Raw genomic sequence first — 57,671 nt, forward strand, 5'->3', positions numbered from 1 at the left:
GTTACGCTTACAACAAACTGGCAGCCAGCGCCAGTGCACCCAAGAAAGAAACGATTTGCATGCCCAGCGAAAGATGCCGGGCCTAAGTATTCAGATCGATATTCAGGCTATGCTGAAACTGCTGTAACAACGCATCGTGATAGTCGCGCACCTTGCCGGCCTGCAGCTCGGGCGGCAATAAGCCTTGTTCGGCCAGCAGTTGTTGCTCGGCGCGAAACGCCAGGATTTGATCGACACGCTCTTGTGCCTGGGTTTTATTCAGCGGGGGTGAGCTACTCAATGCGTCTGTCCCTGTTAGCGATGGCCGGGCAAATTGCCACTATTGCGTCCTTGCAGCATAGGCGAACTGTTGCCGGATGCAACAGTTCGCCACGACTTTACTCTAGCACCACATCAATAAAATACTTCACTTCACCGTCAACCGTTTCCCGTACTAAACCGTGCACGTCGGTTTCAAAGCCCGGGAACTCGCTGTTAAAGGCGCGGGTGAATTTCAGATAGTTGATAATGGTTTTATTAAAGCGCTCGCCCGGTACCATCAGTGGAATACCCGGTGGATAAGGCGTTACCAGCATAGCAGTAACCCGGCCTTCGATATCATCAATCGACACCCGTTCAATTTCACGGTGGGCCATCTTGGCCCAGGCATCGGCTGGCGTCATCGCGGTTTCGATATTCGACAGATACATCTCAGTCGTGACCTTAGCCACATCGTACTTACGGTACATATTGTGGATGCGCTGACACAGATCGCGCAGGCCGACTTTTTCATAGCGCGGGTTCTTGGCGGCAAACTCCGGCATTACCCGCCACATTGGCAGGTTCTGGTCATAGTCGTCTTTAAACTGCTGCAGCTCGGTCACCATCGAGTTCCAGCGCCCCTTGGTAATACCGATAGTAAACATAATAAAGAACGAATAGAGGCCGGTTTTCTCAATAATAATACCGTGTTCGGCCAGGTACTTGCTGACGATAGCGGCCGGAATACCGGTTTCATCAAACTGACCATGCAGGTTCATGCCTGGCGTAATGATGGTGGCCTTGATCGGATCCAGCATATTAAAGCCCGATTCAATCTCGCCAAAACCGTGCCAGCTGTCCTGCGCATGCAGTACCCACTTCTCACGGTTACCGATGCCCTCTTCCGGCAAACGATCCGGGCCCCAGACTTTAAACCACCAGTCATCCTCACCAAACTCGGCATCCACTTTGCGCATCGCGCGGCGAAAATCGATCGCTTCCAGTAAGCTTTCTTCTACCAGCGCCGTACCACCCGGTGGCTCCATCATCGCTGCGGCCACGTCACAGCTGGCAATAATTGCATATTGCGGGCTGGTGGAGCTGTGCATCAGATAAGACTCGTTAAAGCGATGGGTATCTAAGCTGCGTTTTTCGGCATTTTGCACCAGAATTTGTGATGCCTGGGATAAACCGGCCAGCAGTTTATGCGTCGACTGGGTGGCAAACACCAGCGTATCTTCTGACCGCGGCCGATCTTTACCGATGGCATGCATATTGTGGTAGAACTCATGGAAGCTGGCATGCGGCAGCCAGGCTTCGTCAAAATGCAGGGTGTCGATGGTCGAGCCCAGCTCCTGCTTAATCTCTTCCACGTTATACAAAATACCGTCATAGGTACTCTGGGTAATGGTCAGAATGCGTGGCTTTTTATTTTTCGCATTGCGGGCAAAGGGATTAGCCTCAATCTTCTTTGCAATGGCTTCGGGTGAAAACTCACTTTTCGGGATCGGGCCAATAATGCCGTAATGGTTGCGGGTCGGCATTAAAAATACCGGGATCGCACCGGTCATAATAATCGAGTGCAGAATGGATTTATGACAGTTACGGTCGACTACCACGATATCACCCGGCGCCACCACGGAGTGCCAGACCATCTTATTCGAGGTGGAGGTACCGTTGGTGACAAAGAACAGGTGATCGGCATTAAAGATCCGCGCCGCATTGGCTTCGCTCTCTGCTACCGGGCCAGTGTGGTCTAACAGCTGACCTAATTCATCCACCGAGTTACAGACATCGGCGCGCAGCATATTCTCACCAAAGAATTGGTGGAACATCTGCCCCACCGGGCTCTTTAAAAAGGCCACGCCACCGGAGTGTCCGGGGCAGTGCCAGGAGTAAGAGCTATCTTGGGCATAATCCATCAGCGCAGTAAAAAACGGTGGCGCTAAAGCATCCAGGTATTTGCGTGCTTCGCGGATAATATGCCGTGCCACAAACTCCGGCGTGTCTTCAAACATATGGATAAAGCCATGCAGCTCACGCAAAATATCGTTCGGGATATGCCGGCTGGTGCGGGTTTCGCCATAAAGGAAGATTGGAATATCGGCATTGCGTTTGCGCACTTCCTTCACAAAGGCGCGTAGCTCAGCCAGTGCCACATTCACTTCCTGCTCACTGCCGCTGCCAAACTCTTCATCATCAATCGATAAAATAAAACAGGAGGCGCGGCTGGCTTGCTGGGCGAAGGCGGTCAGATCGACATAACTGGTGTAGCCAATAACTTCAAAGCCATGACTGCCGATGGCTTCTGCCAGATCACGGATCCCTGAGCCAGAGATATTCTCAGAGCGGAAGTCTTCATCTATTACAATGACCGGAAAACGAAATTTCATCGGGTGATCCTTAGTTCTTCTGTGCCAGTTTTTGCCGCGCTTTTAACAGCCGCTCGCGCTTATATTTCTGCAACGCGGTTTCAGTGTTCTTTTTGGTCGGGGTAAAGGGGTTTTCGCCTTCGCGGAATTCAATGCGAATTGGCGTGCCCATCATCTGCAACGCCTTGCGATAATAGTTCATCAGATAGCGCTTATAGGAATCTGGCAAATCTTTTACCTGGTTACCATGAATAACGATAATAGGCGGGTTGTAACCACCGGCATGGGCATACTTTAACTTCACCCGCCGTCCGGCAACCATTGGCGGCTGGTGATCTTCCTGCGCCATTTTCATAATCCGCGTCAGCAGCGAGGTACTGACCCGTTTGGTGGCAGAATCAAAGGCTTCTTCCACCGACTCAAACAGATTGCCGACACCCGAGCCATGCAAGGCCGAGATAAAGTGCAGCCGGGCAAAGTCGATAAAGCCCAGGCGGCGGTCCAATTCACGCTTAATCTCATCTTTCACGCTGTCGTTCAGGCCATCCCATTTATTGACCGCCAACACTAAGGAACGACCGGCATTAAGCACAAAGCCGAGAATGCTTAAATCCTGATCGGAAATGCCCTGCCGCGCATCCAGTACTAATACCACCACATTGGCATCTTCAATCGCCTGCAGGGTTTTCACCACGGAGAACTTTTCAACCATATCATCGATCTTGCCGCGACGACGTACGCCGGCGGTATCAATCAAGGTGTAGTTACGGTCGTTGCGCTGCATCGGAATATAAATCGAATCACGGGTAGTACCGGGCATATCGTAAACCACGACCCGCTCTTCACCGAGGATGCGGTTGGTCAGTGTCGATTTGCCGACATTGGGCCGGCCCACAATTGCCAGTTTAATATGCTCAGAACGTAAGCGCGCCGCTTCGGCCTCGGCTTCTTCCTCTGTCATTTCTTTAAAATCGGCCGATTCTACAAACTCTGCGTCTTCCTGGGCTTCGCCCTCAACTGCCGCGGGCAGTTGCTGCTGTAAGAACGGCAGTAACGCCAGTTGCAGTAACGAGGTGACACCGCGACCATGCGCCGCGGCAATTGGATAGACCTCACCCATACCCAAACTATAAAAATCTGCGATTGCGGTGTCGGCATCCAGGCCATCGGTTTTATTGGCGACCAGAAATACCGGCTTTTCGACTTTACGAATATGCGCCGCAATAGCTGTATCACCAACAGTGGCACCGGCACGGGCGTCAACCATAAACAGCACCACGTCCGCTTCGGCAATGGCTTTTAATGACTGCTCAGCCATCTCCACTTCAATGCCTTGCTCATTGCCATCGATACCACCGGTATCGACCACAATAAACTCCATACCTTCAAACTTTACCGAACCGTATTTACGATCGCGGGTCAGCCCCGGAAAATCCGCCACCAGGGCATCCCGGGTGCGGGTCAGGCGGTTAAATAACGTCGATTTGCCAACATTGGCTCGCCCTACCAGGGCCACTACAGGTAACATGGTGTCAACCTCAAAAAATAACAAAACAGGCCTGACTCAGGCCTGTTTTCAGTTTAAAAGCGCAACCCGCCTGTTTTAAGGCGTTTGCAGTACGGTCAGCTCGCCATCGCGGGTACTGATCACCAGCACCTCGTTATTGCTGACCGGCTCACGGAAAAAGCCGGAGCTGTCAAAACTCTGCCGGGCAACAAAATCACCGCTGTTACGATCCAGCCAATGTAAGTTGCCTTTATTGTCACCCACCACCAGATAGTCTTTGTACACGGCCGGGCCGGTCAGGAAATGGCGGTGTAAACCGGTTTGGCTCCACAGCTCAGTACCATTGCGCCGGTCGATGGCATAGATCCGTCCGACTGAGTCCACCAGATACAACACTGTGCCTTGCACTGTCATATTGCGGAAACTGGCATAATCACGCTTCCACAGTTGCTGGCCAGTGCGTAGTTCCAGCGCATGTAATTCACCATTAAAGGCAATGCTATAGATGGTACCGGCTACCACTATCGGCTTGGCATCGACATCGACCAACCGTGACAGGTCAGTACTGCCCTTGGGTGTGGCAATATTTTCTTCCCAGGCTTGGAAGCCACGGTCCACAATCAGCACGCCGACCCGGCCACTGGCGGTACCATAAATCACACCGCCACTCTCAATGACCGGTTCACTCGTCCCGCGCATGGTTAATGGCGGTTGCTCGTTTTCAAAGATCCAGCGTTGTTCGCCATTGTCTGAGCTTAGACCAATCAGAGCACCAGTGCCTAGTTTTGCAACTACAAACCCCTCACCTACTGCAGGGCTGACCAAGACTTCACCCGGCACCTGCACCCGCCAACTCATTTCGCCAGTTTCAGCATTTAAAGCAACGACTTCACCATTTTCGGTGCCAAAGTAAATGTTGCCCGACCCCTGACTGATACCCCCTGAGATGCGGGCATTATCTGAAGAGAAGCGCTGTCTTAACTGCTGTAACGTTGATAATGTATTGTCTTTGCGTAAATCATAAGTCCACAAGCGCTTACCAGAACTCAGCTCAAATGCCATCACTAAGCCTTCACGGCTAGCCATGTAAACGCGCTGGTTATGAATAAGAGGCTTTAATCCCGATTCAAAATGGGCTACGCCTTTGCCAACCTGGGTTGACCAAACTTTCTTTGGACTTATCTGATTTTGCACCTCAGGCAATACCAGTTTCTCTTTGCTAGAGCAGGCGACCAGACTAAAGGCAACCAAGACAACGGCTAGCTGTTTAACAGAAAATCTCATGCCGGCCCCTTAATTCGTCACAGCAACGTGCGCCAGCTCATCCAGCTTAATTTGTACCAACTGCGTATTCTGCGGTGCTTTGCTAAGCGCCAGCTGATAAGCGGCTTTAGCGGCAGCCAAATCACCACTTTGCTGCAGAATATCGCCTTTTAACTCGGCTTGTTGCGCAGCGAAGCTCTCAGGCAGCGGTTGATTAACCGTGGCTAGTGCTGCGCTGAAATCGCCCATTTCACGCTGAACCCGGGCCAGACGTAGTTGAGCAATAGCTTTGATACCGGCATCTTTAGCTTGCTGTTGTACCCAACTCAGCTGTTGTGCAGCCATCGCCAGATCGCCGCTATTCACCGCCTCTTTAGCAGACAATAGCGCAGCAAAAATCGCATAGTTATTCGAGCCTTGCGCGGCAATAAAGCTTTGCGCCTGCGCTAACCATTCATCACCTTCACCTTGTTGCTGGATTAGCTGACTGTAGCTGCTGGATAAGGCTTCAGCGCTGGCACGTTGCTCCGCCTGATAATAGCGCCAGCCATAGAGGGTGGCTAAACCAATAACGACACCACCGACAATGGCTTTGCCATACTCGTTCCAAAAGCGTTTAATGGCCTCAACCTGTTGTTCTTCACTGCTGTAAATTTCCACCTAACTACTCCGTATACTTTCAGGCCAGCTGCTGTGCTAGTTCACTCAGCTTTAGCGTTTGTTGTGGCTTCTCTTCGCGCAACCATTTAACGGTAATTTCCTGCCGCGCCAGTTCTTCTTCGCCTAAAATCAGCGCTATGGCTGCGCCCGACTTGTCTGCTTTTTTAAATTGTTTTTTCAGGTTACCGCCACCGCAGTGCAAGATAACACGTTTTGCCGGTAACTCGCTACGCAGCCTTTCGGCAACACTTATGGCGGCAAGTTCCGCAGTTTCACCCATCGCCAGCAGATAAATATCCGCTTGCGTCGGTAAATCCGGTGCCAGATTTAAACTTTGCAGTAACAGGATTAAGCGCTCCAGCCCCATCGCAAAGCCAACCGCAGGGGTCGCCTTGCCACCGAGCTGCTCAACCAAACCATCATAACGACCACCGGCACAGACGGTACCCTGAGCGCCAAGCTCAGTGGTTACCCATTCAAATACGGTTTTGTTGTAATAATCCAGGCCACGTACCAGTCGTGGATTAATCACAAACTCAATACCGGCTGCGGTTAAACGCTGCTGCAGCGAGGCAAAATGTGCGGCAGACTCAGCGTCCAGATGCTCAGCCAGTTTAGGCGCTTTAGCCAGCACCTCAGCCAGCGCCGGATTTTTACTGTCCAGCACCCGCAGCGGGTTGCTATACAGCCGGCGCAGACTGTCTTCATCCAGCAAGTCTTTATGTTGTTCCAGATAAGCAACTAACTTATCGCGATAGGCGGCACGCGCCTCATTGGAGCCGAGTGAGTTCAGTTCCAGTTTTACATAAGGCGTTAAACCCAGCTTTTGCCAAATCCGCGCCGTCAGAATAATCACTTCAGCATCAATATCCGGCGTGGCAATACCGAAGGCTTCCAGACCAAACTGATGAAACTGGCGGTAACGACCTTTTTGCGGACGCTCGTGGCGGAACATCGGCCCGGTATACCATAACCGTTGTTCCTGATTGTACAGTAAACCATGTTCATTGCCGGCGCGGACGCAGCAGGCGGTACCTTCCGGGCGCAGCGTCAAGCTGTCGCCATTGCGATCGGTAAAGGTATACATCTCTTTTTCAACGATATCGGTGACTTCACCAATCGAGCGTTTAAACAGCTCGGTCATCTCGACAATCGGAAAACGGATTTCGCTGTAACCATAACTGGCAGCGGTGTCGCGCAAGGTGGTTTCTACATATTGCCAGAGGGCACTGTCCTGCGGCAGGCAGTCATTCATGCCGCGAATTGCCTGGATTTGCTTCGACAAAATTTTGCTTCCATTTTGGGGGCGCCGCAGCGCCCAGATGCAATAGGTTAATAAAAAAGCGTGATTATAATCTGAAGTGGCTGAAATGTCGCCCTAGACTTGCTTTACCGCAATCCGCTGCTGCAAATACTGCCGCACCTGCTGCTCGAGTTGTTCAGCGATATTGTCGTTATCAAGTCGCAGTTTCTGGCGCTCGCCATTGAGGTAAAAGCCGCTTTTTTTACTGGCACCGGCGACACCCAAATCCGACACTAAGGCTTCACCCGGACCATTTACCACACAACCAATTACCGAAACGGTCAGGGGCTCTACTACATCTTCCAGCCGCTGCTCCAGCTCGTTCATGGTTTTAATCACATCAAATTCCTGCCGCGAACAGCTGGGGCAGGCAATAAAATTAATGCCGCGTGAGCGGATGCGCAGCGACTTCAGAATATCAAAGGCCACTTTAACTTCTTCCACCGGATCAGCGGCCAGCGAAATCCGTAATGTATCGCCGATACCCTCAGCCAGCAGCATACCTAAGCCAATCGCTGACTTAACGGCGCCGGCGCGGGCACCACCGGCTTCGGTGATGCCAAGGTGCAACGGCTGTTTAATTTGTGTCGCCAGTAAGCGATACGCACCTACAGCCAAAAACACATCTGACGCTTTAACACTAACTTTAAACTGATCGAAATTCAGCCGGTCCAGAATATCAACATGCCGCATTGCCGACTCAACCAGTGCTTCCGGTGTCGGCTCGCGGTATTTTTCCTGAATATCGGCTTCCAGCGAGCCCCCGTTGACGCCGATGCGGATCGGGATATTGTGATCGCGCGCCGCATCCACCACTGCACGGATCCGATCTTCACGACCGATATTGCCCGGGTTAATCCGCAAACAATCGACACCATATTCAGCGACTTTCAGTGCGATGCGATAATCAAAATGGATGTCTGCTACCAAGGGGATCGGCGATTGCTGTTTAATCAGCTTAAAGGCTTCAGCTGCTTCCATTGTTGGTACTGATACCCGCACCAGATCGGCACCGGCCGCAGCAATAGCACGGATTTGCGCCACGGTAGCCTCAACATCGGTAGTACGGGTATTGGTCATTGATTGCACGGCGATAGGGGCATCACCACCAATCAGTACATTACCGACCTTAATCTGGGTACTGGGCCGGCGCTTAATCGGATTCTCTGCAAACATTATTCGTTTTGTCCTGACAAGGTAAACTTGGCAACGCGGTTACCGGGGAAACGCGACATATCGTAAGGCTGCTCATTTAATTCAATGCTTACCACGCCGGGATTACCCAGGGTAATCACAAAAGGCCCTTTGGCGTTAAGCTCCATCACATAGCCGGCTTGTTTGGTACCAAAGGCAATGCGATCGCCGTTGGCATCCAATACATCAATCCAGCAGTTATCACTAAAGGTCATCTTTAACCTGTCGTGTAACGACTGTGGCGGCTGCTCGCTGACGGCACTGACCGCTTCCTCTTGCTGTAATGCCTGATTCAGCTGCTCCAGTTGCTGCTGCGCTGCGGGTGGTAAGGCTGTAACATCCAATTCGGTTGGCGTCTCAGGCTCAGAAGTTGTTAGTTCCGGCTCCACAGTAGTCAGTTCAACCGCACTCAGCGGTTGTTCGCTGACCAACTCCGCTGTTGGCGCGAGCACCGTCTGTGCCGGGCCCGGCAAAGCATCACTCTGTAACAGCTTATTCTCGCGGGCACTTTGCCAGAACCAGACTGCTAATGACACCAGCAGCACCAGCGCAATTAACCAGGTAAGCCACATATAGCGCGCTTCGGTGCGCTGTTTTGCCGAGCGGTTTGAAAAAGTGCGCATAGTTTTCACCGGCGCGCTTTTAACCTGATGCTGCTGCTCAAACCGGATCAACAAGGCCTGTTCCGGTAGTTTTAAAAACCGGGCATATGACTTGAGATAGCCACGCATAAAAGTGGGTAAGATTGCCTTATCAGGCTGGTCCAATTCCAGGTTGTGTAAGATTTCGACCCGCAATTTCAGTTGCTGCGCAGCTTGTTCCAGGCTGAGTTGACGTTTTTCGCGTTCCTGGCGAAGCGTTTGACCAACACTTAGTTCCTGTGTTGGTGGGTTAAGGTCATTCTGGGTCATTGTTTATCGTAGCCGGATCGACAATATACAGCCGCTGGCCAATGGACAGACGGCTTTCTTCCGTCAGATTGTTCCAGGCCATAAAGCGTTCAAGGCGGATATTATAGCGGTATGAAATAGCAAACATAGTGTCGCCTTCCGCAACTTGATGAAAATAATTATCCACTGGCTGCGCTGCGGCCAAACGCACCGGCGGCGCTGCCGGCTCAGGTGGCGCATCATTCGGGCCAAGGTAAATCTTTTGGCCTACCCGCAGCCGGGATTGCTCGGTCAGATGGTTCCACTCCAACAGCCGTGGCAACAGAATATTATACTGCAGTGAAATACTGTGCAGCGATTCGCCGGCAGCGACCAAATGCACCGGAACTTGCTGCGCCGCTTCGGCTGAAGTGTCGGCATAACTCAACTGCCTGCTGGCTGGCAGTCTGGCTGACAGCTCGCGGTTATCAGACGCGCTCAGATTGGCGGTTGCGGTCTCTGCCGCGTTAGTCACCTCCAGCCCGGCAGCATTACTCTGTGGTTCCGTTGCGGTAACTGCTACGGCAGGTTCAGCCATGCTGCGCTGCGGTTCCGTTGCGGTAACTGCTACGGCAGGTTCGGCCGCGCTGCGCTGCGGTTCACTGGTTACTGCCGGCGTTAACTGGCGCTCTGCCGGTAAGCCTGTGCTGGGCGCCAGCGCTTGTACTTGCTGGCTTTGCTGATGCTGCTGATTTTGCAGGCTGCCAGCTATGGCTGAGGTCGAATGCGTTGGTCGCACTGTACTTGCCGCTACCGGTGTTGCCGGTGGCGGGCTGGCCGCTGCAGTTGCTGTTAACGCGTCTGGCTCAGCGGTTTTGCGCCGGATCCGCAGCTGCGGATTAGCCACAGGCTGGGTGGTATTCCTAGCTGCGGTAGCAGCATTTTGCGGCATAAAATCCGCCAGCAAATGCTGCTTATAGCGTTCACGCAGTTGCTCAAACTCGCTTTCCAATAAACGCTGTTGTAGCAATAGCCGGGCTTCGTTAGTGTCGATATACAGCGTCAGCAGTAACTGCTCCGCATGCTTCATAGTCGACAAATCGCCCTGTTTCTCTGAGACCAGATAATTGAGCAGAGTGCTGCGCGCAGAAACGCGGCCCAGACGCTGAATTCGTTGTAAGTCAGTTTTAGCTTCTGCCAGACTACCCATCGCATAATGCACCGAGGCACTGTTAATCAGGGCGCTGATGCGGGTACCGTTATGACTCAGCGACGAGGCCAGATAACCCTTCGCCCGCTCAAAACGATCCTGCTCTAACTGACAAAGTGCCAGGTTTTCATAGCTCTCAGCAACCCGGATATAACCCGGTTTAGCAATGGCTGCCAACAACAGCCGTTCGGCTTCATCATACTTGCCAATCTGGCACAGGAAAGCGCCGTAGTTGTTATACGCATCCGCATTATTGGCATCACGGGCGATGGCCTGTTTATAGGCATTTTCTGCCTGGGCATGCTCACCAACCGTCTGATAATAAAATGCCAGAGCGTTATACACCTCTGGCAAATTTGGCGCCATCGCGCGGGCACGTTCCAGATTAAACAACGCCTGAGTGCTATCACCACGACGCAAGTAATTTAAGCCCAGCGAAATACGGGTTTTAGCCGCTTCAGTGTTATCCACATTGCGCTGCGTGACCTGGCGATCATTCGCCACTATCGTATTCTCTGACACACAGCCAGAGAGGATAAACAATGCCGTCAGCGCGGTTACCACAGGAAGTTTCTGCATTACCACTGGCCATCCATTTGTTGTTATTGCAGCACTTTTACCGCTATGTTCTCGCCTTTCTGCTGCTTTTTCAGTAAACGTTTCGTACGGTCGATGACATCACCGACCAACTGTCCGCAGGCGGCATCGATATCATCGCCGCGGGTTTTACGTACCATAACAGTAAAACCGTAATCTTGTAAGACCTTGTTAAAGCGATCAATCCGTGAATTACTGGATCTCTTATAAGGAGACCCTGGATACGGGTTGAACGGAATAAGATTAATCTTAGAGGGTGTATCTTTCAATGCTTTAGCAAGTTCATGCGCCTGATCGGTGCTGTCATTGATGCCTTCCAGCATCACATACTCAACCGTGACTTTATCGTTAGCCTTAGAATGCTCAATATAGCGCCGTGAGGCCGCCAGAAACTCTTCCATCGGATACTTTTTATTTACCGGCACCAGTTCATCGCGCAGCGCATTATTCGGCGCATGCAACGAGATCGCCAAGGCGACATCAATCTTTTCACGCAGTAAATCCAGGGCCGGTACCACACCTGAGGTACTGAGCGTGACCCGGCGCTTGGATAAGCCAAAGCCGAAGTCTTCCATCATCAGTTCCATCGCCGGCACCACGTTGTTTAGATTGAGCAGAGGTTCACCCATGCCCATCATCACTACGTTAGTGACCGGTTTTTCACCGGTATCACCAAAACTGCCGATAATCTGTGATACCCGCCACACCTGACCAATGATTTCTGAGACACTGAGGTTACGGTTAAAGCCTTGCTGCGCCGTAGAGCAGAAGGAACAGTCCAGCGCACAACCGACCTGAGAAGACACACAAAGGGTACGACGATCTTTTTCCGGGATCCAGACGGTTTCCACCTCCTGACCGCCTTCCAGCGCCATCACAAACTTGATGGTGCCATCGGCACTGTCCTGACGGGTGGCCACGACCGGCGCTTTAATCACGCAACGCGCCTTGAGCAGCTCACGGAGTTTTTTGTTGATATTGGTCATTTTGTCGAAATCATCAACACAGTAGTGATAAATCCATTTCATCACCTGATCAGCACGGAATGGCTTCTCGCCAAGACTGACAAAGAACTCTTGCATTTGCGACCGGGTCAGGTCCAGCAAATTGACGACTTCGGGGGTGTTGCTCATGCCAGTAAACTCCAGCTAACCAATATCAACAAAAAACTTTCTTCCTGCAGTGCTGAATGCACTAAGGGGGCTGCTGCCCCCTTAGTCTCTTTGCAGACAGCTACCGGATTAACGGGTACGGCTGCACAGCTCAGCGTCAGTGAAGAAGTAGGCAATTTCACGGGCCGCAGAAGCCGCTGCGTCTGAACCGTGAACCGCGTTCTCATCGATGCTGGCAGCGAAATCCGCACGTAAAGTACCAGCTAAAGCATCTTTCGGATTAGTAGCGCCCATGATTTCACGGTTCTTACGCACAGCGTCTTCACCTTCTAATACCTGTACCATTACCGGGCCAGACGTCATAAAAGATACCAGCGCGTTGAAGAATGGACGCTCTTTGTGCTCAGCGTAGAAACCTTCAGCCTGTTCCCGGCTTAAGTGTAACATCTTGGCGGCAACAATGCGCAGGCCAGCGGCTTCAAAGCGGCTGTAAATTGCGCCGATCAGGTTCTTCGCTACGGCATCCGGCTTCACGATAGAGAAAGTACGTTCTAAGGCCATGTCAGGCTCCTGTAAGTCTAAAGGGTTAAAATTTTGGGCGGCAAAGTATACGCTAAATTCCGGAAAAAACCTAATGCCCTTCGCTAACCATATTGACGGTGTATTTCGGAATTTCCACCACTAAATCTTCGTCAGCCACAATGGCCTGACAGCCTAAGCGCGATTCTGGCTCTAAACCCCAGGCTTTATCCAGCATGTCATCTTCCAGCTCTTCGCTGGGCGTCAGCGAATAAAAGCCTTCACGAATAATCACGTGGCAGGTGGTGCAGGCACAGGATTTTTCGCAGGCATGTTCAATGGCAATACCGTTTTTCAGCGCCACATCGAGCACGGTTTCACCCGTTTTGGCATCCAGCGCAGCCCCTTCCGGGCACAGCTCAGGATGAGGTAAAAATACGATCTGGGGCATGTTAAACCTCGTCTACCTTGTGACCCTGCAGCGCCAACCGGATCGATTTATCCATCCGCCGCGCCGCAAAATCATCTGTTAATTGATTGGTGTGTTCGATTGCCGCTTTGATTGCCGCGGTATCGCCCTGTTGTTTCAATTCGGCCAGCTGGCGTAATGCATCACGGATGGTCGCCAGTTCATGCTCATTCAGTAAGGCGGCATCGGTCGCCAGCGCGGCACTAACCGCTTCCAGCACCCGCTCCGCTTCGACTTGCTGCTCGCGCAACAAGCGCTGCTGCATATCCTGCCGCGCATACTGCATCGAGCCGCTAATCATCTGCGCCACCTGATCATCGGTCAGGCCATAGGACGGTTTTACCTGAATACTGGCCTGGACGCCGGTTGATTTTTCCATCGCGCTGACGCTAAGCAGCCCATCGGCATCAACCTGAAAAGTAACACGAATATGGGCGCCACCGGCCGGCATCGGCGGAATGCCGCGCAGTTCAAAGCGGGCCAGTGAACGGCAATCTTCGACCAGCTCACGCTCACCCTGTACCACATGGATCGCCATCGCCGTCTGACCATCTTTAAAGGTGGTAAATTCCTGCGCCCGCGCCACCGGGATCACGGTATTACGCGGGATAATTTTTTCGGTCAGGCCACCCATGGTTTCAATACCCAGCGACAGCGGGATCACATCCAGCAGCAGGGTTTCATTATCGGCCTTATTGCCGACCAGCACATTGGCCTGAATGGCCGCACCAATAGCAACCACCTGATCCGGGTCAATTGAGGTTAACGGCTCAGAGCCAAAGAAGCTGGTCACTTGTTGACGTACCAGAGGTACCCGGGTTGAGCCGCCGACCAAGACCACTTTCAATACTTCATCGGCCGTTAAACCAGCATCGCGTAAACTCTGCCGGCAAGCGCGAATGGTTTGCTTAACCAGCGGGCTAATCAAATCTTCAAATTGCTGGCGACTGACACTGCCACTTAGCTGCTGGCCATCAGCACTAAAGCTGTAATCGGTGCTATCACTGTTGGTCAGGCGTTCTTTAATGGCTTTCGCCTGTTGCTGATACTGCCGACGAGCACTGGCCGACAGGTTGGGTTGATCGTGTTGTTGCTGCAACAAGGCTACCAACGCTTGATCAAAGTCATCGCCACCCAGCGCCGAATCACCACCGGTTGCCAGCACTTCAAACACGCCGCGCCGTAAGCGCAAAATCGAAATATCAAAGGTGCCACCGCCTAAATCATAGACAGCGATAATGCCTTCCTGCCCTGAGTCCAGGCCATAAGCCAGCGCTGCAGCTGTTGGCTCGTTTAACAAACGCAGCACATTCAGACCGGCCAGTTTGGCGGCATCTTTGGTAGCCTGGCGCTGGGCATCATCAAAATAGGCCGGCACGGTGATCACCACCCCGTTTAACTCACCACCAAGGGTTTGACTGGCGGTATTGGCCAGGGTCGCCAGAATTTCTGCGGAGACTTCCACCGGGTTTTTCACTCCGGCAGCTGTTTCAATCGCTACCAGGCCGCTTTGTTCAATCAGCTGATAGGGGAGTTTTTCCGTTAGCGCCAGTGTTTCCTGATAGCCTTTACCCATCAGCCGTTTGACCGACACTATGGTATTTTCCGGATCACTGACGGCAGCCGCAACAGCGGCCGAACCGACGACCACCTGCTCGGCGCCATAGCGGACCACGGAAGGTACCATCGCCTCACCCGCCTGATTCAGCAGTACCTTGGCTTCACCACTGCGTACTGTCGCCACCAGTGAATTGGTGGTCCCCAAATCAATACCGGCAGCCAATTTATGTTGATGCGGCGCCGCGCTCTGGCCCGGCTCGGCAATTTGTAATAACGCCATAATGAATTCAGTCTTGTAGTTGCTGTTCGATTAACTCCAGCTCTTGCTGCAGTTTGTAAAAGAATTTTAGCTTGCGAACCAGTTCGGCTGCCAGCTGATCTTGCGCCGCCGTGCCTGAGGCCAACGCCTGATGCAGTGCCCTTAGTAGCGCTTTGCGTTGCTGTTGCAGCTCTTGCTCGATGTCATACAGCGCCTGTTCGGGATCCGCTGCCGTAGCTAACTCGGCTAATTGTTCCCGCAGCTCCATTTGTTGCATTAAAAACGCCGGATCAGTAAAGCTGCGCTGTTCATTACTTAGCTTAATGCCGCGCAGTGCCAGCATATGTTCAGCGCGTAACAACGGGTGTTTCAGGCTATGGTAAGCATCATTAATATTAGCCGTTTGCTGCACAGCGAGCAGCCGGTCCCGCTCGGAACCGGCGGCGTAGTTGTCCGGATGAAAACGCTTCTGCAGCGCCAGATAGCGTGAGCCGAGCTCAGCCAGATCCAGCTCGAACTGCTCGGGCAGATCAAACAACTGAAAATAGTTCATCTTACCTCAGTGCCTGACTTATACCGTGAAGCTTTCGCCGCAACCGCACTCGCCGTTAACATTCGGATTATTGAATTTAAAGCCTTCGTTCAGCCCTTCTTTGACAAAGTCGAGCTGAGTACCATCGATATAGACCAGGCTTTTGCCATCGACCACCAGCTTCAGACCATGATCTTCGAATACCTGATCATCTTCATTCAGCTCATCCACAAATTCCAGTACGTAAGCCAGACCAGAGCAACCGGTGGTTTTAACACCGACCCGCAGCCCGACACCCTTGCCCCGGTTTTGTAAAAAACTGCCGACCCGCTCAGCGGCAGCAGCTGTCATCGAAATTGCCATCTGGCCTTAGCCTCCGCGCTTTTGTTTGTAATCAGCAATAGCGGCTTTAATGGCGTCTTCAGCCAGGATCGAGCAGTGAATTTTTACCGGTGGCAACGCCAGCTCTTGCGCTATGTCGGTATTTTTAATCTGCTGGGCTTCGTCTAGTGTTTTGCCTTTCACCCATTCGGTTACCAGTGAACTGGAGGCAATAGCACTGCCACAACCATAGGTTTTAAACTTGGCATCTTCAATCACGCCCTGTTCGTTAACCTTAATTTGCAGCTTCATTACATCACCGCAAGCGGGTGCGCCGACCATACCGGTGGCAACACTGGGATCGTCTTTAGCGAAAGAACCAACGTTACGTGGGTTTTCGTAGTGATCAATTACTTTGTTACTGTATGCCATGATAATTACCTCTCTGCTGGCGTGCGCTTAGTGAGCGACCCAGGCTACAGTGTTTAAATCAATACCGTCTTTGTACATATCCCACAGCGGCGACATTTCACGCAGCTTGGCGATGGCCTCATGTACAATCTTGATGGTGTGGTCGATCTGCTCTTCAGTAGTAAAACGGCCGATACTAAAACGAATTGAACTATGCGCCAACTCATCTGACAGCCCCAAAGCCCGCAGCACATAAGATGGCTCTAAGCTGGCAGAGGTACAGGCAGAGCCTGAAGACACAGCGATATCTTTTAGCGCCATAATCAGCGACTCACCTTCAACATAGTTAAAGCTGACGTTGGTAATATTCGGTACCCGAGCCTTGGCATCACCGTTTAAAAATACCTGTTCAATATCTTTAATGCCGTTCCACAAGCGGTCACGCAGTGCGGTGATACGCTGCTGCTCAGCGGCCATTTCTTCTTTGGCCAGGCGGAAGGCTTCTCCCATCGCAACGATTTGGTGTGTCGCTAGGGTGCCTGAACGCATACCACGCTCATGACCACCACCATGGGTTTGAGCTTCTAAACGAATACGTGGCTTACGACGCACGAACAAGGCGCCAATGCCTTTGGGACCATAGGTTTTATGGCCGGAAAACGACATCAAATCGACTTTCAGCTGCTGCAGATCAATCGCAACCTTGCCGGTGGCCTGAGCGGCATCAACATGGAAAATAATGCCTTTGCTGCGACATAATTCCCCTATCGCCGCAACATCCTGCACCACGCCAATTTCATTATTGACCATCATAATGCTGATCACAGTGGTATCCGAGCGCATCGCCTGTTCCAGCTTAGTCAGATCAACCAGACCATTGGCTTCGACGTCCAGATAAGTCACGTCAAAGCCGTCACGCTCTAACTGGCGCATAGTATCCAATACGGCTTTATGCTCTGTTTTGACGGTGATCAGGTGTTTGCCTTTTTTATGGTAAAACTCGGCGGCACCTTTAATTGCCAGGTTATTAGACTCGGTCGCGCCTGAGGTGAACACAATTTCACGCGGATCCGCATTTACCAGCTCAGCAATTTGACTGCGGGCAATTTCTACCGCTTCTTCAGCCTGCCAGCCAAAACGATGCGAACGTGACGCCGGGTTACCAAACTGGCCGTCCATGGTCAGGAATTGCATCATTTTCTCCGCAACCCGTGGATCAACCGGGGTGGTCGCAGCATAGTCTAAATAAATGGGTAGCTTCATTCTTGGCTCCGTGTTGCGCTTATAGCTGACAGCTGACTTCAATATCCGTTGCCGGATTCTTAACTTTACGGCTTTGTTGCAAAGCGGTTTGCCGCACTTCTTCCTGATTGACCAGCTCTTCAAGGCTGATATTGGTCAGGAAGTCTTCAATTCGATGGCTCAGATTGCTCCACAAGGTGTGGGTCAGACAGCGGGCACCGCCATGGCAATCTGATTTGCCCTGACAACGGGTGGCATCGACCGACTCATCTACTGCCGCAATGACCGCAGAGACGGAAATCGCCGCCGCCGGCAGACCCAGTTGATAGCCACCACCCGGACCACGCACACTGCTGACTAGACCCTGCTTACGTAAGCGGGCAAATAATTGCTCAAGGTAAGACAAAGAAATACCTTGCCGCTCCGAGATATCAGCCAGGGGTACCGGGCCTTTTACCGCATGTAGTGCCACATCAAGCATGGCGGTAACAGCATAGCGGCCTTTGGAGGTTAAACGCATAGTCAACTCCTGTTGCAGAATGCTGCTATTGTACATTCCTGACTATTTTAGTCAAGTATAAACCTGACTAAAACAGTCAGGTATTAGGCGCTGGCGCTCTCGTCTTCTTTACGCCGCTGTTCAGCGGCGCGTTGCTCTGCCAGCTTAAATTCGGCTTCATCAATCTTCACCTGCGGCAACTCAGAACAGACATTACCCCCTAGCTGATTGACGTTCTGACACAGCTCAGTCACTTTGTTATCCAGAAAATGAATATGATCCAGCAAACTACCGATAGCATTGGCAACCGGATCCGGGTTATCAGCCGAGACCGCATAAGCATCAAAGCCAAATTTTTTCGCCATCTGCTGCCGCTGCGCTGAGGTTTCGGCATCGGCTTTCGCCACGATACGCCCCGGGATGCCAATAACGGTAGCACCGGCCGGCACATCTTTTACCACCACTGCATTCGAGCCGATACGGGCATTTTCGCCAACATATAAAGGCCCCAGTACCTTGGCACCGGCACCAATGACCACCCCTTTCCCCAGGGTTGGATGGCGTTTGCCCGGGCTCCAACTGGTACCGCCCAGTGTCACGCCGTGATACAGGGTGCAGTCATCGCCAATTTCAGCGGTTTCCCCGATCACTACGCCCATACCATGGTCGATAAAAAAACGCCGACCAATCCGCGCGCCGGGATGGATCTCCACCCCGGTTAACCAGCGGCCAATGGTACTTAGCCAGCGGGCCAGCCATTTCCAATTCGCCCGCCATAATTTATGACTCAGACGGTGTAGCCATATGGCATGTAAACCCGGATAGGTGGTTAATACCTCAAAAGTACTGCGCGCCGCCGGATCGCGATCAAATACACTGCGAATATCTTCTTTGATACCGGAAAACATGCCAATTACTCCTTATGAGTAGTCTGATCCACTTTTTCCAAGCGCAACATCGAGGTCAGGATACCGCGCAAAATATTATACTCAGCTTCTTCCGGTCGCGCCCGGGTGAATAACCGACGCAGCTTAGTCATCACCACCCCCGGATGCTGCTTAATAATAAAGCCGGTATGCGTCAGAGCCGTTTCCAGATGCTGAAAGAAGTTTTCCATTTGTAACGAGGTCGGATAGGCAGTATGATCGGGCTCCGCTGTCGACTCGCACGCTGCCAGATACGCCATCCGCACTTCGTAGCAGAAAATTTGTACCGCCATCGCCAGATTTAATGAGCTGTATTCCGGATTGGCCTCAATACAAACGTGGTAATTACAGAGCTGCAATTCTTCGTTGCTCAAACCATTACTTTCGCGGCCAAATACCAGCGCCACCGGTGCGGTCTTAGCTTGCTGCACGGCTTTGATACCGCATTCACGGCTGGATAACATCGGCCAGCTCAGGGTACGGGATCGGGCGCTGCTGCCTATCACCAGCGCACAATCAGCAATGGCTTGTTCCAGAGTGTCATAGGTTTGTGCCGCCGCCAGAATTTCACTGGCACCAGCCGCCAGCGCATAGGCCTGACCATCTGGTGCCGTCTTCGGCGCGACCAGACACAGCTGCGATAAGCCCATGGTTTTCATCGCCCGGGCGACCGAACCAATATTCCCGGTATGCGTCGTACCCACTAATACGACTTTAATCTGATCTAACATAGAGCGACCTGCACTAAAAAGGTCGGCTATTCTAACATAGCCAACAGGGGTTGTAGATTGAAATTTAGCAGTCTAGCCACCCAAACAATCAGAAGCAAGCCATTGCCAAAAGCCGCTGCATTTCGGCGGTTGCTTTGCTAAACTATCGCCACTTTTTGAAGGAGCTGTTGATGTTAACCCAACTGAGCCGAGTTCTGAGTCGCCCTACCCTGCTATTAAGCAGCCTGTTACTGTCATCTGCGGTGGTCGCGACCACCCCAATAGCCAGCCTGGAGCAGGCAGTCAGTAATAATCCGCTGCGGTCTGCCGCCAATATGGCGCGCGATCAATACCGCAACCCGCTACCCACCCTGCAGTTTTTCGACGTTACCCCGCAAGCCACAGTGGTTGAAATCTCCCCCGGTGGCGGCTGGTATACCGAAATTCTGGCGCCGCTGCTCGCGGAGCAAGGGGTGTATTACGCCGCCCACTTTCCGGCCAGCGCCGAGGGCTATGGCCAACGCAGCCGGCAGGCCTTTGTGGAAAAGCTCTCTGCTAACCCGGCCTATAGCAAGGTAAAGCTAACCGAGTTTGCACCACGCCCCGGTATTGAAATTGCCCCAGCGGGCAGTGCCGATGTCGTCCTGACGTTCCGCAATTTACATAACTGGTATATGGCCGGTGGTGAAGAGGCGATGCTAACAGCCTTTGCTCACTTTTACACAGCGTTAAAGCCGGGTGGCGTGCTGGGAATTGTCGAACATCGGTTGCCGGAAACCCAGCTGGATACTGACTGGACCCGCAGTGGCTATATGCCGGAGAGCCTGACTATTAAACTGGCGGAACAAGCTGGCTTTACGCTGGAAGCCCGTAGTGAGATTAATGCTAACCCGAAAGATACTGCCGATCATCCGGGTGGTGTCTGGACTCTGCCCCCAACCCTGCGGCTGGGTGAACAGGATCGTGAAAAATATCTGGCCATCGGTGAAAGTGACCGTATGACCTTAAAGTTTCGGAAACCTGCAACGCCCTGATCATGGGGCGTCCTGACTAAAACGGAAAAACTAATGAAAGTAATGGTAATAGGTGGCGGCGGCCGCGAACATGCTCTGGCCTGGAAAGCGGCACAATCGCCTCTGGTAACTCAGGTGTTCGTGGCGCCGGGTAATGCCGGTACAGCCCTGGAAAGCAATTTGCAGAACGTGGCCATTGCCGCGGATGATGTCGATGCCCTGCTGGCCTTTGCACAGCAAGAGCAGATCGGCCTCACTATTGTTGGGCCGGAAGCACCGCTGGCGAAAGGTGTCGTGGATCAATTCCGTGCTGCCGGCCTGGCGATTTTTGGCCCAACCCGTGCTGCCGCCCAGCTGGAAAGCTCTAAAGCCTTCGCGAAAGACTTTTTAGCACGGCACCGGATCCCAACCGCCGCCTACCAGAACTTTACAGAGATCGAAGCCGCCAAAGACTATGTGCGCCGCCTGGGTACCCCCATTGTAATTAAGGCCGACGGTTTGGCTGCCGGTAAGGGCGTGATTATCGCCCAAACCGAAGCTGAAGCCTTCGCTGCAATCGACGATATGCTCAGTGGTAATAAGTTTGGTGATGCTGGTAGCCGGGTGGTCATTGAAGAATTCCTGACCGGTGAAGAGGCCTCCTTTATCGTGATGGTCGATGGTCAACATGCGCTGGCCTTCGCGTCGTCGCAAGATCACAAGGCCCGTGATAATGCGGACAAAGGCCCGAATACCGGCGGTATGGGTGCCTATTCACCGGCGCCGGTGGTGACAGCTGAAGTGCATGACTGGGTAATGCAACAGGTGATTTATCCGACGGTCCGCGGCATGGCGGCCGAGGGTAATGTGTTTACCGGCTTTCTGTATGCCGGCCTGATGATTGCGCCGGATGGCTCGGCAAAGGTACTGGAATTTAACTGCCGCTTTGGCGATCCGGAAACGCAACCGATTATGCTGCGACTGCAATCCGATTTGGTGGCGCTGTGTCAGGCTGCCGTGGACGGTAAACTGGATCAGATGCAATTGGAGTTCAGTCCACAGGCCGCAGTGGGCGTGGTACTGGCCGCAGGTGGCTATCCGGATACCTATGCCAAAGGTAAGGTGATCGGCGGTCTGGAGCAAGCCGCGCAGTTACCAGGCAAGGTGTTTCACGCCGGTACCGAGCTGAAAGATGGTCAGGTGCTGACTAACGGTGGTCGGGTACTCTGTGCTACTGCGCTGGGTGAGACTGTCACCGCCGCGCAACAAGCCGCCTATACACTGGCTGGTGCGATTAGCTGGGAGCAACTGTATTACCGTACCGACATCGGTTACCGGGCAGTCGCGCGCGAACAGCAAAAATAACCTTTAGCAAAAGTGTAAAAGGTGCTGCGGCACCTTTTTTTATCGGGATTGCAACATGAAAAAATCGTTATGGCTCAGCCTGAGTAGCTTGCTGTTGTTAACGGCCTGCCAGCAGGCACCTGTTAGCTGCGAAGCCGAATCACATAGTATCGCGCAGGTGCAGGGCAGAGGGATAGAAAGCCCGCTACTCGGCCAGCAGGTCAGTATTCAGGGTGTCGTGCTCGGCGTAGTCTATGCTGATGGCCCTATGCCCGGCCTGATGCTGCAAAGTCAGGTACCGGATCAGGACCCGCTGACGGCCGAAGGTATCTTTGTCGCGCTGAATAACGCCGAACAGTACCAGGCCGGCCAGCTGTTAAGTGTGCGCGGCACTGTGGCCGAAGTCGAGCAGCTGACCAGCCTGATCGATGCTGAAGTATTAAGTGACTGTGGCAAGGCCGAGCTGGCGCCGCTGAGTCTGACCCTACCCTTGCCAGCCGAGCTAAGTTGGGAAGCTTACGAGGGGATGTGGCTGCGGATCGAGCAGCCACTGGTAGTGACGGACAGCTATAATCTGGGGCGCTATGGTGAAATTATGCTAGCCGACCAGCGGCTGATGGTACCGACGCAGGTGGTAACACCAGGTGCCGCCGCACAGCAACTGGCCGCAGAAAATGACAGACGCAGTATTTTGCTTGATGACGGCCATTATCAGCAAAATCCGGATCCGCTGCCATACCCGGACACCGGGCTCAGTGCATATAACAGTTTACGGGTCGGCGATCAGGTACTGAATATTGAAGGGATCCTGCACCAGGATGAACGCGGTTACCGCTTGCTACCAACGGCAAAACCCAGCTTTATCACAACTAATCCGAGGCCGGCTGCACCTGACAAAACCGCAGCGGATGAGTTACGCATCGCCAGCTATAACGTGCTGAATTTCTTTACCGGCCATGGCCAGGAAAATGCCTTCCCAACCCGGCGTGGTGCGCGGAATGCAGCAGAGTTAGCGCGCCAGCAAGCCAAGTTGGTGGAAGCCCTGCTGGCACTGGATGCCGATATTATCGGCTTACTGGAGCTGGAGAATAATGGCTATGCCGAGGGCAGTGCCAGCGCGACCTTGCTAGCCGCCTTAAACGCACGCAGCAGCGAGCCTTACCAGCAAGTAGTACTTGCCGACGCACCGGGCAGCGACGATATTAAAGTTGGCCTGTTTTATCGGGCCAGCCGGGTAACAGCAGTGGGTCAGGCGGCCAGCCAAACTGCCGCGCCCTTTACCCGCTTGCATCGGCCACCGGTTGCGCAAAGCTTCCGGCATCACGCATCAGAGCAGGTGGTGACGGTGGCGATTAATCACTTTAAATCAAAAGGCAGCTGTCCGAGAACCGGTAACGCCGATTACGACGCACAGCGCGATCAGGGCGATGGCCAGGCCTGCTGGAATGCCGCCCGGGTTGAGGCAGCAACGGCGCTACATCAGTGGTTAGCGACTACCCCAACCGGGGTGACCACGACATATCAGGTGATTATGGGTGATTTTAATGCCTACCGGCAGGAAGATCCGATCCGCTGGTTTGAACAACAAGGCTGGCAATATCTGGATGATGGTAAGGCGGCGTCCTATTCCTTTGTATTCAGAGGACAAAGCGGTTCACTGGACCACTTGTTAACGACACCGGCGCTGGCAGAAAAGATGGTTGGCTTTACACATTGGCCTATTAATGCCGATGAGCCTGTGTTGCTGGATTACAGCACCCGTTTTAAACCCGCCAGTCAGCGTGAGCAACTGTTTGCGCCAAACCCGTATCGTTCTTCCGACCACGATCCGATTTTGGCGACCTTTCGCTTTTAAAGCCTTGCCAGTGCCAGCAGCATCAAGCTGATGGCACTGGCCATCGATGCCAACCAGATCAGACTACGCAGCGTCGCCCAGTTCAGCCAGTAACAGAGCAGATAGCCGACTCGACAACCAACAAAACTCCAGGCCAACAGTTGCATCAATGGTGTAACCTGCCCGACCGCCAGCACCATCAGCACGGCCACACTAAAGAACGCCAGCGCCTCAAAGCTATTGTAATGCGCCGCAGTACAACGCTGACCGAAACCACTGAGCTGGCTTTGTTGCTGACGCGGATAATGATTGTCGTAGCCACCGGCGCGGTGCATAGCCCAGACCAGAGGCAGCTTTGCCAGATAAGGTAAAATGGCAATCAAAAACAACGGCATTAAGATGCCAGACATGTGAGGTTCTCCTATTAAATTGCGGGTATTACCAGCTTGTACTTAAGCCAGCCATTTCGGATCAACAAAAAGGTGGGTTGCGTAAAGCCCTGCGGATCCGCTAAGGTACTTTTAATTCAGCTTCTGGTAAGTGTTATGTCGCATAAAAATCCTATCATTGCCGTTACCGGCTCCTCTGGCGCTGGCACCACCACCACCAGCAATGCCTTTAAGCATATTTTCCGCACCCTTGGCATTGATGCCGCCTTTGTTGAAGGTGATTGTTTTCATCGTTACAGCCGGCCGGAAATGGATGTCGCGATCCGTAAAGCGAAGGAAGAAGGCCGCTATATCAGCTATTTTGGCCCCGAAGCCAATGACTTTGGCGCCCTGGAAAACTTTTTTGCCAGTTACGCCGAGAATGGCACCGGTCGGATCCGTCACTATTTGCATACCTTTGACGAAGCCGTGCCCTATAACCAGTTGCCCGGCACCTTTACGCCCTGGCAGGACCTGCGGCCAAATACCGATCTGCTGTTTTACGAAGGCTTGCATGGCGCCGCAGTGACGGAACAGCATAATGTCGCCCAGCATGTCGATTTGCTGATTGGGATGGTGCCTATCGTCAATCTGGAGTGGATCCAGAAAATTATCCGCGACACCTCAGAGCGCGGCCATAGCCGCGAGGCGGTGCAGGCCAGTATAGTCCGCAGCATGGAAGACTATTTTAATCATATTACGCCACAGTTCTCGCGCACCCATATTAACTTTCAGCGTGTGCCGACAGTCGATACTTCGAATCCTTTCAGTGCTAAAGATATCCCTTCGCTGGACGAAAGCTTTGTGGTGATCCGCTTTCGCGGTATCAAGCATGTCGACTTTCCCTATTATTTGCAGATGATTGACGGTGCCTTTATGTCACGGGTTAATACGCTGGTGGTGCCCGGCGGCAAGATGGGGCTGGCGATGGAGCTGATCCTGACGCCACTGATTGAAGCGCTGATGCTAAAGCGACGGGAAGCCCGCGGTCAGGGCTCATTATTTAATATCTGAATTTAATATCTGGGCCTACGGGCGGCAAAAACAACACAGCCAGCATAAGGCTGGCTGTGTGACTATCCGGTGTGACGCTTACTTAATTTCCGGCAGGTTACGGCCGTAGAAAATCTCTTTAATTTCGCGGAACACTTTTTTCGAGATCAGTTTCTGCTCTTCCGGCGTCATCGAATCGGTGCCCATACCAAACAGGTAATTGTTTAAATCACCTTCTTTTAACATCATCTTGGTATGAAACAGGTTTTCCTGATAAACGTTAACGTCAATCATCTGGAAAGCTTTCTTCGTATCCTCATCCATAAAATTCTGGATTGAGGTAATCGGGTGGTCGATATAGTGTTTAGTACCACTGACATCACGGGTAAAACCCCGTACCCGGTAGTCGATGGTGACCACGTCGGACTCAAAACTATGGATCAGGAAATTCAGCGCTTTTAACGGCGAAATAATACCGCAGGTCGACACCTCAATGTCAGCACGGAAAGTACAGATACCATCATGCGGGTGCACTTCCGGGTAGGTGTGAACACAGATATGGCTCTTATCCAGATGTGCCACCACCGCATCAGGCCGCGGCCCCGGGTTCTCTGAATTATCAGGGTCAACCAGCACCGGCTCTTCGCTAACCAGGATAGTCACGCTGGCACCTTGTGGATCATAGTCCTGCCGGGCGATATTCAATATATTGGCGCCGATGATATCGACAACTTCAGTCAGAATATCTGTCAGGCGATCCGCATTATACTGCTCATCAATATATTCAATATATTCCTGCCGATGCTGTTCGGTTTTGGCGTAACAGATATCGTACAGACTAAAACTTAAACTTTTGGTCAGGTTATTAAAACCATGCAGTTTCAGTTTTTCAAAAGGCTTAACCAATTTCTTTGCTCTCCGCTAACGACGCACCAGACGCCGCAGTTAACTTTCAGCCTGACCTTGCAGTCATCCTAATCATTCAGCCTGTTTCACACTGAACGAATGCGTTACCTTGACACTCTGTGCCAGCATAATCGAAACTGAGCAGTACTTTTCCGCCGACAGATTAACCGCCCGCTCTACCTGCTTTTCGCTTAAGTCGGTGCCGGTGACCACAAAATGCAAATGCAGCTTGGTGAACACCTTAGGCACTGTCTCTGCGCGCTCCGCAGACAATTGCACCTCGCAGTGCCGGACCTGTTGCCGCGCTTTTTGCAGAATACCCACCACATCAACCGAGGAGCAGGCACCGGCCGACATCAGTAGCATTTCCATTGGCGTGGGCGCGGTATTGCTGTCGCGATCGGCATCAAAAACCACAGCGTGGCCGCTGCCTGAACGCCCCAGAAAGGTCAGATTATTCACCCAGCTTACGGTAGCTTCCATCAGACTGTCTCAGCTCAAAAATAAGGCTCAGTATTCTACGGAAAACTCGGTTAAGTCGCCAGCAAAATTATCAGCCGCACCGGGGCTGAGTGGTCAGATTTAAAGCAGCTTGAGCTTTGCAGGGGGCTGTTGCCGCGCTTAACGCGCCCTAATCAAACAGGGCGGCAATGGCGTTATCAAACAGATTTTTAATTAGCAGGGCAATTTCGTTAATCAGATCTTGCTGGTCCTGTGTCGCAGGCTTATCCAGCACGGAAGACAGGATCTCCTGAAAATCATACATAATGCCATCGACCTCACGGATAATCAGGGAGCGGTGGTTGGTTTCCAGTTCGGTGTGTTGGGTACAGAGGGTAATGATTTGTTCTGCAATCTTCTCTTCCAATAGTACACCAATCGTTTTATTGGCCGGCGCAGCAGGACCTGTCGCAGTAAACAACGACAGATGTTCCGTTAAGAACTGGATCAGGTGTTCATAACCGGGTTTATCAATAACCATAGCCTACCTGTGCACCACTGATTGAGAAGCGACTGCCGGATAACTTGCCCGAACAGCGAAAGGATTTCAATCATTTAAGCAAATATTTGCCCGGAAAACAAATCGGAGCCGCAGCTCCGATTTATTTTGTCTTAAAACACCAGGCCAGGTGACAACTGTTCAGGTAACACCACCTGCTCCAGCTCCACTGACGCGACCGGATAAGCGCAGTAATCTGCCGCATAGTAAGCACTGGCACGGTGATTACCGCTCTTACCAATACCGCCAAAAGGCGCCGCCGAGCTGGCACCGGTAATAGGCCGGTTCCAGTTAACGATGCCGGCGCGGATCCGCTTGTAGAAGTGTTGATACAGCTCATAGCTATCGCTGAGTAAGCCTGCCGACAGACCGAAGCTGGTGTGATTCGCGGCGGCAATGGCCTGATCAAAGTCAGTGAAGCGGAATACTTTTAACAGCGGGCCAAAGTGCTCTTCGTCCGGGAAGTCAGTGATGTCTGAGCATTCGATAATACCCGGCGTGACCAAGGCTTTAGCCGGATCCAGCTGTCTTAACTCCAGCAGTATCTTACCGCCTAGGGCGACTAATTGCTGCTGAGCCTTGAGCATACTTTGCGCCGCGGCCACCGAAATCATCGAGCCCATAAAGGGTTGAGGCTGCGCATCGTACTCACCAACCTGGATCTTGCTACTGACATCCAGTAACCGCGCCAGAATCGCATCACCTTCGGCATTTGCCGGCAGATAAAGCTTACGGGCGCAGGTACAACGCTGGCCAGAAGTAATAAAGGCCGATTGAATAATGTCATGTACTGCCGCATCGATATTAGCGACATCCTTTACCAACAGCGGGTTATTACCACCCATTTCCAGCGCCAGAATTTTCTCCGGCCGGCCGGCAAACTGCTGGTGCAGATAGTGACCGGTGCGGGAGCTACCGGTGAAAAACAGGCCGTCGATGCCATCATCACTGGCCAGTGCCTTACCGGTGTCCACTTCGCCTTGCACCAGGTTGATCACCCCGGCCGGGATACCGGCTTCCTGCCAAATTTTTACCGTCAGCTCAGCCACTTTCGGGGTCAGCTCAGAGGGTTTAAATACCACGGTATTACCCGCTAACAGCGCAGGTACGATATGACCGTTTGGTAAGTGTCCCGGGAAATTATAGGGGCCGAATACGGCAACCACGCCGTGCGGCTTATGGCGCACAAAGGCACGCCCCTGCGGCATCGGGTTTTCTTTTACGCCGGTGCGCTCTTCATAGGCCCGTACCGAAATATCGATTTTACCGATCATCGCCGTCACTTCAGTGCGGCTTTCCCACAGCGCCTTACCGGTATCTTCAGCGATACAGGCGGCCAGGGCTTCTTTATGCTGATTCAACAGCTCGGCAAAGCGCTTTACCACACTAACTCGTTGTTCGAAACTCAGATCCGCCCAGCTATATTGGGCTTCACGCGCAGCGGCAACCGCGGCTGCCACCTGTTCACTGCTGGCGGCCTGCCCTTGCCAGATCAGCTGATTCTTAGCCGGATCGATAGATTGCATCGGTTTACCGGTACCGGCCTGCCATTGACCATTAATAAACTGCACTGCCTGGTTCATCTGCTACTCCTGTGTTAAATTTTGCTCACCCGCACCCAGTCACCGGCAGCCACATTCAGTGCTGTCGCCAGCTCTGGCGGGATCATGATATGTTCCTGCTCCGGCGCTAAATTCAACTCAGCCCAGGATGCCCGAAAACCGCTCAACGACGTGTTGCTGATTAAACAGGGTTCGCCGGCAGCCACAGCGCCAATCTTTACCAGATAACGTTTACTGTCTCTGACCGTGCGGATCTGCTCTACCCGCGCTTCTACCGTCGGACCGGCATCAAAGATATCGACATAGCCACGGCAGGCAAAGCCTTCCGACTCCAGTAACGCCAGCGCCGGCCGGGTTTGCTCATGGACCTTACCAATCACCTGTTGTGCCGCCTTGCTAAGTAAACTGACATAGATCGGATACTTAGGCATCAGCTCGGCAATAAACTCTTTCTGACCAATACCGGTCAGATAGTCTGCGGTTGGGAAATCCAGCGCAAAAAAGTTTTCCTGCAGCCATTGCCAGAAAGGTGAATTACCCTGGCTATCGGACACCCCCCGTAACTCCGCGATCACCTTATCTGCAAAGCGCTGCCGGAACTCGGCCAGGAACAAAAAACGCATTTTCGATAACAAACGACCATTATGCTTCTGCCTAAAAGGGGTGCGCAGAAACAGCGTACAGAGTTCACTGACGCCAGTGTAATCGTTACACAACGTCAGAATATCTACTGTTTTGTAGACTCCCAACGAGCGGGAGCTATGCACTACCTTACCCAAATGATAATGGTAGAAGGCGTCATCCAGACCAACCGCGGCTTCCAGGGCACTGGTACCACAGATCTGGCCGGTCGTACTGTCTTCCAATACAAACAGATAGCCTTCATCCCCCGGGGCAGAGACCGTCTTGGCAAAAGACGCCTCCGAGCGGCTGATTTTGCGCATCAACAGCTCTTCATTCACCGGCAGGGACGTAAAGCCGTGACCGGACTCCACTGCCATCTGATACAGCGCCGGGTAATCATTCGCTCGGATCGGGCGAATTAACATCATGGTCGCTTACTCCATTTTTGCTCTATCCCATGGTCAGAGCGGCATCCCGCTGGATAGCCGCTGTTGTACCATGAGTCATTTTGCTTGCTTTAAAGTAATATGGTTATGGCAAACGAGGTTGCCGGCTCCGGTGCTCTTAGTGTCACCTTTGGAGCCTGTCAGATCAGGCGGCAGTAACTTGCTGCACCGCGGCTTCAAAGCGGCGCATACCTTCGCGGATCTCGTCTTCAGTAATCACCAGTGACGGCGCAAAACGCACCACTTCTGTGCCGGCAACCAGCGCAAATAAGCCCTGATCGGCCGCGGCCAGGAAGAAATCACGTGACCGTCCTTTATACTTTTCATTTAACACCGCACCCAACAGCATGCCTTTGCCACGCACCTCGGTAAACACCTGGTACTTTTCATTGATGGCTTGCAGACATTCACGGAAGACCTGTTCGTTCTTCAGTACGCCGCTTAATACTTCCGCGGTGTTGATAGTATCAATCGCCGCTTCAGCAACAGCACAGGCCAGCGGATTACCACCATAGGTACTGCCATGAGTACCGACTTTCAGATGAGCAGCAATGGCAGTGGTAGTTAGCATAGCCCCCACCGGGAAGCCACCGCCTAAAGATTTGGCACTGGTCAGGATATCCGGCGTTACACCATAGTTCATATAGGCGTATAGCTTACCGGTACGGCCAACGCCGGTTTGTACTTCGTCCATCACCAACAGGGCGTTATGTTGATCACACAGCTGGCGTAATCCCTGCAGAAACTCAGCCGTCGCCGGGATAATGCCGCCTTCACCCTGGATCGGTTCCACCACGATGGCACAGGTTTTATCGGAAATCAGTGCTTTAACACTGTCCAGATTATTAAATTCTGCATGTAACACCGCGCCTGGCTTAGGACCAAAACCATCGGAGTACGATGCCTGACCACCCACAGTTACGGTAAAAAAGGTCCGGCCATGGAAGCTCTTAGCGAAAGAGATAATTTCGTTCTTATGCTCACCATGGGTATCCAGTGCCCAGCGCCGGGCCAGTTTAAAGGCCGCTTCGTTCGCTTCAGCACCAGAATTACAGAAATAGACTTTTTCGGCAAAGGTCTGCTCAACCAGTTTCTTCGCTAACCGCAGCGCAGGTTCGTTCGTCAGCACGTTGCTCAGATGCCATAACTTATCGGCCTGGGTTTTCAGTGCATTAACCAGTGCCGGATGACAATGGCCGAGGCTGCTCACTGCAATACCGCCGGCAAAATCAATATATTCACGACCTTCCTGATCCCAGACGCGGGCGCCCTGACCTTTTACCGGGATCAATTTTGCCGGGGCGTAGTTGGGCACCATTACTTCGTCAAACAGCGCTCTGGTTACCTGAATATCAGCAGTCATTTTGTCGTGTCCTCTTCTTATGCGGGCGGGTACAAATTTGTAAGTGGGCCATAAAAGGGCCTTAAACGCATTATTACAGATTTAAAAGGCGTTGTCTTGCCCGGAAAAAGCCGTACAAGCCAGAAAATACAAGGCCTGCAGATAGATTTGCATAGGATTTGAATAACTAAGCGCTGGCTTGAGCAACTGTATTGGCTGCGATTGTCAGTCTAACGCAGCAGCCATCAGCGCTGGCGCAGAATTGGCTGCGGTTGACGACACAGCTTAAGCAGTCACTGCTAAAAAATTCGCCAACATGGTCCGACCATGTTCGGTCAAAATGGCTTCCGGATGAAACTGCACACCGTGTAATTGCAGTTCGGGCAGCCAAAGCCCCATCAGATCCCGCCAGCCATCCGGCTCAGGAGCGGTATAGGCAGTGTGAACAGCCGCAGCAGGTAAGGTCTCGGCAGCCACCACCAGCGAGTGGTAGCGGGTCACGCTAAGCGGGCTTGGCAGACCGGCAAACAGCGATTGCTGTTGGTGTTCAATCAGGGAGTTTTTGCCATGCATCACCTGACGCGCGCGCAGTACTTTCGCCCCTAACACCTGGGCAATCGCCTGATGGCCCAGACAAACGCCGAGGATCGGCAAGCTGCCGGCAAAATGTTCTATCGCTTTCAAACTGATACCGGCCTGATCCGGGTTGCCCGGGCCGGGTGAGATCACCAGATAATCTGGCGCCAGATTACGGATTTGCGCCAATGACAGCTCGTCATTGCGTTTAACCAACACCTGCTGCCCCAGTGCCTGAAAATACTGCACCAGATTCCAGGTAAAGGAATCGTAGTTATCAATCATTAACAACATAACATGATTCCGTCGCTGTTACTCATGACAGGCAGCACGGCGTAACCGGTCCTGCACGGCTTCCCAGCCTGGGCTGTGCGGGGGCAGCTCGACCAGGATCTGCGCCACGCCTTGTTGATCGGCCAGAAATAACTGGTGATAAAGTTGTTGGCCGTAAGCTGCCGCACTGGCGGGTAACTGTTGCTGGTAACTAACCGCAGGTAATGGCAAGGCACTAAAATGCAGTACCGCAGTAGGCACGGTACTGTTGGCAAGCTGCGCTATTAATGCATCAGATGGCAACAAATAGACAGGGGTATTCGGCTGATAATGGGCACCGACATTACCGGACACTTTAACCTGGTGCTCGCGCGGTGTGCTGACGGCACACCCCAGCACCTGTCCCAGCTGCGCGGCCGTTATCGGCCCGCTGCGCAGGATCTGCGGCGGTGAAGTGGTTAAATCGACAATGGTCGACTCCAGACCATGCTCACACGGTCCGCCATCCAGCACGGCGGCAATTTTCCCGGCCATGCCATGCAGCACCTGAGCGGCACGGGTTGGACTGAGTTTCTTATAGGGATTGGCCGACGGCGCGGCAACCGCCAGTCTGGCTTGTTGCAACAACGACAGCAGTGCCGGATGTGCGGGCATCCGGATCCCGATGGTTTCCAGACCACCGGTCACCACAGTGCTGACTTGCGGCGCCTTTTTTAGCAATAGCGTCAGGGGGCCGGGCCAAAAGGCAGCGGCCAGCTGATAGGCACTTTGTGGGATCTCTACCGCAAACTGTTCCAGCATTTCAAGTGTTGGAATATGGACAATCAAGGGGTGATCCGCCGGCCGACCTTTGGCCTGAAAAATTTTCGCCACCGCATCGGCATCTGTCGCATTGGCCGCTAAACCATACACAGTTTCTGTTGGCACTGCCACCAACTCACCCTGCTGCAGCAGGGCTGCCGCCCGGCTGACATCTGCTGGCTGATCCGCAGCTAATAGCTCAGTTTTCATCAGATACTCTTTTCATCGGTTACCCGTACTATTTTAGGCGGTTTCACGCGCTATGGATTACATTGCGGGCAGTTGGCCGGATCGGCGAAACCGCTGCTATGCAAAAAGTCTTGCTGATAATCGCAGTAGCGACAGCAGGCACGTAGACCGCGGGGCTGCGACGTTGGCAGACCACAGTCGGCACAAGGTAAACCGGCTAACGGCAGCTCAGGCCAAAACCCCGGTTTATGGCAACGCGGGCAAAGTTGTTGCAGCCGTTGCCGCAAATTGTCGGCCGCCAACCGGATCACCTGCTGTCGCTCCGGACTGCAGTGGGCACGTAAGTCATATTCGAGCGTTACCGCGCCTTTGGCTAACCATTGCTCGCAGCACAACAGCGCCTGCGCCGGCGTTAATGCCTTTTCCAGGCGAGATCCCTGCTTTACCAATAGCAGTTGTCCGTCGGGGATCGTGGGCAGTATAGTCTGTAACATGGCAGCTTCGGTAAGCTGCCAGCTACGGGCACTACAAAGTTGCTGTGCCACTGCAGTCACTGCCCAGCCCTCGTCAATATTGACACAGCAGAGCAACTCCTGATTCAGGGTACCCAGACCATAGGGGCCGGCATTAAAGCTGCCCTCACTGCCGATACCGATCGCCGAACCGGATAACTCTGCCGCGAGAGCCGCTTTGCGTAATGCGCATTCGGCCGCTGTCATAAAACGCGGCCGCTCACCAGCAAAACTGCCTAGCAAGTCGGTATCAAAACCGCTGACCGCCTGGATCTGCCAACCCAGCGCCGCCAGGGCTTCGGTCAGCAGCGGCACCTTGCCATGTTGGGTCAGAAAGGCGACCTGCTGCATCAGCGGAGCTCCGGCAACAACAGTAGCGCTTAGGGCGCCACAAAACCTACAGCAGCATTCACAGCTGCCAGGGTGCGGCTGGCATGCTCACGGGCTTTGGCGGCACCTTCGCGCATCACTTGCTGCATTAACGTTTGGTCGGCCCGGATGTCACGGAATTTTTGCTGTACCGGCTCAAGCAGGGCGATGACCGCATCAGCAACATCACCTTTTAAATGGCCGTACATCTTGCCTTCATACTCGGCTTCCAGTGCCGCCACCGTTTTACCGGTAACCCCGCTTAGAATATTCAGCAGGTTGGCAACCCCTGGCTTGTTATCCAGGTCGAAATATACCCGTGGCGGATCTTCAGAGTCCGTGATGGCTTTTTTAAATTTCTTGCTGATCATCTTCGGATCTTCCAGCAAGCCGACGAAGTTCCACGGGTTGTCATCCGATTTTGACATCTTCTTGGTTGGTTCCTGCAGGCTCATCACCCGGGCTGCCACCTGAGGGATAAAGGGCTCCGGCACCGTAAAGATGTCACCATGCAGCGCATTAAAGCGCAGCGCGACATCGCGCGCCAATTCCAGATGTTGTTTCTGATCGTGACCTACAGGGACCTGATTCGCCTGATACAGCAGGATATCGGCCGCCATCAGCACCGGGTAGGTAAACAGACCGGCATTCACATTATTGTTATGCCGCTCTGACTTATCTTTAAACTGGGTCATCCGGCTCAGCTCACCAAACTGGGTGTAGCAGTTCAGCACCCAGGCCAGCTGGCTATGCTCAGGGACATGCGATTGCAGAAAAACGGCTGAGCGCTTTGGATCAATACCACAAGCCAGATACAGCGCCAGACTGTCCAGCGAGGCACTGTGCAGTGCTACCGGTTCCTGCCGCACAGTAATCGCATGCAGATCGACAATGCAATACAGACAGTTGTAGTCGTCCTGCATCTGATCCCACTGCCGCAGTGCGCCCAGATAGTTACCGATAGTCAGTTGTCCGGATGGCTGGGCGCCACTGAGTACTATGGGTTTACTGCTCATGCTGTGCATAATCCTGTGTTAAGTTCGAAAAAAAGAGCGCTATTATACATTAACCGGCTACCGCTGCCAGTTGCTGCCGCATCTGTGCGATAGTCGCAGCATAATCCGGGCTGTTAAAAATCGCCGAACCGGCAACAAACATATCCGCGCCGGCAGCAGCAATCTCGCCAATATTCGCTACCGTGACCCCACCATCAATTTCCAGCCGGATCGGCAAGCCACTGTGATCAATCAGCTGACGCACTGCGGCCAGCTTATCGAGCGTTGCCGGAATAAACTTCTGACCACCAAAACCGGGGTTAACAGACATCAGTAACACCACATCGACCTTATCCAGCACATAATCGAGGTAACTCAGTGGCGTTGCCGGATTAAATACCAGGCCGGCCTGACAACCATGGTCTTTGATCAATTGCAGGGTACGGTCGATATGTTTAGAGGCTTCCGGATGGAAGGTAATAATACTGGCGCCCGCCTTAGCAAATTGCGGCACCAGGCTATCTACCGGCTCGACCATCAGATGCACATCGATCGGTGCGGTAATACCATAGTTACGCAGCGCCTGACACACCATAGGCCCGATTGTCAGATTCGGCACATAGTGATTGTCCATCACATCAAAGTGCACCACGTCAGCACCGGCGGCCAGTACCTCGTTCACATCTTCGCCCAGGCGGGCAAAATCGGCTGATAGTATAGAGGGAGCAATTAAGTAAGGTTGCATAGCACAGGTTTCCCGATCCAAAACCCAGACTTTACTCAATTCTGGCGCAGAAAGCAGCCAAGGCCGCTGATGATTGCACAAAAATCAGGCAGCACTGCACCAGCAAGCAGCAGTCTAAATGGCAATATTGGCCAGCAATTAGAATAAACCACTGTTATATATCAACTTTATAATCTGGCATATATCTTGGAATTCCCTTGATGAATCCAATCTAAGGGGAATAACAATGACATCGATCAAAAAATGCTCCGTGGCCGGTTTATCCGGCTTATTGTTAACAGCAGCCTGGCCAGTGCGCAGGCACAAGCGGTTGAAGTCAGTGGTGATGTGACCTTTGTTTCTGATTACGCCTTCCGTGGTATCTCACAAACCGAAGAAGCGCCGGCCTTACAAGGTGGTTTAACCCTGGCCGTTGACAGTGGTTGGTACCTGTCGGTTTGGGGCTCCAGTGTCGATTTTGGTGGTCAGGGCACACTGGAGCTGGATGTACTGTTGGGCTGGAGCGGTGATATCGCCGAGGGTTGGAGCGCCGATGTCGGTATTATGCGTTATGGCTACCCTAACACCGAGTTCGAGGGGTCGAACTTCTGGGAACTCTATGGCTCAGTCAGCTATCAGGATTTTACACTGGGCCTGGCTTACAGCGATGACTACTATGGCAACAGCGGCAAGTATTACTATGTCTATGCCGGCTATAGTTTAGCACTGACGGACAACCTGAGTGTGGATTTCCACGTCGGCCATAATGAATTCTCGGATGACAGCTCATCCAGCTATCTGGATTACGGCGTAACTCTGAGTACCGAAGTACTGGGGCTTGGGTTATCACTGGCTTACGTCGACACCGATATCAAAGATTGTAAGCTGTGTGACAGCCGGGTGATCTTTGGGGTGTCAAAAGCATTCTAACGGCTAAAGCCTGCCACTTGTCGCCAGCACCAGCGTCTAATAATTAATCAGCTTGTGTCTGGCGAAAGAATCTACTATCATTGGGACTCTGCATCAGGTTAACAGGAATTAACATGAAACTAACCAAAACAAGCAAGTCTCTGCTCCTAGCAGGCGGCATGATGCTTGCTTTTGTAGTTTGGCAGCTGGACGCCGAAAAGATCTGCACACCTTCAACCCAAGCAAGCTGTCAGGATATCCAACATAACTGGATGAATTGGCTTTCTGGTAACAGTCGTTCGACACAATTTCACTTTGTCGATTTTCTGGAACTGGTAAGTCGGCTGCTACCTGCCAGCGCACCGAAAAGCTGATATGACTGCGGCGAAACCCGGCTTCAAGCAGGTGCTTAAAGCGGTTTTCGGCGCCTTTATCGGGGTACAATCTGAGCAACAGCGTCAGCAAGACTTTCAAAGCCAAAGCGCTGTGCCTTATATCCTGACCGGTATCTTTGCCGCGCTCTGTTTCGTTGCCCTGCTGTTATTAGTCGTTTTTCTGGTGCTGCGCTAACGCCGGATAATAAGCGAACAACTCCTGCACCTTACCCCGACCCTGACCATTTTGGCTGATCGAGCGCCCCACTGCGATGCTGGTTAGCCGTGCCTGTTGATATATTTTGCGGGTCCAGGTGGTGTCATGATTACTGATCAATACATTACAACCACGTAACTGGGCTTGTTCAGCTAAAATCGCCAGCTGAGCCTGATCATCCAGACTAAAACCCTGGCGGGCATAGCTGGTAAAGCTGGCTGTTTTACTCAGGGGTACATAAGGCGGATCGCAATACACGGCATCGCCGCTTTGCAAATCGGTAAAGACTTGTTGATAACTCAGGCAGCTAAAGACCGCACGCTGCGCCTTTTCCGCAAAGAAATACAATTCTGCTTCCGGAAAATACGGCTTCTTGTAACTGCCAAAGGGCACGTTAAATTTACCGCTGAGATTATAGCGACACAGTCCATTGTAACCATGGCGGTTCAGGTACAAAAATAACAGCGCACGCTGATAAGGATCATGCAGCTCATTAAATTGCTTACGCAGCGCCAGATAGCTGTCTTTAGTATTCGCACTGGCGACAAACAGACTTCTGGCATCGGCAATATAGCGCTCTGCATCATGCTGTAAGGTCTTATAGAGCGCAATTAAATCGGCATTAATGTCATTTAGCCGGTAGCGCGGATAGTCGGTATTTAAGAACACCGAACCAGCGCCAACGAAAGGCTCGACCAGACAAGCTGCGCCCGGTAATTGTTGCTCAATCTGACTGACCAGGTTGAACTTACCACCGGCCCATTTCAAAAATGCCCGACTTTTCTGCTGCACTTTTGCCGGCATTTTTACTGGCTCTTTTGGTTGCACTCTTGGCGGCACTTAGCGATTATCCTGAGTTGCAGCAGCAAGATCCTGCTGCACCGAACGCGCAGTCCGGATAAAGGGGCCGGCGTCACGCAACTTTGCCGGTAACTGTGCGATATAGGCCGAGGCTGCGGCATTGTTTTTAAACGGGCCGGCGACTAACACCCACTGCTGTCGTCCCTGCTGCTGACGTTGATACAGTTGATACTGCAAGCCTGGGTATTGCTGCTGAAAGCGCTTTAACGCTGCCTCATCAGATAATACTGCCAGTTGTACCAGTCGCTCAGTCGCGGCCAGTGCAGCCAAAGCCGTTACTGCTGAACCAGCTGGCTTAGCAGTGGTTGTGGCTGTTGCTCTGACCGGTTGCGGTTGCACTACAGCGGCTGGCTTAGTGGCTACCGGCGCTTGCTCAGGCGCTGCAACGGGTGTTTCGGCAGCAACTGTTGTCGCTTCTTCAGCAACCTGTTCAGCTATAGCATCGCTATGAGGTTCAATTGGCGAGGTGCCGGGATCCGTTATTTCTGCGGCCGTCACTGATGCTAATGCGAGCGCTTCCGGCTCAATCATCTCTGCACCAGACAGTAGCGGCTCCGGCGTATCCGGCATCAGTTCAGCCTGAGGGGTGTTTGCTGTTACAGCCTTATCAGGTGCAGTACTTGTTGGTAGCGGCGGTAGCGTTGTCGATGGCGTATGCCCTAACCAGCTTACTGCCGCTATCGCCACGACCGCTATCAGGGCGACGGCAGCCAACCATGGGAAAGATCCTCTTTGCGCCTCAACCTTTTTCGTTCTGGTTACACTTGTGTTGCTAGCGCCGTCTCTGGTTGCACTTGTTTTGGTTGCAATCAGCGGCATTTGTAACAACAAATGTAAATTACCCTGGCTAAGCGCAAAACGCTCCGCCAGCGCTAAGGGGTCTAACTGCTGCTGTTGCAATAATTGCTGACTATCCACTAAGGAGAGTGCCGGGATCGTCAGATTTAACTGAAATCTGGGGTCGGGTTGCGGCACAAAGCAGAACAGCCGTGCCGGTAATTGTTCCAGCAAGGCCCAGCAACTTAAATCCAGCGTATCCGCACCATCGAGCAGTAATACATACTCAGAGGTATTATCGGTACGACAACGCGCCAACAAGGACTCAGTATCCAGCTGCTCAGTAGCAAACCACTGCTGTGATAGTTGTTTGCTCAGTTGCTGTAATGACAGCGGGCTTTGCACCAGCGCCACATTAACTGACATTTCCTGACATTCGGAAAATAACTCAGCTAACACCAGTGCTAAGGTTGATTTACCGCTGCCCGCGGCACCAACAATAGCCAGCCGATCGAAGTCATTAAACGCCAGTTGAAATAGCAGGCGCGACAGCAGGTCCCGCTGTGATGGTAACAGGTAGCTATTTTGATCCAGCTGTTGCTGCAGACTTCTGATTTTCATCAGTTGAATACTTGTATCAGTTCGGCTTCACTGACATCAGTGAGCATCTGGCTACGACCGAGTGCGACCGGCAAAATAAAGCGCAGTTGCCCATTAACCACCTTTTTGTCGGTTTTCATAAAGGGCAGGAAATCCGTAATATGCATTGAAGCTGGTGCAGACACCGGTAACTTAAAGTGTTGCAGGATGTTACGCACCCGTTCTACTTCGGCCAGCTGCAGATAACCACGGCTATGGGCCAGCTGATGCGCCATCAGGATGCCAACAGCGACGGCCTCACCGTGTAACCATTCACCGTATCCGAGGAAGGCTTCTATCGCATGGCCAAAGGTATGGCCGAGATTAAGTAAAGCCCGTTCGCCCTGCTCAGTTTCATCGCGGCTGACAATATCGGCTTTCATCTGGCAGCAGTGCCGGATCATTTCTGCCAGCGTTGCCGGCTGCTGAGCAGAGATGGCATCAGCATGCTGTTCCAGCCAGTCCAGAAACGGTAAATCACTAATCAATGCATATTTGATCACTTCCGCCATACCGGCGGCAAATTCGCGCGGCGGCAAAGAGGCCAGCGTTGCGGTGCTGATTAATACCTGCTCCGGCTGTTTAAAGGCGCCGATCATATTCTTACCCAGCGGATGATTAACTGCTGTTTTACCACCGACAGAGGAGTCAACCTGTGATAGCAGGGTGGTTGGGATCTGGATAAAACGCACACCGCGCTGATAGCAGGCGGCAACAAAACCGGTCAGGTCGCCAATCACGCCGCCGCCCAGTGCAACCAGCACCACTTGCCGCGACAGCTTTTGTTCCAGCAAATAGCATAAAACCGCTTCGAAGGTTGCCAGCGTTTTATAGGCCTCACCATCCGGTACCAGATAATGCCGGCAAGGATGTTGAAACAACGCCTCTACTTGCGGTAAATAGCGCGCAGCGACGGTAGGATTGGAAACAATTACCACCTGCTCAGCCGCGGCGATCTCAGGTAGTAAGGCAGGAAAGGCCTGGGCAATCTGGATAGGGTAGCTGCGTTCACCAAGTTGTACGGCAACGGTTTGCATAAGCAGCCCCCTGTGCTGGAAATCAGAAACCTAGTTGTTCAATAATCTGGTTAGCGACGGCCCGGGCGCTCTGTTCATCAGTACGCACTGTAAGATCGGCAATCTCGCTGTAGAGTGGATTACGTTCAGCGGCTAAACGCTCGAGCACTTCTTTTGGCTCTTCTTTGGTCTGCAGCAGTGGACGTTTCTTATCACGCTGAGTACGGGCGACCTGTTTCTCGATTGGTGTTTCCAGGTATACCACTATGCCCCGTGCCGATAAGCGATTACGGGTTTCCTTGCTTAATACTGAGCCACCGCCAGTGGCCAGCACTATCCCTTGCAACTCAGTCAGATCCTGAATGACATTCTCTTCACGGACCCGGAAGCCCTCTTCACCTTCCAGATCGAATACCCAGGCAATATCTGCACCGGTACGGCGTTCGATTTCCTGATCGGAATCATAAAACTCTAGGTGAAGCATCTCTGCCAGATGACGGCCTATAGTGCTTTTACCGGCACCCATAGGGCCTACGAGGAAGATATTACGTTTTTCTGCCATATGTCGTATTGCTAAGTCAGCTATTTCAAAGGAAAGTTGAATTCAAGGACCGTTAGGCTCCCACGAAAAATTGAAGCGCTGAATTATGTCAGGAATGGCCTTTGATTGGCAAGCTAAATATCAGAGACGCGGGCCAGACCCGCGCCTCTTCAGTTATTGGCCTTCCGTCAGGATCCGTGGCGTGACAAAAATTAACAGCTCACTCTTTTCGTTCAGCTCACGCTTGTTGCGGAATAATACACCCATATATGGAATATCGCCCAACAGCGGTACCTTACTTACCGTAGAAACGATTTGCTGTTGATAAATCCCACCCAGTACTATGGTTTCGCCATTATCGGCCAACACCTGAGTCATAATTTGCTGGGTATCAATGGCTGTTGCCGGACCTGTTGGCGTTTGTACCGTTTCACCACGGGTATTTTGGGTAATCACCAAATCCAGAATAATCTTATTGTCCGGTGTAATCTGCGGCGTCACCGTCAAGCTTAATACCGCTTTCTTAAATTCAACGGTCGTTGCGCCACTGGATGCAGCCTGAACATAAGGAATCTCGACACCTTGCTCAATTCGGGCTTCTTTTTGGTTTGAGGTAGTAATTCGGGGGCTGGCAATCACTTCACCCTTATTTTCCTGCTCTAACGCAGACAGCTCAAGATCCAGCAAGGTACCATCAGCCAAACGCGCGACATGGAAAGCAATGCTGCCAGCCGGATTAGAAACCGGTAAATTCACATTCCAGCGGTCGTCCAATGCAGGGAAGTTACCATTAGAAATACCGTTAGCACCAGGTGCGGTACCAGAGACCCCACGGTTTCCACCACTGGTGCTTTGTTGATCACTAAAGCCCCAACGGATCCCCAGCTCATCAGTAACATTATCGTTAACTGTTACGATACGAGACTCGATCAATACCTGCCGTACCGGAATATCCAGGCGTTCCAGCAGCCGGCGCACACTTTCGATATTTCTCGCAGTGTCTTTAAGCAATAGCGTATTAGTGCGTTCATCGACCACTACGCTACCGCGCTCTGATAACAAGGTCGCTTCACGATTTGAAAGTAAACCGGCCAGGTCAGACGCCTTGGCATAATTAATCTGGATCAGATCAGAGAACAACGGCTCTAGTTGCTCAACCTGTTGCCGGGCTTCCAGCTCGCGCGCCTCACGTGCCGCCAGCTCTTCAGTTGGTGCAACCATTAAGATATTGCCTTCCATCCGCTTATCCAGGCCTTTAACCCGCAGCACGATATCTAATGCCTGATCCCAAGGTGTACCGTCCAGGCGTAGGGTGATATTGCCGGTCACAGTGTCACTGGTGACCAGGTTAAAGCCGTTATAGTCGGCGATAATTTGTAGCACAGTGCGGATCGGGATGTCCTGAAAATTAAGAGAGATCGGGCGGCCTTTAAACTCTTTATTTCCACCAAGAATACTGCGACGACTGGTATCACGCACCAGATTGACGGTGAAAATATTATCAACTTGCTGATAATTGTAAGTAAATTGCTCGGTGGTATCGATAATCAACTTAGTTGAAGTGGCTTCGCGAAATGTCTCAACACCTTTAACGATAGTGGCAAAATCCATCACATCTAATTGATAAAGTAGTTCATCAGGAATTGACGTGTTATGGAATTCAATCTCTAACTTACCTAGTCGCTCCTGAATATCCACTGCAGCAGCATTCTCACGCAGAAACACCAGTACTCGGCCTTCACCGCGCTCGCCGCGTCTAAAATCAATTGCTTGTAGCTGATTAATAAAACTTGGGTTAATCTCCGAGGTGCTGCCAGGACGAGTAACCTGAGGCGTATCAGCTAAGTGTACAGAGAATACATTGTCACTCAACCGAGTACGATAAACCTTTAGGTTATCCATACTGATAATCGAATTAACGCCTTCATCATTCAACGTTGACCTGATGTTTGATACGCCCGCTTGCCGAACCGGAATATCAGCTAAGCGTTGCTCTAACTCCGCAGACGGAAAAGTGACACTGATTCTGGCTGGTTGCTGCAGAAGCTCCACCTTGGGCTCTAGTGTCAAAGTTTCGTCGAAAACAAACTCAATTTCTGTTTCACCATTGAGTAGCGGGTTATAGCGAACTTCGTACAGCAAAGGAGCTGCAGTTGCTGACAATGAACTCAGCAGCAACGCCAACAAACCAAGTCTGCTGCCTTTAAATCCTGTAGGTTTATTCTTAATTAATTTATCCATGATTTACTCGCACACTTAGTTACCTGCAGTTGCAGCATCGAACATCTGGACTCGCGTAGTACGCTCAACCCAACAACCAGACCCATCAGGGATCATCTCCAATAAGTCAATATGAGTGGGTTCAACCTTAATAACTTTGCCGTGAAACAGCCCCATGTAGTTATTTAACGTGATTCTATGTAGCGCCTTGTCCGCCGACTCCACTAAAGCCCACAGCTGAGTACCATCACCTAAGGTACCGCGCATCCGTAAATTATCCAAAGCAAAGCGTTCCAGTGGTTCTTTACGACGGTTCGGGTCCGGGTGCATACAATCTTGCTGTTGCAAGAATCGATCCTGAATTGCTTCGGGTGTCGGCTCAGAGAAGGGACTGCGCGTTCCTGCCACTGTGTAAGGTATATGGATAAACTCTTTTGCTTGTGGCAAAGGCTCCACTCTAGGTCGAGAGTTGGATTTCACATTTTCCATGTGTTGCTGAATATCGCTCAAATCATCAAAACAACCGGTAAGAAACAAGGTAGCGGCGACAACAGTTATAAGAGCTCTCATTTTGTGCTCTCCTTATAACGGTAGGTTTTCGCGACCACATTAAATTTTAGTTTATTGTCTTTATCGGCCTGGATAGTGAAATCATGCAAACTAACAATCCGCGGTAGCTTAGCGACTTCACTCACGAAATTACCAAACTGATGATAATCGCCAACTACATCAATTTTTATCGGCAACTCGGTGTAAAACTCTTTTTCAATCTCAGGTTCCCAGTTAATCCGAATGAAAGTTAATCCGCTGGTTGTGCCGACATAGGTAATATCATCAAGTAAACCAGGTGTTTCGTGGGTTGTCGGGAGTTGTTTTAGCAAGATAGCAAATGTCTCTTCCATTTCTTTCATTTGCTCACGATAAACTTCAAGGTTTACTGCTGAAGCATACCGGGTCTGATAAGTTTGGCGTAGCTCAGTTTCTTTCTGCTTGGCTGCGTTTAACTGTTCAATTTTACTATCGATTAATAAATAGTAGCTAAGAACAGAAACTAACGCGGCAACAATCAATGCGAAAATCACTTTTACGGCCAGGGGCCAAGATCCCATATTTTCGAGGTCTAAATCGTTAATATCGATTTCAGATAATTTCATATTAAGTGCCATTATCTGCCTCCCTGAGCTGCGTTAGCGGCATTGGTTTGTTGCTCCAATGCCTCGTAGCCAGCAATCTTGACATGCATACGAAAATCACTCAGCAAGGATGAACGCTCCTTACCGGCTTCGATAAACTCCAGATACGGTGCCGACAACAACTCTGACTGCTCTGCCTCCCGTAACATATTAGATAACCTGTTATTCGATTCACTTTTCCCTAATAACAACAGCGCAGAACCTTTCTTCTCAAGCTGGGTTAGATAAACACCGGAAGGTACGATGCGCGAGATCTCTAACATCAGTTGAGTGCCGAGATTACGGCTACCTTGCAGCTGTTCTATCAACGTCATCCGTTGCTGCAAACTACGCTTTGTCTCATTGAGATTACGGATTTCAGCGATGCGTTGATCCAGAATTCGGATCTCACTCTCGAGATATTGGTTACGTTTCGCCTGACCATCCAGGCGTGCGTTGTAAACCAAGTTAATCAGAAAGAACACCAGAAAACTGACTATAGCTGTCAACGCCAATACCATGACATAATTCTTCTGACGCTCTTTTCTGGCGGCTTCACGCCAGGGTAACAGGTTTATAGATGCCATGATGAGAAACTCCGTAGCGCAAGACCACTCGCTACCATCAGCTGAGGTGCACTCTTGTCCAGTACGTCGCGATCGATGGCGGTTGACACTTCCATACTGGAAAACGGATGAGCAATCACAGTGTGGATACCGAGCTCATCGATTAATAGCTTATCTATACCCTCGATTAACGCTGAGCCCCCTGACACCACCAAATAATCGACCGCATCTTTACCACTGCTGGTCAAATACATTTGGATACCACGTCGAATTTGCTGCAGTAGCATAGTTTGAAATGGCGCCAATACCTCGAACGTATAGTTGGGGGGTAAATCACCATTAACCTTCGCTTGCTCGGCTTCCTCGTAGCTTTTGTTGTAGTAAGACAGAATGCTCCGCGTATACTGCTCACCACCAAATACCTGATCCCGGGTATAGAGCGTTTTCCCCCCTTCAACGATACTCAGTAACGTCATAGTGGCACCGATATCTACCAGGGCCACCACTTTGTTCGCGGCATCGGCAGGTAGTTGATTCAAACACAGTTCAGCGGCACGGCTTAGGGCATAACTTTCAACATCTACTACCTTGGCAGTAAAACCACCATGCGTCAGGGCTGCGACCCTTGCTTCAATACTCTCAGTCCGGGCGGCGCTCAGCAAAACATTTACTTTAGAGGGATCGGCTTCGTTAACATCAAGCTTTTCAAAGTCCAGGCTTACTTCATTTAAAGGATAAGGAATAAGCGTATCAGCCTCCACTTCTATTTGGCTCTCCAATTCAGCGTCGGTTAAGGAGACATCCATAAAAATGACTTTGCTTATCACTGTCGAGCCGGAGATGGCCGTGGCTGCAAGTTTTACTGAGCGAGGGATCTTTTTACGAATTTTAGCCAACACATTTCCAACGGCTTCAATGTCTTGCACTTCGCGATCTGACATAGCCCCTTTTTGCATAGGCTCTATCGCAAAGGCTTCCACTTTATAATATCCGCTGTGCTGACTTAACAGTACGGCTTTCACAGAGTGCGAGCCAATATCTATACCCACCATTATTGGGGGTTGTTTACTAAACAGGCTTTTAATCATAGCGTCCTGCAGCCGTTTTTTGTTAGCGATTTATAGTTAGTTATTCTTAGCCCAGAGCTGATTTTTTGGCAAGAAAAAGCGTTTAATCTCAGTCTAATAAATATATACTAGCAGTGATATTACCAAATTGGGAGTTAAAAATTGGGGTCTTCAGGTGTCTTGGTTTAAAAAACTGATCATTTTTGTTTTTATAGCCTTCCTGGTAGGTGTTGGTGGCATTGCGGGCACCTATTTTTGGTTAAGAGCTGATCTGCCTGATGTTGCTACGTTGAAAGACGTAAGACTACAGACGCCGATGCAGGTGTTTACTGCTGATGGCGAACTGATCTCGCAATTTGGTGAGCAACGTCGGATCCCATTACGCCTGGACGAAATGCCCCCGCTTTTAATTCAAGCCTTCCTGGCCACCGAAGATACCCGCTTTTACGAGCATCCGGGTATTGATATTATCGGTATAATGCGGGCCGCAACCGTGGTTGCCACCTCTGGCGAGCTCAGCCAGGGCGCCAGTACTATTACCCAGCAGTTGGCGCGGAACTTTTTCTTAAGTCGTGAAAAAAAGCTGATCCGTAAAATCAAAGAAATCTTTTTGGCCATTCATATTGAGCAATTGCTGACCAAGGATGAAATCCTTGAACTCTACCTGAACAAAATTGAGTTGGGTCATCGCGCCTTTGGGGTGGGAGCTGCGGCTCAGGTGTATTTTGGTAAAACGGTACAGGAACTTACTGTTGACGAAATGGCGATTATTGCCGGTCTGCCCAAAGCGCCATCGGTATTAAACCCGGTACGTTCAGCCAGTAACGCCCGTGCCCGTCGTAACGTTGTGCTTGGCCGGATGCTGGACACTGGCGCTATTGATCGCGCCACCTACGACGCGGCCATCGCCGCCCCGGTGACCAGCCGGTTACATGGTGCCCAGATCACCGCCTCCGCTCCCTATATCGCCGAAATGGTGCGCCAACAAATGGTTGACCGTTTTGGTGAAGAAGTTGCATACACTGAAGGCTTTCGCGTTTATACCACTATCAATAGTAAAGATCAGGCCATTGCCCGCCGGGCCCTGCAACAGAATTTGTACGACTATGATGAGCGTCATGGCTATCGTGGTCCGGTCGCCGAATTGTGGCAAAGTCAGTTGCAGCAAAGCGATGCTGCAGAGCCGGTATTTACCGAGAAGAACCGACCTGAGCCTGCGGAAATTAATGCTTACCTGGACCGTCAGCAAGGTATTGAGGACCTTATTCCGGCTATCGTATTAGACGTGAAACAGCAGAGTGCCATGGTGCTGCTAAAAGGCGGCCAACTGCAGGAGCTGTCCTGGGATGGCCTGAAATGGGCCCGTAGCTTTATCACCGATGAGCGTCAGGGCACGGCACCGAAAACAGCAGCGGCGATCCTGAAACCCGGCCAGCACATCCTGGTACGGCAGCAGGATGAGCTCTGGCGCCTGAGCCAGATCCCAGCCGCCAGCAGTGCCCTGGTGGCCATCGATCCAAAAGATGGTGCTATCCGCTCTTTAGTCGGTGGCTATAGTTTTGCGCAAAGCCAGTTTAACCGGGTAACCCAGGCTAAACGTCAGGTAGGCTCCAATATCAAACCCTTTATCTATTCTGCTGCGCTCGAGCATAACTATACCTTAGCCAGCTTAATGAACGATGCTCCTATCCACCACTGGGATGCCGGTGCCGGTATTGCCTGGCGGCCACGCAACTCGCCAGCAGTCTATGACGGGCCAATCCGGATCCGCGAAGCTCTGGCGAAATCGAAAAACGTTGTTTCCATCCGCTTATTGCGCGGTATCGGTATCGACGCCACTATCGAACAGTTACTAAAATTTGGCTTTAGCGCCACCGATCTGCCCCGCAACGAGACACTGGCCCTGGGCTCTGCCTCGTCGACGCCGTTGGAAGTCGTTACCGGTTATGCCGTCTTCGCCAATGGCGGCTTTCTGGTGCAGCCTTATGTTGTCGATAAGGTACTGAATGCCGAGGATAAAGTCATCTTTCAACATCAGCCGCTGTTAGCTTGTGAAGCTTGTCAGGAAACGGACGGTGAAACACCGATTCAAGCCGCACCACGGGTGATTTCGGCACAAAACGCCTTTTTAATCGCCGATGCGCTGAAAAGCAGTATCTGGGGTGGTGGCGACTGGCGCCAGGGCACAGGTTGGAATGGTACCGCCTGGCAGCTACAAAACCTGCGCCGTCGTGATCTGGCGGGTAAAACCGGTACCACCAATGATTCGAAAGATACCTGGTTCTCTGGTTTTAACAGTGATCTGGCGGTAACCAGCTGGGTCGGTTTTGATGATGCTAACCGCAGCCTCGGCCGGGCATTGTGGAATGCCAATCTTGGTCGGGAGCAAAGCGCCGGAGCTGAGTCCGGTGCCCGCACCGCCATGCCTGCCTGGCAGAGTTTTATGCGGCAGATCCTGCCTGCCTATCCGGAAAAAACCGTTACGCCACCGGTCGGCATTTCGTCAGTGCGCATAGATCTGACAACCGGGCTGTTAAGCCGCAGCACTGACCATACCAGCAGTTTTGAGTTCTTCAAACTTGGCACTGAGCCGACGCAATACGTATCAGGTAGCGTACCTCAGGTGCAATTTGGTGAGAACAATCAACAAAAGCAGGAACTGGAAGAGCTGTTCTAAGCATACTTTCAGAGTATAAAAAAACCGGCACTGCCGGTTTTTTTATACTTGCTGAGCACACTAATGACTAACAGTATCAAACCATTGCTGTGCCAGTTTTAACTGCTGTAATACCTGCACCGGCGCTGTACCACCATAGGCGGCTCGTTTGGCCAAACCGGCTTCAATAGTCAGCGCAGCGTAGACGTCATCGGTAATCAGCGGGCTGACCTGCTGCATCTCAGTCAGTGGTAATGCTTCGAGCGCGACCTTGGCCGCTGAAGCTTTTAACACCAGCGCTCCAGACAGCTCATGCGCGTCACGGAACGGCACACCCTTGGCTACCAGATAATCAGCCAGATCCGTCGCGTTGCTATAACCCAGCTCGGCGGCCCGACGACATTGCTCTGTATTGACTGCTAAATGGGGTAATACCGTTGCCAAAACCAGCAGAGATTGCTGCCAGGTTGCCATCAGGTCGAAAAAGCCCTGTTTGTCTTCCTGCATATCTTTGTTATAGGCCAGCGGTAAGCCTTTCAGCACATGCAAAATGGCGACCAAATGTCCGAGCACACGGCCGGTTTTACCGCGCAGTAGCTCAAATACATCCGGGTTTTTCTTTTGCGGCATCAGCGAAGAACCGCTACTGATGGCGTCACCCAGTTTAAAGAACGCCGCTTCACCTGAGCAGAAGAAGATCACATCTTCCGACAAACGTGATAAATGCGTCATACACAAGCTGGCGGCAGCGGAAAGCTCCACCACATAATCGCGATCTGATACCGCATCCAGACTATTGGCTGCTGCCTGGGCAAACCCCAGACGCTGTGCCAGTGTATGCCGATCCATCGCCACCCCAGTACCGGCCAGTGCACCACAGCCCAGCGGACACACATCTAAGCGTGCTACAGCGTCATCTAAGCGACTCAGGTCACGTTTAAACATCTCGACATAAGCCAGTGCCCAATGCGCCACTAAAACCGGCTGGGCGCGCTGCAGATGAGTAAAACCCGGCATCACGTCGCTACCGGCTCGCTCGGCAAATACCAGCAAGGCTCTGAGTACTGATAATAACGCCTGTCGCACATAGCCAGCATTTAGCCGGGTCCATAACCGCAGATCGGTAGCAACCAGATCATTACGGCTGCGTCCGGTATGTAACTTCTTCGCCACCGCGCCCAGTTTAGCGGTAAGCTGAGCTTCCACCCAGCTGTGAATATCTTCTTCCTGAGTTTGCAACGGTAACTTCGGATCCGCCTCAATCGCCACCGCTAAGTCAGCCAAGCCGGTATCCAGTTGCTGCGCTTCCTGCTGATTGATAATACCGGCTTGCAACAAACCGGCGGCCCAGGCACGCGAAGCCGCGATGTCCTGCAGCGCCAGTTGATAATCAAAACTCAGCGAATCGTTAAAATCGCGGAACTCAGCCAGTGTCGCTTCGGTAAAGCGACCACCCCACATCGCCATAACTTAATCCTTCTTCGCGTGCAGCGCCCGGATCCGGCTGGCCAGACTGTACAACCGGATAAAGCCTTCAGCATCTTTCTGGTTATAGACTTCATCACCTTCAAAGGTAGCAAAGGCTTCAGAGTACAAACTATTCGGCGAGCGACGTTTGGCCACAGTGACATTACCTTTATACAACTTGACCACTACATCACCGGTCAGCTGCGCCGCTAAGGAGGTGGCAGCGGCCAGTAAGGCGTCTTTTAAAGGTGTAAACCAACGGCCATCATAGACCAGCTGGGCAAACTCTAACCCCACCTCTTCGCGATATTTCAGTGAGGTGCGGTCATAAACCAGCGCTTCCAAGCCTTTTAGTGCCGCCAGAATAATGGTACCGCCTGGTGTTTCATAACAGCCACGGGACTTCATACCGACTAACCGGTTTTCGACGATATCAATCCGGCCAACACCATGCTCAGAGCCAACGGCATTTAACAGCTCAATGGCTGTTACGCCGTTCATGGCCTGACCATTAACCTTTTTCAGCTCACCGGCTTCGAAGCTCAACTCTACATATTCGGCTTTGTCCGGCGCCTGCTCTGGTGATTTGGTCCACATCCAGATCTGGTCAGATGGCTCATTCCATGGATTTTCAATTTCGCCGCCTTCATGCGAAATATGCCACAGGTTAGCATCGCGGCTGTAGATTTTGGTGGCAGAAGCCGTGGTTGGGATCTTCTTCTCGGCCAGATAATTTAACAGCGATTGCCGGGAGTTAAACTCCCACTCCCGCCAGGGCGCAATAACTTTCAAATGCGGTGCCAGGGCAGCAAAAGCGCCTTCAAACCGCACCTGATCATTACCTTTACCGGTACAGCCATGACAGAGTGCATCAGCACCCAGCTCCAGTGCCAGTTTGACCTGAGCACGGGCAATCACTGGCCGTGCCATTGAGGTACCAAGCAGATACTGGCCTTCATAGACGGCGCCGGTTTTTAAGGTTGGGAAAATCACTTCGTTTACCAGCTCTTCGCGCAAGTCGACAACATAGCAGCTACTGGCGCCAGAGTTAATGGCCTTCTGCTCTACACCGGCCAGCTCTTCATCACCTTGGCCAACATTAGCGACGAAAGCGATGACTTCACAGTCATAGTTATCTTTTAACCAAGGTACAATGGCCGAGGTATCTAAACCGCCAGAATAAGCCAGTACCACTTTTTTTACGTTCTTTACGCTCATCACCAACCTCAACTAAATAAACTGACTAACACAGCATTTTGTGCATGCATCCGGTTTTCCGCCTGCTGCAATGCCAGAGAAAATTCACTGTCCAGCACTTCACTGGTCACTTCCTGACCACGATGTGCCGGCAAACAGTGCATAAAATGTTTTACTGCCAACCGTTGCATGGCGGCGGTATTAATTTGATAAGGTGCAAAAATACGTTGTACCTGTGCCGGATCGGCTTTATTCCCCATCGACACCCAGGTATCGGTATAGATCGCATCCGCACCGGCGGCTGACGATAAATGCTGACTGAGTGTCAGCTTGGCGCCGCTGTGCTGTGCCAGCTCCTGTGCTTTTAATAGCACATGAGCATCCGGACCAAAGCCCTGTGGCGTCACGACTGTCAGATCCATGCCCATAATGGCGGCGCCCAACATCAAAGAATGACAGACATTATTGCCATCGCCAACAAAGGCCAGATGCACTTTACTCAGGTCACCATATTGCTCTTTTAAGGTCAGTAAATCGGCCAGTGCCTGACACGGATGATAGAGATCACTCAGCGCATTAATCACCGGTTTTTTACTGCTTAGCGCCAGCTGTACCAGCGTTTTTTGCGAGTAAACCCGTGCCACTATCGCATCGGTCCAGCAAGCCAGATTGCTGCCAAAATCCTCTACCGACTCACGCACGCCCATGGCACCGTTTTGCTGATCCAGATAGACACTGTGGCCACCGAGTTTGTAAATACCAACATCGAAACTGACACGGGTACGCAGCGAGGGCTTTTCAAACAACAGCGCAATGCTGCGGCCCTTTAATGCCTGCTGGTAATCCTGCGGGTTTTGTTTGATATTCAGCGCTAACTCGAGCAGCGCCTTAAGTTGTGTCTGATCCAGTTCAGCTAAACACAGCAGCTGGGTTAATTTACTCATAAAACACACGTATCCGCTAAGCGGTTTCCTTATACTGTGGCGCTAAGCTGCGCCCTGAGGTTAATACATAATGCAGGTGCCAACGGGCTTATCCTGCATCAGGTTTTGCAAATCTTCCGGATGCTGCCAACCAGCAACAACGATATTGCTTTTAAGTGCCGCCGCCGTTTCCAGCGCGGCATCCAATTTGACTTTCATGCCGCCCTTGATCACGCCCTGTGTCACCAGCTCAGCCGCTTGCGCCGTGCTTAAGGTTGGGATCAGTTGCATCTGGGCATCTAAAATACCCGGCACATCGGTCAGTAACACCAGTTGGCCCTTGACCAGCTGACAAATCGCCGCTGCAGCCAGATCCGCGTTCACATTTAACAGCTGCCCCTCTGCACCTATACCAATAGAGCTAAATACCGGGGTAAAACCTTGTTCTAATAACAGGTTAAGTAAGGTCGGCTCAGCCGGCTTTGCGATACCAACCGCCCCCAGTTTAGTGTTAACACTAAACTGACAGCTGTTACCGGCTGACAAATTCAAACCAACGGGGTTTAAACCCGCTAATATCGCGCGGCTGACCATTTCGGCATTGACAGCACCATCCAAGGCACCGGTTATCACTGGCATTTGCTCAGCCGGTGACACCCGCTGACCATCAATTTTTTCGGTACTAAAACCAAATTTCGCCAGCCACTGATCAACCTGGTCACCGCCACCATGCACCAGCACCACCGGTCGCTGCTGTTTAATGTTGGCACATACCGCTAACAAGGCATCCAGCGCCGCTCTGTCTTGTAACAGGCGGCCGCCCATTTTTAATACCACGGGCTTCATGCGACAGCTCCTGCAAATAAACCGACCGTTTCCGGTTTGCCAAAACGTACGTTCGCTGCTTGCATGGCCTGTGCTGCCGCGCCTTTTAACAGGTTGTCGATCGCCGACATAATCACCAGTTGTTCACCATCCTGTTGCCAGTAAAGGTCACAGAACGGAGTGCCGGCAACATCAGCCACATTAGGGGATTTATCGGTAAAGCGGATCAGCGGTTTACTGGTATAGGCCTGGGTAAAGGCCGACTTTACCTGCTCCGCACTGACACCAGGGTTCAGGTTCACCACACAGGTGGCCAGAATGCCACGTTTAAAATTACCCAGATGGGGGGTGAATACCACTTTACGGCCAAGGTTCTGCTCAATCTCCGGCCGGTGACGATGCTTGAAGAAACCATAGGCATTCAGGCCGACTTCGCAGAAAGAGGTGGTCAGACTGGCTTTACGGCCTGCGCCCGATACACCGCTGGTCGCGCTGATCACCGGGATACAATCCGCCGCAACCAGACCGGCCTTTAATACCGGTAATAACGCCAGTGAACAAGCGGTAGGATAACAGCCGGGTACCGAGACCAGATCACCCAGCGGCTCAGTTTGCCATTCCATTAACGAATAGACGGCTTGCTCGAGTAATTCCGGATGCTGATGGACATAGCCATAGTACTGCGGATACAGCTCTGGCTGCTTTAAGCGAAAGGCGCCGGACAGGTCAAACACCTTAATCCCTTTGGCCAGCAGTTTAGGCGCCACCTCTTCACTGGCCTCATGCGGTAATGCCAGAAATGCTACCTCGATATCCAGCTCAGGGATCAGGCTATCCTGCCAGGGTTCCACCAGAATATCGACTTGACGGGCAAAACGCGGATATAAGCTGGCCAGCGGTTCAGGATCGCGGCCGCCAGAAGCGAAAGCATAACTGAGTTCAAAATAAGGGTTTGCGCTAAGTAAGGCACAGAGCTCTGCACCACTGTAACCAGCGGCGCCTAATACCGCACTGCGGATTTTCGGGGATTTTGAAATATCAGACATGAAATACTCTTACTAACTAAAACACAGGCTACCAGTTATAGCACAAACTGGCGCCTAGTGTAGTGGGATGGATATGCATAATCAAGAATTATTATGCTGTTTTTTTGAATTTTTATATGAAAACTGCAAGCTGGGACCTGCTCAGGAAGCAGTCTGTTGTGGCAGATCGGCCAGTACCAATTTGTTCCGCCCCTCGCGTTTTGCCTGATAAAGTGCATGGTCAGCATTCAACAATAATTGCGATAGATCTAACTTGTGGTTACTGGTTAAACCAATACTAATGGTGATCCGAAGGTCGCTGGCCAGATCGGATAAATCCATTTTCTCGATTTTTTGCCGTAGACGTTCACAGACTTCAGCTGCATCCTGCAAACTGGTATCGGGCAACAGCATGGCAAATTCTTCGCCACCCCACCTGGCCAGTAGGTCGATGCTGCGGCTTTGTTGCTGCAATACTGCCGCGACCCGCTTTAACACCTCGTCACCGACCGCGTGCGATAATTGATCATTAACCCGCTTAAAATGATCCACATCCAACAACGCCAGGCATAAAGTCGTCTGGTAACGCTGCGAGCGTTGATATTCATGTTGCAAGGCTTCATCAAAAGCACGACGGTTTGCCAGGCCCGTTAGCGCATCCTGCCTGGCCAATAACTGTAACTCTGATGTCTGCTCAGCTACCAGCTTACGCAAGCGCAGCTCACTGTGGCGCAGACTACTCAGGCGCCAACGGATCGCCAAAAACAGGCTGCCTGCCAATAGCCCTAACAGCAATAACTGAAAACCGCCGCGCTGCCACAGTTGGGGCAGTAAGGTAAATTCAATAATCGCCTCATTTTTACTCCAGTCACCACCGGGATAAGCAGCAGCAACCCGGAAACGGTAAGATCCCGGTGGTAAGTTGGTGTACTCAGCACTGATGGCGGCGCCACGGTTTACCCACTGACTATCAAAGCCTTCCAGCAGGGTACGGTATTGGATCCGTTGCGACATCACATAGCCCAAACCGGCATACTGAAACTCAATGCGGTTACTGCCCGGGGCCAATCGGTGCGTCCCGCCCAGAGGCAGCGACTCACCGTCAACAATTAGCTCCTCAACAACGATCGGAGGCGTCAGTCGCGCAAATTGCTTTAAGCGCTCTGGCTGTACCCGGCTGACGCCCATGGAGGTCGCGATCCAGACTGAACCATCATGGTGCAGGGTTGCAGCCTTGGCAGAACCACCATTGGCCTGAGCACTGGCCATGCCATCACTTTCGCCATATAACTCAATATCAATCCAGCCCCGCTGTCCGTTAACGATTTCCAGCGCTTGCTGCCGATTTAGCCGTAACACACCGCGATTACTGCTGACCCAGAAATGTCCTTGCTGATCTAATACCAACTGGAATAATTTATCGAACGGCATGCCCTGCGCCCGGCCTATCATACTAATTTGATCGGTCTGTAAGTGATATGCCAGTAATCCACGGTCGGTACTCATCCATAACAAACCAGCTTCCTTATCTTCGGCAAAACCAAAGGCATAATCAGCATCATCGAAGCCACTCAAATCCAGACGCTGCAACTCACCTGTTGCAGACAGCACTGCAACACCGGCTCCACTGCCAATAAAGATCCGCTGATCGGAACTCTGATATAGGCCCATAATAAAGGGGCTGGGCAGGCCCTGTTCCCGGCCATACAGCTTATCACCGGCAGCGGTCAGCCATACAGCGCCGAGCGCCGTACCAACCCAGACACTACCATCTGCCAATGGCAGTACCGCCCGTACCTCATTCGCCGGCAAGCGGTTATCGGCATGAAAATGTTGTACCACCTTGTCATCGCGAAGCTGGACCAGGCCATCAGCATAGGTACCGGCCCACAAACTGCCATCAGGCCCCTCGGCCAGGCTCAATACTGACTGACCAACACTGACAGTGCTGAGATCTAAGCGACTTAATTCGCCATCACAGTAACGATTTAATCCGCCGCTGCTGCCAATATACAAACAGCCGTCAGAATGCGATAACACAGTTCGGACAAAGTTACTGGCCAGGCCCTGCTCGGTAGTAAAGGTACTGAAAGGAGCATCACGCAAGCGGAATACACCGCCGTTAGTGCCAACCCAGATACTATTCTCTTTATCCAGTAACAGCGCCAGTACCCTGTTATTCGGTAAGCCCTGGCGGATATCCAGCTGCTCAGTCACGCCACGGGCTTGTCGGAATAATCCCCGATCAACGGTACCGATCCATAAAATATCCGGGCCTTGTGGTAATAATGACGAAACCGGCACATTGGCCAATAAGGATAGCGGCTGAGCCTGCGGGTCGCTCAGTGCAAAAAGTCCGCGCTCAGTACCGACCAATAATTCATGCTGCCGCTCAAGCAACGCAAATACCGGGGTACGTTGTAACTCGGCGGAAGCAACCTGTTGGATCTGCAGATCCGGATCCAGAAATACCAGCCCATCCGAGGTACCTACCCAAATCCGGCCAGTGGCGTCTTCCAGTAAACTATGTACCTGCTCTGAGGGTAAGCCATCAGCCCGGTGCCAGACCCGGCGCTGGCCAGCTTCATCCTGCAAATACAAGCCTTTACCTTCGGTGGCGATCCACAATCGACGCTGACTATCCAGCAGCACCCGGTTAATCAGTACCCCCAGCGGCGGATAGGCGTGCCAGACACCATTGCTAACTTTGACTAATCCGCCGCGGGAACCGGCAATCCAAAGATCTTGCTGCCAATCGACATGGAAAGTTCTGACCCCGACATCAGGTAAGCCAGTTTCCGGACTACGGTCAAAAATTTTGAATTCGCGACCATTGTAACGCGCGACACCTTCCCAGGTGCCAAACCATAAATAGCCATCTGCGGTCTGAGCCAGCGCATTAATGGTGTTGTGGGGTAAGCCATCTCGGGTATTCAGGCTTTCTTTAAAATAATTATCCAGCGCCGGCACCGGGCCGGGCTCGGAATGAAATTTGGCAGGGGTAGCGCCAGCGCCGGGCGCGAGGGCCAGAAAGATGCACAACAACCAGCAACACAGGTGCAATAATGGCATGCAGATAATCCATTCATCCGTTGCAGCAGGCAATACTGCCGTTATGCTCAGATTACCTGAGTTTTAGCTTAATTGCCAAGTCATACCAGCATTTAGGGCGTGTTGACGTTTGCTGCTTGTTTTTGCCGCAAACATTAACACGCCTAGACTAACGGACAGACTTCACTAACTCCGCTAAGTCTGCATGCAAACCACCGGCCGTTACCAACAGGCCGGCGCCCGGACCTTTCAGCACTAGTGGGTTCTGCTGATACCAGTCAGATGTGATAACAAAGATATTGTCACAGGGTGCCAAGGCTGCCAGCGGCGCCTTATTGTCCACAGCAACTAAACGGACCCCGGCCTGTACCTGCCCATCCACTAAGCATAGACTGGCGGCGTAACGCAGCACCTTATTTTCGGCAGTTGCTTTGGCGTAAGCCTCAGCCAGCATCAGGTCCAATTGCTGGCGCTGCTGCCAAA

At 52.0% G+C, this 57,671-nt stretch carries 56 protein-coding genes (1 of these 56 running past the window's edge); 8 read left to right on the forward strand and 48 right to left on the reverse strand.

Annotation, left to right across the window (positions count from 1 at the left end; genetic code table 11):
* Positions 1 to 82: 82 nt before the first annotated feature.
* The 20 genes from AJE_RS05560 to trmJ all read right to left on the reverse strand — a co-directional run bounded on the left by AJE_RS05560 (position 83) and on the right by trmJ (position 19,796).
* On the reverse strand, positions 83 to 280 hold the full coding sequence (locus AJE_RS05560; RefSeq protein WP_008950033.1) for a hypothetical protein: 198 nt from the start codon (positions 278 to 280) through the stop codon (positions 83 to 85).
* Positions 281 to 377: 97 nt separating this feature from the next.
* Entirely contained in the window at positions 378 to 2,633 is a 2,256-nt protein-coding gene (locus AJE_RS05565) for an arginine/lysine/ornithine decarboxylase (protein ID WP_008950034.1), read from the reverse strand.
* A gap of 10 nt (positions 2,634 to 2,643) precedes the next feature.
* Positions 2,644 to 4,140, reverse strand: a complete 1,497-nt coding sequence (gene der, locus AJE_RS05570; protein ID WP_008950035.1) for a ribosome biogenesis GTPase Der — start codon at positions 4,138 to 4,140, stop codon at positions 2,644 to 2,646.
* A gap of 75 nt (positions 4,141 to 4,215) precedes the next feature.
* Positions 4,216 to 5,403 (reverse strand): outer membrane protein assembly factor BamB, encoded by a 1,188-nt coding sequence (bamB, locus tag AJE_RS05575; RefSeq protein ID WP_008950036.1) that lies wholly within the window; start codon positions 5,401 to 5,403, stop codon positions 4,216 to 4,218.
* A 9-nt stretch (positions 5,404 to 5,412) separates the two neighbouring features.
* Entirely contained in the window at positions 5,413 to 6,042 is a 630-nt protein-coding gene (locus AJE_RS05580) for a YfgM family protein (RefSeq protein ID WP_008950037.1), read from the reverse strand.
* 19 nt (positions 6,043 to 6,061) lie between these two features.
* Positions 6,062 to 7,327, reverse strand: a complete 1,266-nt coding sequence (hisS, locus tag AJE_RS05585; RefSeq protein ID WP_008950038.1) for a histidine--tRNA ligase — start codon at positions 7,325 to 7,327, stop codon at positions 6,062 to 6,064.
* Positions 7,328 to 7,420: 93 nt separating this feature from the next.
* Complete coding sequence (ispG, locus tag AJE_RS05590) at positions 7,421 to 8,521, reverse strand: flavodoxin-dependent (E)-4-hydroxy-3-methylbut-2-enyl-diphosphate synthase (RefSeq protein ID WP_008950039.1); 1,101 nt, start codon at positions 8,519 to 8,521, stop codon at positions 7,421 to 7,423.
* On the reverse strand, positions 8,521 to 9,450 hold the full coding sequence (locus AJE_RS05595) for a RodZ domain-containing protein (RefSeq protein WP_008950040.1): 930 nt from the start codon (positions 9,448 to 9,450) through the stop codon (positions 8,521 to 8,523). Before AJE_RS05595 ends, ispG begins: the two co-directional genes overlap by 1 nt.
* On the reverse strand, positions 9,437 to 11,197 hold the full coding sequence (gene pilW, locus AJE_RS05600) for a type IV pilus biogenesis/stability protein PilW (protein WP_008950041.1): 1,761 nt from the start codon (positions 11,195 to 11,197) through the stop codon (positions 9,437 to 9,439). The genes AJE_RS05595 and pilW overlap by 14 nt, the downstream gene beginning before the upstream one ends.
* A gap of 23 nt (positions 11,198 to 11,220) precedes the next feature.
* Positions 11,221 to 12,348, reverse strand: coding sequence for a dual-specificity RNA methyltransferase RlmN (gene rlmN / locus AJE_RS05605; RefSeq protein ID WP_008950042.1), 1,128 nt, complete (start codon positions 12,346 to 12,348; stop codon positions 11,221 to 11,223).
* Positions 12,349 to 12,456: 108 nt separating this feature from the next.
* Complete coding sequence (ndk, locus tag AJE_RS05610; RefSeq protein WP_008950043.1) at positions 12,457 to 12,888, reverse strand: nucleoside-diphosphate kinase; 432 nt, start codon at positions 12,886 to 12,888, stop codon at positions 12,457 to 12,459.
* A 70-nt stretch (positions 12,889 to 12,958) separates the two neighbouring features.
* The gene (gene fdx / locus AJE_RS05615) at positions 12,959 to 13,297 is read right to left on the reverse strand and encodes an ISC system 2Fe-2S type ferredoxin (protein WP_008608977.1); all 339 of its coding nucleotides are present in this window, start codon (positions 13,295 to 13,297) and stop codon (positions 12,959 to 12,961) included.
* Between the two features lies 1 nt (position 13,298).
* The gene (gene hscA, locus AJE_RS05620; RefSeq protein ID WP_008950044.1) at positions 13,299 to 15,155 is read right to left on the reverse strand and encodes a Fe-S protein assembly chaperone HscA; all 1,857 of its coding nucleotides are present in this window, start codon (positions 15,153 to 15,155) and stop codon (positions 13,299 to 13,301) included.
* Positions 15,156 to 15,162: 7 nt separating this feature from the next.
* On the reverse strand, positions 15,163 to 15,687 hold the full coding sequence (gene hscB, locus AJE_RS05625; RefSeq protein WP_008950045.1) for a co-chaperone HscB: 525 nt from the start codon (positions 15,685 to 15,687) through the stop codon (positions 15,163 to 15,165).
* An 18-nt stretch (positions 15,688 to 15,705) separates the two neighbouring features.
* Positions 15,706 to 16,029 (reverse strand): iron-sulfur cluster assembly protein IscA, encoded by a 324-nt coding sequence (iscA, locus tag AJE_RS05630; RefSeq protein ID WP_008608980.1) that lies wholly within the window; start codon positions 16,027 to 16,029, stop codon positions 15,706 to 15,708.
* A 6-nt stretch (positions 16,030 to 16,035) separates the two neighbouring features.
* Positions 16,036 to 16,419 (reverse strand): Fe-S cluster assembly scaffold IscU, encoded by a 384-nt coding sequence (gene iscU, locus AJE_RS05635; RefSeq protein WP_008608981.1) that lies wholly within the window; start codon positions 16,417 to 16,419, stop codon positions 16,036 to 16,038.
* A 27-nt stretch (positions 16,420 to 16,446) separates the two neighbouring features.
* Positions 16,447 to 17,661 carry an IscS subfamily cysteine desulfurase gene (locus AJE_RS05640; protein WP_008950046.1) on the reverse strand — a complete coding sequence of 405 codons (1,215 nt, stop codon included), beginning with the start codon at positions 17,659 to 17,661 and terminating at the stop codon, positions 16,447 to 16,449.
* A 19-nt stretch (positions 17,662 to 17,680) separates the two neighbouring features.
* Positions 17,681 to 18,160 (reverse strand): Fe-S cluster assembly transcriptional regulator IscR, encoded by a 480-nt coding sequence (iscR, locus tag AJE_RS05645; RefSeq protein WP_008608983.1) that lies wholly within the window; start codon positions 18,158 to 18,160, stop codon positions 17,681 to 17,683.
* Positions 18,161 to 18,243: 83 nt separating this feature from the next.
* Entirely contained in the window at positions 18,244 to 19,047 is an 804-nt protein-coding gene (cysE, locus tag AJE_RS05650; RefSeq protein ID WP_008950047.1) for a serine O-acetyltransferase, read from the reverse strand.
* Positions 19,048 to 19,052: 5 nt separating this feature from the next.
* Complete coding sequence (gene trmJ, locus AJE_RS05655; RefSeq protein ID WP_008608986.1) at positions 19,053 to 19,796, reverse strand: tRNA (cytosine(32)/uridine(32)-2'-O)-methyltransferase TrmJ; 744 nt, start codon at positions 19,794 to 19,796, stop codon at positions 19,053 to 19,055.
* Positions 19,797 to 19,966: 170 nt separating this feature from the next.
* Here trmJ and AJE_RS05660 point away from each other — a divergent pair, with 170 nt between their 5' ends.
* Genes AJE_RS05660 through AJE_RS05670 form a run of 3 tightly spaced genes read left to right on the forward strand, consistent with a single transcriptional unit; the run spans position 19,967 to position 23,966 of the window.
* Positions 19,967 to 20,809 (forward strand): class I SAM-dependent methyltransferase, encoded by an 843-nt coding sequence (locus AJE_RS05660; protein WP_008950048.1) that lies wholly within the window; start codon positions 19,967 to 19,969, stop codon positions 20,807 to 20,809.
* 33 nt (positions 20,810 to 20,842) lie between these two features.
* Entirely contained in the window at positions 20,843 to 22,132 is a 1,290-nt protein-coding gene (purD, locus tag AJE_RS05665; RefSeq protein ID WP_008950049.1) for a phosphoribosylamine--glycine ligase, read from the forward strand.
* Between the two features lie 55 nt (positions 22,133 to 22,187).
* A complete protein-coding gene (locus AJE_RS05670; RefSeq protein WP_008950050.1) occupies positions 22,188 to 23,966 on the forward strand; it encodes an ExeM/NucH family extracellular endonuclease in 1,779 nt (592 codons plus the stop codon).
* Here AJE_RS05670 and AJE_RS05675 read toward each other — a convergent pair.
* A complete protein-coding gene (locus AJE_RS05675; RefSeq protein WP_008608990.1) occupies positions 23,963 to 24,355 on the reverse strand; it encodes an MAPEG family protein in 393 nt (130 codons plus the stop codon). The two genes, AJE_RS05670 and AJE_RS05675, sit on opposite strands and share 4 nt — an antisense overlap.
* A 135-nt stretch (positions 24,356 to 24,490) precedes the next feature.
* On the opposite strand from AJE_RS05675, the gene AJE_RS05680 reads away from it, so the two are divergent.
* Entirely contained in the window at positions 24,491 to 25,387 is an 897-nt protein-coding gene (locus AJE_RS05680) for a phosphoribulokinase (RefSeq protein WP_008950051.1), read from the forward strand.
* 78 nt (positions 25,388 to 25,465) lie between these two features.
* Here the strand turns inward: AJE_RS05680 and speD are convergent, their stop codons facing one another.
* The 11 genes from speD to rpe form a co-directional block, all read right to left on the reverse strand.
* Positions 25,466 to 26,272 carry an adenosylmethionine decarboxylase gene (speD, locus tag AJE_RS05685; RefSeq protein ID WP_008608992.1) on the reverse strand — a complete coding sequence of 269 codons (807 nt, stop codon included), beginning with the start codon at positions 26,270 to 26,272 and terminating at the stop codon, positions 25,466 to 25,468.
* A 72-nt stretch (positions 26,273 to 26,344) separates the two neighbouring features.
* Positions 26,345 to 26,755: an OsmC family protein gene (locus AJE_RS05690; protein ID WP_008950052.1), complete on the reverse strand. Its 411-nt coding sequence runs from the start codon at positions 26,753 to 26,755 to the stop codon at positions 26,345 to 26,347.
* A 148-nt stretch (positions 26,756 to 26,903) separates the two neighbouring features.
* Positions 26,904 to 27,254, reverse strand: coding sequence for a DUF3802 family protein (locus AJE_RS05695; protein ID WP_008608994.1), 351 nt, complete (start codon positions 27,252 to 27,254; stop codon positions 26,904 to 26,906).
* 131 nt (positions 27,255 to 27,385) lie between these two features.
* Positions 27,386 to 28,855: a succinylglutamate-semialdehyde dehydrogenase gene (astD, locus tag AJE_RS05700; RefSeq protein ID WP_008950053.1), complete on the reverse strand. Its 1,470-nt coding sequence runs from the start codon at positions 28,853 to 28,855 to the stop codon at positions 27,386 to 27,388.
* Positions 28,856 to 28,869: 14 nt separating this feature from the next.
* Positions 28,870 to 29,886 carry an arginine N-succinyltransferase gene (gene astA / locus AJE_RS05705; RefSeq protein ID WP_008950054.1) on the reverse strand — a complete coding sequence of 339 codons (1,017 nt, stop codon included), beginning with the start codon at positions 29,884 to 29,886 and terminating at the stop codon, positions 28,870 to 28,872.
* A 163-nt stretch (positions 29,887 to 30,049) separates the two neighbouring features.
* Positions 30,050 to 31,267 carry an aspartate aminotransferase family protein gene (locus AJE_RS05710; protein WP_008950055.1) on the reverse strand — a complete coding sequence of 406 codons (1,218 nt, stop codon included), beginning with the start codon at positions 31,265 to 31,267 and terminating at the stop codon, positions 30,050 to 30,052.
* Between the two features lie 264 nt (positions 31,268 to 31,531).
* On the reverse strand, positions 31,532 to 32,116 hold the full coding sequence (locus AJE_RS05715; protein WP_008950056.1) for an anthranilate synthase component II: 585 nt from the start codon (positions 32,114 to 32,116) through the stop codon (positions 31,532 to 31,534).
* 18 nt (positions 32,117 to 32,134) lie between these two features.
* Positions 32,135 to 33,106, reverse strand: a complete 972-nt coding sequence (locus AJE_RS05720; RefSeq protein WP_008950057.1) for an L-threonylcarbamoyladenylate synthase — start codon at positions 33,104 to 33,106, stop codon at positions 32,135 to 32,137.
* 50 nt (positions 33,107 to 33,156) lie between these two features.
* Complete coding sequence (locus tag AJE_RS05725; protein WP_008950058.1) at positions 33,157 to 33,948, reverse strand: DUF6671 family protein; 792 nt, start codon at positions 33,946 to 33,948, stop codon at positions 33,157 to 33,159.
* A 29-nt stretch (positions 33,949 to 33,977) separates the two neighbouring features.
* Positions 33,978 to 34,982, reverse strand: coding sequence for a tryptophan--tRNA ligase (gene trpS / locus AJE_RS05730; protein WP_008609001.1), 1,005 nt, complete (start codon positions 34,980 to 34,982; stop codon positions 33,978 to 33,980).
* Positions 34,983 to 35,031: 49 nt separating this feature from the next.
* Positions 35,032 to 35,706 (reverse strand): ribulose-phosphate 3-epimerase, encoded by a 675-nt coding sequence (gene rpe / locus AJE_RS05735; protein ID WP_008609003.1) that lies wholly within the window; start codon positions 35,704 to 35,706, stop codon positions 35,032 to 35,034.
* A gap of 243 nt (positions 35,707 to 35,949) precedes the next feature.
* Between rpe and AJE_RS05740 the strand changes: the two genes are divergently transcribed.
* From AJE_RS05740 to AJE_RS05750, 3 genes are all read left to right on the forward strand, one after another.
* The gene (locus AJE_RS05740) at positions 35,950 to 36,615 is read left to right on the forward strand and encodes a TorF family putative porin (RefSeq protein WP_008950059.1); all 666 of its coding nucleotides are present in this window, start codon (positions 35,950 to 35,952) and stop codon (positions 36,613 to 36,615) included.
* Between the two features lie 113 nt (positions 36,616 to 36,728).
* A complete protein-coding gene (locus AJE_RS05745; protein WP_008950060.1) occupies positions 36,729 to 36,968 on the forward strand; it encodes a hypothetical protein in 240 nt (79 codons plus the stop codon).
* Position 36,969: 1 nt separating this feature from the next.
* Positions 36,970 to 37,164, forward strand: a complete 195-nt coding sequence (locus AJE_RS05750; RefSeq protein WP_008609006.1) for a DUF2970 domain-containing protein — start codon at positions 36,970 to 36,972, stop codon at positions 37,162 to 37,164.
* On the opposite strand, the gene AJE_RS05755 is transcribed toward AJE_RS05750, so the two are convergent.
* The 9 genes from AJE_RS05755 to AJE_RS05795 form a co-directional block, all read right to left on the reverse strand.
* Positions 37,138 to 37,989, reverse strand: a complete 852-nt coding sequence (locus AJE_RS05755; protein ID WP_193353308.1) for a Dam family site-specific DNA-(adenine-N6)-methyltransferase — start codon at positions 37,987 to 37,989, stop codon at positions 37,138 to 37,140. The genes AJE_RS05750 and AJE_RS05755 overlap by 27 nt on opposite strands.
* 36 nt (positions 37,990 to 38,025) lie before the next feature.
* Complete coding sequence (locus AJE_RS05760) at positions 38,026 to 39,444, reverse strand: SPOR domain-containing protein (protein WP_008950061.1); 1,419 nt, start codon at positions 39,442 to 39,444, stop codon at positions 38,026 to 38,028.
* Positions 39,444 to 40,499, reverse strand: a complete 1,056-nt coding sequence (aroB, locus tag AJE_RS05765; RefSeq protein WP_008950062.1) for a 3-dehydroquinate synthase — start codon at positions 40,497 to 40,499, stop codon at positions 39,444 to 39,446. The genes AJE_RS05760 and aroB overlap by 1 nt, the downstream gene beginning before the upstream one ends.
* A gap of 22 nt (positions 40,500 to 40,521) precedes the next feature.
* Positions 40,522 to 41,040: a shikimate kinase AroK gene (gene aroK, locus AJE_RS05770; protein ID WP_008609011.1), complete on the reverse strand. Its 519-nt coding sequence runs from the start codon at positions 41,038 to 41,040 to the stop codon at positions 40,522 to 40,524.
* A gap of 153 nt (positions 41,041 to 41,193) precedes the next feature.
* Positions 41,194 to 43,260 (reverse strand): type IV pilus secretin PilQ, encoded by a 2,067-nt coding sequence (locus AJE_RS05775; protein WP_008950063.1) that lies wholly within the window; start codon positions 43,258 to 43,260, stop codon positions 41,194 to 41,196.
* Positions 43,261 to 43,275: 15 nt separating this feature from the next.
* The gene (locus AJE_RS05780; protein WP_008950064.1) at positions 43,276 to 43,809 is read right to left on the reverse strand and encodes a pilus assembly protein PilP; all 534 of its coding nucleotides are present in this window, start codon (positions 43,807 to 43,809) and stop codon (positions 43,276 to 43,278) included.
* Entirely contained in the window at positions 43,806 to 44,405 is a 600-nt protein-coding gene (locus AJE_RS05785; RefSeq protein ID WP_008950065.1) for a type IV pilus inner membrane component PilO, read from the reverse strand. Before AJE_RS05785 ends, AJE_RS05780 begins: the two co-directional genes overlap by 4 nt.
* Entirely contained in the window at positions 44,405 to 44,998 is a 594-nt protein-coding gene (locus tag AJE_RS05790; RefSeq protein ID WP_008950066.1) for a PilN domain-containing protein, read from the reverse strand. The genes AJE_RS05785 and AJE_RS05790 overlap by 1 nt, the downstream gene beginning before the upstream one ends.
* On the reverse strand, positions 44,986 to 46,065 hold the full coding sequence (locus AJE_RS05795) for a pilus assembly protein PilM (RefSeq protein WP_008950067.1): 1,080 nt from the start codon (positions 46,063 to 46,065) through the stop codon (positions 44,986 to 44,988). Before AJE_RS05795 ends, AJE_RS05790 begins: the two co-directional genes overlap by 13 nt.
* A 154-nt stretch (positions 46,066 to 46,219) precedes the next feature.
* Here AJE_RS05795 and AJE_RS05800 point away from each other — a divergent pair, with 154 nt between their 5' ends.
* A complete protein-coding gene (locus AJE_RS05800; protein ID WP_008950068.1) occupies positions 46,220 to 48,721 on the forward strand; it encodes a penicillin-binding protein 1A in 2,502 nt (833 codons plus the stop codon).
* Between the two features lie 60 nt (positions 48,722 to 48,781).
* On the opposite strand, the gene argH is transcribed toward AJE_RS05800, so the two are convergent.
* The 7 genes from argH to AJE_RS05835 all read right to left on the reverse strand — a co-directional run.
* Entirely contained in the window at positions 48,782 to 50,167 is a 1,386-nt protein-coding gene (argH, locus tag AJE_RS05805) for an argininosuccinate lyase (protein WP_008950069.1), read from the reverse strand.
* A gap of 3 nt (positions 50,168 to 50,170) precedes the next feature.
* Positions 50,171 to 51,385, reverse strand: a complete 1,215-nt coding sequence (locus tag AJE_RS05810; protein WP_008950070.1) for an argininosuccinate synthase — start codon at positions 51,383 to 51,385, stop codon at positions 50,171 to 50,173.
* Between the two features lie 8 nt (positions 51,386 to 51,393).
* Positions 51,394 to 52,308 carry an ornithine carbamoyltransferase gene (locus AJE_RS05815; protein ID WP_008609021.1) on the reverse strand — a complete coding sequence of 305 codons (915 nt, stop codon included), beginning with the start codon at positions 52,306 to 52,308 and terminating at the stop codon, positions 51,394 to 51,396.
* Between the two features lie 60 nt (positions 52,309 to 52,368).
* Complete coding sequence (argB, locus tag AJE_RS05820) at positions 52,369 to 53,133, reverse strand: acetylglutamate kinase (protein ID WP_008950071.1); 765 nt, start codon at positions 53,131 to 53,133, stop codon at positions 52,369 to 52,371.
* The gene (gene argC, locus AJE_RS05825; RefSeq protein WP_008950072.1) at positions 53,130 to 54,158 is read right to left on the reverse strand and encodes an N-acetyl-gamma-glutamyl-phosphate reductase; all 1,029 of its coding nucleotides are present in this window, start codon (positions 54,156 to 54,158) and stop codon (positions 53,130 to 53,132) included. The genes argB and argC overlap by 4 nt, the downstream gene beginning before the upstream one ends.
* A 141-nt stretch (positions 54,159 to 54,299) precedes the next feature.
* Positions 54,300 to 57,209, reverse strand: a complete 2,910-nt coding sequence (locus AJE_RS05830) for a ligand-binding sensor domain-containing protein (protein ID WP_008950073.1) — start codon at positions 57,207 to 57,209, stop codon at positions 54,300 to 54,302.
* A 148-nt stretch (positions 57,210 to 57,357) separates the two neighbouring features.
* A protein-coding gene (locus tag AJE_RS05835) for an aspartate kinase (RefSeq protein WP_008950074.1) crosses the window boundary here: on the reverse strand, positions 57,358 to 57,671 show its 3' end. Its footprint extends 793 nt past the window's final position; only the last 314 of its 1,107 coding nucleotides appear in the window; its start codon lies beyond the right edge, outside the window — the gene reads right to left on this strand; its stop codon occupies positions 57,358 to 57,360.

Origin of the sequence: Alishewanella jeotgali KCTC 22429 (assembly GCF_000245735.1) — a bacterium.
GTDB lineage: Bacteria > Pseudomonadota > Gammaproteobacteria > Enterobacterales > Alteromonadaceae > Alishewanella > Alishewanella jeotgali.

Coding starts and splice junctions, on each gene's coding strand:
- argC (WP_008950072.1), bottom strand. CDS start 54,158: ATGTCTGATATTTCAAAATCCCCGAAAATCCGCAGTGCGGTATTAGGC.
- iscR (WP_008608983.1), bottom strand. CDS start 18,160: ATGCGTTTAACCTCCAAAGGCCGCTATGCTGTTACCGCCATGCTTGAT.
- argH (WP_008950069.1), bottom strand. CDS start 50,167: ATGGCGATGTGGGGTGGTCGCTTTACCGAAGCGACACTGGCTGAGTTC.
- pilW (WP_008950041.1), bottom strand. CDS start 11,197: ATGCAGAAACTTCCTGTGGTAACCGCGCTGACGGCATTGTTTATCCTC.
- AJE_RS05785 (WP_008950065.1), bottom strand. CDS start 44,405: ATGGCACTTAATATGAAATTATCTGAAATCGATATTAACGATTTAGAC.
- AJE_RS05690 (WP_008950052.1), bottom strand. CDS start 26,755: ATGGAAGCTACCGTAAGCTGGGTGAATAATCTGACCTTTCTGGGGCGT.
- AJE_RS05565 (WP_008950034.1), bottom strand. CDS start 2,633: ATGAAATTTCGTTTTCCGGTCATTGTAATAGATGAAGACTTCCGCTCT.
- AJE_RS05670 (WP_008950050.1), top strand. CDS start 22,188: ATGAAAAAATCGTTATGGCTCAGCCTGAGTAGCTTGCTGTTGTTAACG.
- AJE_RS05795 (WP_008950067.1), bottom strand. CDS start 46,065: ATGATTAAAAGCCTGTTTAGTAAACAACCCCCAATAATGGTGGGTATA.
- AJE_RS05660 (WP_008950048.1), top strand. CDS start 19,967: ATGTTAACCCAACTGAGCCGAGTTCTGAGTCGCCCTACCCTGCTATTA.
- AJE_RS05710 (WP_008950055.1), bottom strand. CDS start 31,267: ATGACTGCTGATATTCAGGTAACCAGAGCGCTGTTTGACGAAGTAATG.
- AJE_RS05640 (WP_008950046.1), bottom strand. CDS start 17,661: ATGAAGCTACCCATTTATTTAGACTATGCTGCGACCACCCCGGTTGAT.
- aroK (WP_008609011.1), bottom strand. CDS start 41,040: ATGGCAGAAAAACGTAATATCTTCCTCGTAGGCCCTATGGGTGCCGGT.
- ispG (WP_008950039.1), bottom strand. CDS start 8,521: ATGTTTGCAGAGAATCCGATTAAGCGCCGGCCCAGTACCCAGATTAAG.
- AJE_RS05815 (WP_008609021.1), bottom strand. CDS start 52,308: ATGAGTAAATTAACCCAGCTGCTGTGTTTAGCTGAACTGGATCAGACA.
- der (WP_008950035.1), bottom strand. CDS start 4,140: ATGTTACCTGTAGTGGCCCTGGTAGGGCGAGCCAATGTTGGCAAATCG.
- iscU (WP_008608981.1), bottom strand. CDS start 16,419: ATGGCATACAGTAACAAAGTAATTGATCACTACGAAAACCCACGTAAC.
- argB (WP_008950071.1), bottom strand. CDS start 53,133: ATGAAGCCCGTGGTATTAAAAATGGGCGGCCGCCTGTTACAAGACAGA.
- AJE_RS05680 (WP_008950051.1), top strand. CDS start 24,491: ATGTCGCATAAAAATCCTATCATTGCCGTTACCGGCTCCTCTGGCGCT.
- cysE (WP_008950047.1), bottom strand. CDS start 19,047: ATGTTTTCCGGTATCAAAGAAGATATTCGCAGTGTATTTGATCGCGAT.
- AJE_RS05695 (WP_008608994.1), bottom strand. CDS start 27,254: ATGGTTATTGATAAACCCGGTTATGAACACCTGATCCAGTTCTTAACG.
- AJE_RS05810 (WP_008950070.1), bottom strand. CDS start 51,385: ATGAGCGTAAAGAACGTAAAAAAAGTGGTACTGGCTTATTCTGGCGGT.
- hscA (WP_008950044.1), bottom strand. CDS start 15,155: ATGGCGTTATTACAAATTGCCGAGCCGGGCCAGAGCGCGGCGCCGCAT.
- rpe (WP_008609003.1), bottom strand. CDS start 35,706: ATGCAACCTTACTTAATTGCTCCCTCTATACTATCAGCCGATTTTGCC.
- trmJ (WP_008608986.1), bottom strand. CDS start 19,796: ATGTTAGATCAGATTAAAGTCGTATTAGTGGGTACGACGCATACCGGG.
- AJE_RS05675 (WP_008608990.1), bottom strand. CDS start 24,355: ATGTCTGGCATCTTAATGCCGTTGTTTTTGATTGCCATTTTACCTTAT.
- ndk (WP_008950043.1), bottom strand. CDS start 12,888: ATGGCCTTAGAACGTACTTTCTCTATCGTGAAGCCGGATGCCGTAGCG.
- bamB (WP_008950036.1), bottom strand. CDS start 5,403: ATGAGATTTTCTGTTAAACAGCTAGCCGTTGTCTTGGTTGCCTTTAGT.
- AJE_RS05715 (WP_008950056.1), bottom strand. CDS start 32,116: ATGTTGTTAATGATTGATAACTACGATTCCTTTACCTGGAATCTGGTG.
- astA (WP_008950054.1), bottom strand. CDS start 29,886: ATGATGTTAATTCGCCCGATCCGAGCGAATGATTACCCGGCGCTGTAT.
- iscA (WP_008608980.1), bottom strand. CDS start 16,029: ATGGCAATTTCGATGACAGCTGCTGCCGCTGAGCGGGTCGGCAGTTTT.
- AJE_RS05595 (WP_008950040.1), bottom strand. CDS start 9,450: ATGACCCAGAATGACCTTAACCCACCAACACAGGAACTAAGTGTTGGT.
- aroB (WP_008950062.1), bottom strand. CDS start 40,499: ATGCAAACCGTTGCCGTACAACTTGGTGAACGCAGCTACCCTATCCAG.
- AJE_RS05750 (WP_008609006.1), top strand. CDS start 36,970: ATGACTGCGGCGAAACCCGGCTTCAAGCAGGTGCTTAAAGCGGTTTTC.
- AJE_RS05720 (WP_008950057.1), bottom strand. CDS start 33,106: ATGAAAACTGAGCTATTAGCTGCGGATCAGCCAGCAGATGTCAGCCGG.
- AJE_RS05755 (WP_193353308.1), bottom strand. CDS start 37,989: ATGCCGGCAAAAGTGCAGCAGAAAAGTCGGGCATTTTTGAAATGGGCC.
- fdx (WP_008608977.1), bottom strand. CDS start 13,297: ATGCCCCAGATCGTATTTTTACCTCATCCTGAGCTGTGCCCGGAAGGG.
- AJE_RS05725 (WP_008950058.1), bottom strand. CDS start 33,948: ATGCAGCAGGTCGCCTTTCTGACCCAACATGGCAAGGTGCCGCTGCTG.
- astD (WP_008950053.1), bottom strand. CDS start 28,855: ATGAACCAGGCAGTGCAGTTTATTAATGGTCAATGGCAGGCCGGTACC.
- AJE_RS05775 (WP_008950063.1), bottom strand. CDS start 43,260: ATGGATAAATTAATTAAGAATAAACCTACAGGATTTAAAGGCAGCAGA.
- AJE_RS05830 (WP_008950073.1), bottom strand. CDS start 57,209: ATGCCATTATTGCACCTGTGTTGCTGGTTGTTGTGCATCTTTCTGGCC.
- AJE_RS05760 (WP_008950061.1), bottom strand. CDS start 39,444: ATGAAAATCAGAAGTCTGCAGCAACAGCTGGATCAAAATAGCTACCTG.
- AJE_RS05790 (WP_008950066.1), bottom strand. CDS start 44,998: ATGGCATCTATAAACCTGTTACCCTGGCGTGAAGCCGCCAGAAAAGAG.
- rlmN (WP_008950042.1), bottom strand. CDS start 12,348: ATGAGCAACACCCCCGAAGTCGTCAATTTGCTGGACCTGACCCGGTCG.
- trpS (WP_008609001.1), bottom strand. CDS start 34,982: ATGAGCAGTAAACCCATAGTACTCAGTGGCGCCCAGCCATCCGGACAA.
- AJE_RS05745 (WP_008950060.1), top strand. CDS start 36,729: ATGAAACTAACCAAAACAAGCAAGTCTCTGCTCCTAGCAGGCGGCATG.
- purD (WP_008950049.1), top strand. CDS start 20,843: ATGAAAGTAATGGTAATAGGTGGCGGCGGCCGCGAACATGCTCTGGCC.
- AJE_RS05780 (WP_008950064.1), bottom strand. CDS start 43,809: ATGAGAGCTCTTATAACTGTTGTCGCCGCTACCTTGTTTCTTACCGGT.
- hscB (WP_008950045.1), bottom strand. CDS start 15,687: ATGAACTATTTTCAGTTGTTTGATCTGCCCGAGCAGTTCGAGCTGGAT.
- AJE_RS05740 (WP_008950059.1), top strand. CDS start 35,950: ATGCTCCGTGGCCGGTTTATCCGGCTTATTGTTAACAGCAGCCTGGCC.